A 57671-nucleotide genomic window follows, 5' to 3' on the forward strand; every position below is an offset into this window, starting at 1 on the left:
ACGACGAACCATGATTGTTTTAATAACACCAGTATGATTTTCTTCGTTGTATGGCGCAGTATGGTACTTTCTTAAAATATCTCTAACCACCACGATAGCTTTATCAATTTCAGGATCTTGGATATAGAAATCTTCCATTGGTACCAAATCATGGCTGTTACGACGGTAAAAACCAGTTGTTAATTGGCCATTCACACTTCGAACGGGGATCTGGGCCTTGTTTCGGTAGCCATAAGGTTTGTCCATTCCAATTGTAGGACTCACTTCAACTGAATTGAGATGTACTTTATAAAACAACTCTTGAATCTGGTGCTGTTTAAATTCCAATTGGGCTGGATAAGCTAAATGTTGTAAAGGCGCGATCCCTGTTTGTGTATATTGGGCGTCTTTATCTTCAACTCGGTCTGGACTCTTTGATTTCCATTCCATCACCCGGCCAAATGCATAGGTCTTTGCAACTTTGGTAACCTTCATCACAATTTCTTCACCAGGCAAACTGTTGGCAACAAAAATTGGAAAACTATCAATTTTTGCGACTCCCATTCCTTGGTAAGTTAAATCCATAATTGTAACGTCATACGTTTCGTTCTTTGAAACTGGTGCTCTAAATTTCATATTTTTCCTCATTTTTCTTTTCTTCAGTAAAATCCACAAAACCGTCCCATTGAATCATGGTGCTAGTGACACGTCATCACTAATTCTTCCATCACGCCCAAGGACGGCTTCTTACTTATTTTTTATCCTGATCCGTCTCTTCAGTATCGTCTTCAGGAAGTTTTTTAACCTGTTTAATAAAGTTCTCTTCAGCCTTTGTCACTTTTGGCTCCGACAAATCGTAAGCATCATCTGGAATCTTGTCCAAATTGGCAAACATCTCAATATGCTTATGCAAGTTTTTGAAGACCATCGGTGCATCCCCACCGTACTCACCATCAATGTTCACCATAACTCGATCATTTACCGGGTTAACTTTAACTCGTTTTGGTTTGCGATAAATAATCCGAGGATCATTCATATGATTTCCATTTAAGGCTTTAACCATCAAATGAAGAATCGAAACCAAATTCGAGGCCTTGACGATAATTAGCGTGAAACGCCCATCATCCAATGAAGCATCCGGCACAATCTGTTCGAACCCACCGATTGAATTTGTCAGCGCTAAAAAGAACATTGAGGCTTTTCCGTTAAAATGTTCACCATCGTATTCGATGTCCATATCAACTGGTTTGATTTGGGGAAGTAACTCTGCCCCTTTTACCAAATAAGCTAAGTACCCAAAGATACTCTTCATATTTGAAGGGACATCATAAGTTAGCTCAGTGAGCAAACCACCCGCGGCAATGTTAATAAAGTAGTTTTCACCGGCTTTCCCGATGTCCATCTTGATCCGTTGATCTTTCAAGACCACTTTAGCAGCCGCCACAGGATCTTCCCGAGGAATTTTCAAAGCTCGGGCATAATCATTTGTAGTCCCTGCTGGAATGATAGCCATCATTGGCCGAAAATGCAAGTCTGCAATCCCGTTGACGACCTCATTAATGGTTCCATCGCCACCGGCAGCCACGACTAGATCAAACCCAGCTTTAGCAGCGCGTCGGGCCTCATTTTCGGCAGATTTCGGTTCAGGCGTGGTGGCATAGGCGCTTGCTTCAAAACCAGCTTCTTCTAAAATATTCAAGATGTCGATCATGCTTTGTTTTAAAACTTCGCGTCCTGAAGTTGGGTTGTAAATGACCCGAGCTCTTTTTTTCATTTGTGTTTCCTCCGAGAGTGTTGCAAAAGCCGTTCAGCTTCCGAGTATAGCCTAGATAGGCAAATGATTCGCACTAGGAATCGTTTGCCTATCGTAGCTAAGCGGAAGAAGCTGGCTTTTTCAACACGTTTATACAAATCACAGCTAACCCCGTTTTAACGACTCTTCAACTCAGCCATCAAAATCTGGTTAACAACCTTAGGATTGGCCTGGCCATGAGTTTGTTTCATAACTTGACCTACCAAGTAACCAACTGCACGATCTTTACCGTTTTTAAAGTCATCAACTGATTGCTGATTATCATCAACAACTCCTTTGATAATTGGCTCCAACTGGGCAGGATCAGAAAGTTGAATCAATCCCTTGCTCTTAACCCAAGCAACGGGTTCTTCACCTTGAGTAATGGCTTTGAAAACTTTTTTGGCAATCTTTGTAGAAATCGTGCCATCACTGATCATTTTGATCATGGCCGCCAAGTTCTCCGGTGTGAGTTTTGTATCCTGCAAATCAACTTGTTGATCATTCAGATAAGCATTCACATCACCCATCAAATAGTTGGCTGTCATTTTAGCATCCGCACCATTTTTAACAGTTGCATCAAAGAAATCTGACATTTCCTTGGTCTGCGTCAAAACCATGGCATCGTAATCTTTCAATCCAAGTTCTTTGACGTAACGTTCACGACGTTTTCCAGGCATTTCTGGCATACTGTCTTCAATTGATTTAATCCAGTCATCACTGATTGCTAAAGCAGGTAAATCAGGTTCTGGGAAATACCGATAATCATCAGCACCCTCTTTAACCCGCATCAAAACTGTTTGGCCAGTGGTTTCATCAAAACGGCGGGTTTCTTGTTGGATAGTCCCACCAGACATCAAAACTTGTTGTTGTCGTTTTTCTTCATAAGCAAGACCCTTACGAACGTAATTAAACGAGTTCAAGTTTTTGATTTCTGTTTTGGTTCCATATTTGTCGGATCCATAAGGACGAATTGAAATGTTAACATCAACTCGCATAGATCCTTCTTCCATCTTCACATCAGACACACCGGTAAACTGAACCCGTTGGCGTAAAGCTTCAAGGTAAGCATAAGCTTCATCAGGTGAAGCAATATCTGGTTTAGAAACAATTTCGATTAATGGCGTTCCCTGACGGTTTAAATCGACGAACGAATAGCCATTGGGATTATGGGTATTTTTACCCGCATCTTCTTCAATATGCATTTCGGCAATTCCGATTTTTTTCTTTTCGCCATCAACTTCGATTTCAATCCAACCATCATGGGCGATGGGTTTGTCGGCCTGGGTAATTTGGTAAGCCTTTGGATTATCAGGATAGAAGTAATTTTTACGGTCAAAATGGTTATGTTGTTCAACTTCCGCATGCAAAGCAAGAGCTGCTTTAATGCCAGACTCAACTACTCCTTTATTGGTCGTTGGTAAAACACCAGGATAACCCCAATCAATTACGTTGGTATTGGCATTGGGATCATCACCAAAAGCTACGGGAGAAGGACTAAAGATTTTTGAGTTTGTTTTTAATTCAACATGGACTTCAAGTCCGATTGTCGTTTGAAAATTCATTATTTGTCTCCCCCAATCTCTGGAGTTTCTTTGTGAAAGTCAGTTGCTTGTTCAAATGCATAGCCAGCACGATACAAAGTTTGTTCATCAAATGGTTTGGCAATAATCTGCAAACCAACTGGCAAGCCATTACTAAAGCCTGCTGGTAAGGACATTCCGGGCAAACCGGCCATGTTGACTGGGACTGTCAAAACATCATTCATATACATTTTCTTTGGATCATTGGAATCTTCACCAATTCCAAAGGCTGGGGTTGGTGCAGTTGGTCCAATAATGAAATCATGATCTTCAAATACTTTCTTAAAGTCATTAATCATTAATGTCCGGACTTCAGCAGCCTTGCGGAAGTATGCATCATAGAAACCAGCTGACAATGAATAAGTTCCCAACATGATCCGGCGTTTAACTTCATCGCCAAACCCCTCAGAACGGGAACGCACATAAACATCTTCCAAATTCTTAACATCTTCGGCACGGTAACCGTAACGAATTCCATCAAATCTTTGTAAATTTGAAGAAGCTTCTGAAGAACTGATGATGTAGTATGCAGCAATTCCGTACTTACTGTTTGGTAATGACACTTCGTCAACTGTTGCTCCAAGGGTTTTGAATGTATTAGCAGCATCCAAAACGGCCTTCTTGACGTTTTCGTCAACACCGTCGCCTAAGTATTCTTTAGGAAGAGCGATGCGCATCCCTTTAACAGAGCCATCTAAACCGGCTGTGAAATCAGGAACGGCCTTGTCAGAACTCGTCAAATCGTGGTCATCATGACCAGCAATAATATTTAATAAAGCAGCATTATCTTTAACGGTTCGCGTGAAAGGACCCACTTGATCCAAACTTGAACCAAAGGCAATAATTCCCCAACGAGAAACTCGTCCATAGGTTGGTTTTACACCAACAACTCCAGTAAATGAAGCTGGTTGCCGAATTGAACCACCAGTATCTGTTCCTAAAGCAGCCAATACGCCACCAGCGGAAACAGTTGTGGCCGAACCACCCGAAGAACCACCAGGCACTTTACTCAAGTTCCAAGGATTATGGGTAGTCTTAAAGTAAGAAGTTTCTGTTGAACCACCCATTGCAAACTCATCTAGGTTGGTTTTTCCAATAATAACCACATCATTGGCACGGAGTTTCTCGATAACTGTAGCATCATAAATTGGATTGAAGTTCTCCAACATTTTTGAAGCAGCAGTTGTTTTCAAACCCTTTGTCACAATATTATCTTTGATGGCGATGGGAATTCCGGCCCAGAGATTATCTGCGTCAATTCCTTTTTCGTCAACGACTTTAGCTGCAGCCAAAGCCGCTTCTTCATCAATCGTAATATAAGCATTCAACTTGTCGTTGTCTGCTTTAATTGTTGCAAGGGTTTCTTTTGTCAATTGTTCTGAGGTGATTTCTTTATTGACTAACTTTTCATGCAAAGTTGTCAAATCTGTATCAAAATAATTCATCTACTTTGCCCCTTCGCTTTCATCAATAATTGCGGGAACTCGAATGTAACCATCCTGAGTATCGGGCGCGTTTTTCAATAAGGCATCTTTTTCATGGCTGTTAACCGCAACGTCTTCACGCATCGTGTTAAATTGATCCGTCACACTGAACGTTGGCGTAACACCGTCTGTATCCACTGCGCTAAGGGTATTGAAAAGATCCATAATATCGCCTAATTGCGTGGTGAATTTACCCAAATCGGCATCGTCAAACTCTAACTTAGCTAAGCTAGCAACATGTTCTACTTGAGATTTGTCAATCTTCTGTTCGTTTGCCATGTGTAATCCTTCTTTCAAATCTATCAAATTATTTTAACATAAATTGCTTATATATTTTAAGGTGTCGTTTATCCATAGACTGTTGGAAATGTGTATCTCGCAGCTGTTTGTTTGGGTGGAAATGCTCTGCTGCTTTCGCTGAAACGTGTCTCTTGAGGCAGCTTCTTCCGCTTAGCTACGATAGTCAAACGATTCCTAAACCGAATCATTCAGTTATCTAGGCTAGTACTCAGAAGCTAAACGCCTCTTGAGAACACTCTTTTTGTTTGAAACGTGCTTAAAAAGGCAGCTTCTTCCGCTTAGCTACAATAGTCAAACGATTCCTAAACCGAATCATTCAACTATCTAGGCTATGCTCAGAAGCTAAGCACCTCTTGAGAACACTCTTTTTGTTTGAAACGTGCTTAAAAAGGCAGCTTCTTCCGTCTAGCTACGATAACTAAACGATTCCTAACCCGAATCATTTAGTTATCTAGGCTATACTCAGAAGCTAAACGCCTTTTTAACCACTCTTTATTTAATAACTTTCAAACACATGCGTCGAGAAACTCTTTGCCGTACTTGAACGACTCAAGAAACTCTGCACCCCATCCGTCGTTGAGCTCACCGTAATATCAATCTTCACTCCACTTGGCAAGTACTTCTCCGCCTGATCCGCCAAGAATTGCGTAAAACTATTAATCTCAGTTTCACTATAGAATTGCGTCGTCACCGACACATTCATTCCTTGCAACGACCCATTCTTATACTGAGCCTGTGCCGTAACCCCACTCAAATTAGGGAAGAAATTTTCGACCTCTGACTTGAAGTTAGAGAAAGCATCTGAATCATTACTGTTAGGTGCCGATTCATCTGACTTTAGTGGGAAGACTACATTTTTAATATCCAGCGCCTTCCACTTCTCAATAGAATTCCCTTTATTTATGGAATAACTTACAAAGTTTCCACCAACCAAACTATCATTAGAAGCTTGTTTATAGACTGCAATCACAATTGGGATATTTTCCAATCCCTTTTTCTTACGCAATCGGGCCAAAACTTCTTTAGCCATCGCTTTACCCTCTTTTTCAAGAGTGGCATCGCTAATGTTAGTCTGATATTCAGCGCCATAAGTCGTCTTTCGATAATAGTCAACTGAATTCATTGCTAATCCAATGGTAATTCCACTGAGTTTTAGTTTACTACCACTTTTTTGAACATAATCCTGCTCTTCCATACTTTGTAAATAAATCGGATTACGTCCCGTTGGGGTAGTTGAACCGTTACTGGCTGGATTTAAGCCATCTGCGTTGGATTTAGACTTTCGGCCTAACCAATTTTTCACAGTGTCACTACTTAAATACTGGCCTTCTTGAAAAATGTATTTTGAAGTTGAAAATTCATTTTTGGAAATATCTTGTAACCCAGCTTCAAAGCTCTTTAAATTCATTAAATTACCAGAGCTCTGACTAACAGTCACTCCACGCGATTTACTCGTCAAATACTTGCCATTTTTAATGACCCCTGCATACTGGCTACTATTCGTCTGACCCGTAACCTGATAGCTGCCACTTTTTGTGCTGCTAGTACTCGTTCCATTTTTACTGCTTGAGCTGGAACTCGTATTACTGCTATTACCACAAGATGCTAGGATCAACGCACTAAATAGTAGCGCAACTGCTACCAAACTTTTCTTTAGATTCACCGTGTACTTCCTCCGTTTCAATCATAATTCACTACTGAATTATGAGGATTAAACCAGAAAACTGTCAAGGTCTTTCCTTTGTAAATGCGATTTATTTCTTTAAAATTAAGATTTTTATTAATCCAAACGGGTAATTGGCGCAAATGCTGCCAACAATCGTTTGACACCTTGGTCTGGAAAGGCAATATCTAATTCAGCATCTTCGCCTTTTCCAGTTACTTTAACAACTGTCCCAGTTCCCCAAGCCTTATGTTGCACCTTGTCACCAGCGGACCAGCTCACTTTGTCAGCACCTGTTCCCACATATTTCTGTGGCTTAGCTTGTGGTTGCTGATACGTAGTCGCCGTCGCCCGTTCCATCTTGTGATCAAATGGATAAGCTTTTTGCCGATTGCCATAACTATTTGGGGTTGCCCCAGCCGTTTGATTAGCTGATTCCAAAACGTCAGGATCGATTTCTTCAATAAAACGCGAAGCGGGATTATTTTGAAGACGGCCATACAACATGCGTGAATAGGCATTGGAAATGTACAATTTCTTTTGGGCCCGGGTGATTCCTACGTATGCTAAGCGCCGTTCTTCTTCCAATTGATCCTCATCCATTACAGCTCGTGATAATGGGAAGATGCCCTCTTCCATTCCAATCAAAAAGACAACTGGAAATTCAAGGCCTTTAGCAGCATGCAAAGTCATTAAGGTCACAGCTGATGGCTCTTCTTCAACACTATCTTGATCAGAAACTAACGCCAAATCAGCCAAAAAGTCGGCCAAACGGGTCTCGGCAGTTGTTTCTTCTTCGTCTTGATGGCTATCATCAAACTGTTTTGTAACCGTCAAAAATTCTTCGATATTTTCCAAACGCGTCTCAGCTTCTAGAGAACGCGATTTCTTCAATTCGGCCCGATAGCCTGTTTTATCTAAAACTTGCTCAGTCAAATCGGTGATTGGCACGAATTCAGCCATCTTTTTAAGATCTGTCATAACGCCCGCAAACTGGTCAATCGCATTCTTAGCACGTCCGCCAAGATCATTAGCAACCTCGACATTTTGAGCAGCCTCAAATAATGACCAATGATTATAGTTTGCGAAATCAGTTAATTTCTCAATTGAACTAGTTCCAATTCCTCGTTTTGGTTCATTAATAATCCGCTCAAAACTCATCGAATCATCTGGATTAGCTAACAATGTTAAGTAGGCTAAGACATCGCGAATTTCTTTTCGGTCATAGAACTTATGCCCACCAACCATGGTATAAGGAACACTTGATTTCAAAAAGGTATCTTCAACTGCTCGTGACTGAGCGTTGGTCCGATACAAAACAGCAAAGTCGCCGAATTGATAATGATTGTCTTCAATTTGCTTTTTAATTTGTTGCACAATGAAATGGACTTCATCATTTTCACTTTGTCCCCGATAATAGGTAATATCATCGCCATCATTATTTTCTGTCCACAATTTTTTAGGACGTCTCGTTGTGTTGTGTTTAATCACTGAATTAGCTGCATCCAAAATTTTCTTTGTTGAGCGATAATTTTGCTCTAACAAAATCACCTGGGCATCTTTATAGTCCTTTTCGAAGTTCAGGATGTTTTGCATGTCAGCTCCTCGCCAACCGTAAATACTCTGATCAGCATCCCCAACCACACAAATATTTTTGAATCGTTTAGCCAACATCTTAACTAACGTATATTGGGCCTGATTAGTATCCTGATATTCATCCACATGAACATAGTGGAATTTGTTTTGATAGAAACTCAAAGTGTCGGGATTCTTTTGAAACAGTGTGATTGTCTGCATGATGAGATCATCAAAATCCAACGCCTGGTTAATCTTCAAACGCCGTTGGTATTCTTCATAAGCAGCCGCCACAACCACTTCAAACGGGGTTTTAGCGTTGGCCTTATAGTCACTTGGCGTCAATAAATCGTTTTTCGCGTTTGAAATGGCTCCTAATAATGATTTGGGATCAAATTTCTTCGGATCGTAGTTTAAATCAGCCACAATGTGCTTCATTAAAGTCCGTTGCTCACTCATGTCGGCAATCGAAAAAGCCCGGTTGTATCCAATTTGGTCAATGTTTGCCCGTAAAATACGCACACACAAAGCATGGAATGTGGATACCCATATATCGGATCCGGTTGCTCCCAACAGTTTAATAACTCGTTCGCGCATTTCTTTAGCAGCCTTATTTGTAAAGGTGATTGCTAAAATATTCCAAGGATTAACAGCCTTCTCTTCAATAAGATAAGCCACCCGATGTGTCAAAACACGGGTTTTACCACTACCGGCACCTGCCATAATTAATAAGGGACCCTCAGTTGCTTTAACAGCCTCTTGTTGCTTGTCATTTAGACCTTTTAATAACCTATTTTCGGGCAAAAGTTTCAATCCTCTCTATCCTAAAACCATTTCTTGTTCTGAAAAATTCAATCAGTTCTAATTATACCAAAAACTCGGCAATACTTGACCCTAAAACCAAAATTACTTCGACTTCTTAAAAAATTACAAAAAAAGAATCAAGATCCTAATTCACCATCTTGATTCCAAATCATTTAAATTATTAATCTAGGCTTTCAAAGTCAATCACGGTCTTAGTCCAAATCTCTGTGTTATCGATTTGTTCTTGAGCTTGTTGGACTGAATTAGCTTCTACCAAGACATAACCGGCACGGGTTTCTTTTTCAGTCGTCTTGTTTTGGGCATAAACATGGAAATACCAATTGTTCTTAATATTCCACTGGGTCCGAATCGCTTGCATTTGATCTTTATCAAAGTTAACCATAATGGTTGGCACAAAAAGCTTAATATCGCTTAACGGCATCCCCGCAATGGCCCGCAAATGTTGATCAAAGACACTCACATTGGTTGCGCGATTAAACACATACCCCGGACGATGAATAGAAGGCACAATCCGTTTAACATAAATATCTTCATTAGCTGTAATGGCAAATGAGATCTCGAACACACCCACGTAGCCTAATTCATCAGCAATTTGATTGGCAATACGTAAAAGCTCATTTTGAACACCATTAGAAGTCGTTGCCGGCATGATGGTCTCTACTAAATGTTCCTCAGCATAAATATTTTCTGCAATCGGAAAGATCTTGCGTTCCCCGTTCATTCCTTGAGCAACGGTGATCACTAACTCTTGTTTAGCATCGACAGTGGATTCTAATACGTAAGTTCGTTCGTTTAATAGGTCAGCTGCTTCAGGAATATCCGTCTGGGTATTAATTCGGAGCTCTGTATTTTTCTCCATACTTTTTTGAATTGGCTTTAAGATACTTGGATAGCCAATTGAATTTATAGATTCGTAAATATCACTCAAACTAATTACGGTGGCATAAGGAGCTGAATTCAGATTTAGTTGATCAAAAAATGCCCGTTCAATCAAACGATCTTGCGTCACTTCTAGTCCGTTGGTTCCTTGAGGAATATTTGTATACTGCTCGAGATATTTAATGGTTTGGACATCTACATGTTCGGATTCGTAAATCACAGAATCACATTTCTCGCCAAATTCCTGAAGCTTGTTTCCATCATTAAGCGCCCCAACAATATGGACATCAGCCAATTGCATAGTCTCACTTACTTCGTTTGGACCATAAGCAATCACTCGCAGCCCTAACCGACGAGCTGCCGTGATTAATTGTGAACCATTAGAACTATCTCCAACAATTCCCAAAGTATCTCCAGGATATAGCATTGCGTTATTCGAAACTGTCATTTAAACCACCCATTCTCATGCACTTGTTCGCCGTGCAGTATTCTTTTTATCTTTTACTCCGATTTTTATCTTCACTTTTCATATTACTGTTGTCAGGCTTACTTGGCAAGTGGTTTTCCTGTTTTTAAGGCTATTTTACGAATTGAACTTGGCCATTTTCCAAACTAGCGATTTGCGCTAACGCTTCCAACGGAATTTGCCGTTTCTCAATCAACGCCCGCCCTTTTTGGAACGTTTTTTCAATTACAATTCCAATTCCTTGAACTTCGATGTTTGCCTCTTTAATAATTGTTAACAAGCCTTCCACTGCTTGGCCGTTAGCCAGGAAGTCATCAATAATCAAGACAGAATCGTTTGGTTCGATAAATCGTTTAGCAATCGAAATCTTATTCGTGGTCTGTTTTGTGTAAGAATAAACATCCGCTGTGTATAAATCATCAGTTAAGGTTAGACTTTTATGCTTCCGGGCAAAAACAACGGGCACGTGCATCGCCAACCCGGTCATTACGGCAGGCGCAATTCCTGAAGACTCCACGGTTAAAATCTTTGTGATGGGTTTATCTGCAAACAACTTTGCAAACTCCTTACCAACTTCAAACATGAGTTCAGGATCTACCTGATGATTCAAAAAGCTGTCTACTTTCAAAACATCATGAGGGAGAACAATTCCCTCTTTACGAATACGGTCTTCTAATAACTTCACAATTTTGCCTCCACATAGTTTTATTGTTGATCATATTTTTCTAACTGGTAACTCTGAATTAATTCAATCAATTTGCTTGGATAATCTGGATCGGTTGCGTAACCAGCCGTGTACAGCGCTTGGGCAGCCGTTTTATAATCTTTGGCTGTCAAAACGCCTTTGTACTGATCACGATTCCAATTTGTTCCGTTCACAAATAACATCGTGTGATCCTTTACAGAATCTTTCCAACTATTATACACCCGAAAACGAGCGGTTACAGTCACCCATTTGCCATTCGTAAATTCCTGAGTTTTCATTTCTTTGGTTGTCTGATAGATCGTACCTTTCATCCCAAAGTAATTATTGTAACGATCAGAAAGTTGACTGGTCCCCCAATCAGATTCTAAAATTGCCTGAGCAATCGTAATACTTGGCAAAACCCCGTATTTTCTGTGCATCGTTTGCGCATAAGGTGCAAGGGTCCGAATAAATTTTTGATGATTAGTTGTATTCAAAGTTGTCTCCGGTTGATTAGTTGAAAAGGAAATGCGTGGAATTAGTTGGACTGCCAAAACTACGACCATTCCAAAAATTAAAACTAGCGAAATAACTCCCGATAACTGGAGTTTTCCCTTTTTAAATAAAAAATTAGTTTTTCGTCGTTTTTTTCGTTTTGCCAAATTTCTCCATCTTTCTATTTCATTCTTTTAAAAAACTTTATCTAAACCGATCTCTACCTAATTTCGTATATTTAAGCAATGGCGCCGAAATTAACGGTACCAAGATTGCGGCCGCAATGGCCTCGGGAATTCCGTTGGTGCCTGCCACCAATAAAATGTATGGCGTCAATGCCTGAAAGTTAATGGCATGTAAAATAGTCGAGCCGTTTCCAAAAAAGAGCGCAATCCCACCTAAAACAAGTACCGTATTGGTTAATGAACCAGCGATGCCACTAATTATGAGTGGTAAGGTGAGCTTATCTTTATTCCGGGCTAGCCTTGAAAATAGCCATCCTGCAATCAAACCAATTAAAATTCGCGGTAAGATGGAAATTAACGGATTCACCATCACAATGTTACCTAACGCACTCGATGTCACTGTCAGTGCGCGAATCCAATCCACAATTCCCCAAATACCACCGACCAGAGCTCCATCGACCGGGCCCAAAACGACCGCCGCAATAATCACGGTGATGTGAATTGTCGTGATATTTAGCGGACCAACTGGCAAGTAACCAATCATTGGAACGTAATTTTGTAAAATAATAATTGCCGCAAACAACCCTAAGATACTAATTCGTGCCGCTGAACTGTTTTTCCCCATTTTAAGTCCCTCACAAGAATTGAAAAGTCTTTTAATTTCTTAATTGTTAAAAATCATTATATCATGAAAGCAACGGAAAAATTAACTACAAGCCACTTTATAAAGGAGTTATTACACTTTGGAAAACCTTTTGATTTTACCTCATAATTCAGAATTAGATGTTGCTGCCTATCAGAAATTGGGCGTTAAAATTTTTACCCCGGAAAGTATCACGCCAGACGACTACGCAAACATCACCATCATGCTTGGTTGGCAGTTACCTTTATCTGAAAATGTTTTAACTGCTGTCAATAGTCATCTGAAATGGATTCAAACTGTCAGTGCCGGGATTGATTATTTGCCCTTGGCTGAACTCAAACAAAGAAATATCTTGGTCAGTAACATGAGTGGCGTGCATGCCACCCCTATTTCAGAAACCGTTTTACTATACGCTTTGTATTTTGCGCGCGATTTTCCCACTGTCCTGGCTAACGGTCAAAAACAACGTTGGGCAGAACATTCAGAGTTTACAAATATTCGCACCTTAAGTCAGTCAACGTGGACAATTTTTGGCACGGGCCACATCGGTGCCGAACTTGCTAGATTGTTAAAAGCTTTTCATGCAAAGACAATTGGCGTAAATCGCAGTGGCCATGCTGTTTCGTCGTTTGATAAAACTTATGCCCAATCGGATTGGCAACAGGCCGTTGCGCATACCGATGTGATCGTCAACATCATGCCTTTAACTGATCAAACTACCCACTTTTTTAATGATCAATTCTTCCAAGCTCTGCCCGAAACGTACTTATTCGTAAACGTTGGTCGCGGTAAGTCGGTTGACACTAACGCCTTAATTCAGGCCATCCAAGATCATAAAGTTCAGCATGCAGCGCTTGATGTCTTTGAAGAAGAGCCCCTGCCTAATACTAGTCCTTTATGGGAACTACCAAATGTGTTGGTGACGCCCCACTATTCGTCTGAAATGGAAAATCTAGGAAGTGCTTGGCACGCCATTTTTTTGCCGAATTTAAAATCTTTTGTGGAAACTGGTTCTGTTTACGAAAATAAGGTCGATTTGAATAACGGCTATTAAAATTTTAAAAAGGATTCCTGAAATCATCGGTAAGTATTGCTTACCAACTTTTCAGAAATCCTTTTGTTATTTTTCTTCGTTTTGTCGTGCATGACTATGTGAAAATCCATAACCAAAGTAAACAATTAATCCAATTGCTAACCAAATACCAAACATCATCCAAGTAAATGAAGCTAGCTGAAGCATCAAGTAGATACAAGCCAGAAACGAAATGATTGGAATCACTGGATAAAACGGAACTTCAAACGACTTAGGCAAATCCCGGAACCGGCGATCCTTTCGCAAAAAGACGACTCCAAGAGAAACCATCGCAAAGGCGAACAGCGTCCCAATATTAACTAATTCTGCAATTTTGGTTAACGGAATAATTCCGGCAAAAACACTGGCAATAAAGCCTAACGCCCACGTATTAATCGTTGGTACGTGGGTTTGCGGATTTAGTTTATGCAAAGCACTGGGCAACAAACCGTCGCGACTAATTGCAAAAATCAAGCGCGTCCCCCCGTACAACATCACGATCAAAACGGTGGTCATTCCAACAACCGCTCCCAAAGATACGATTCCTGCGACCCAGTTTTGATGAATAAAATGCAGGGCAAACGCAACTGGATCAGCCACGTTTAACTTTGTGTAATGCACAACTCCGACCAAAACTACTGATAATAAGATATAAAGAACCGATGCCACAATCAATGACGAGACAATTCCAATGGGCATATCACGTTTAGGATTTTTAACTTCTTCTGAGGCTGTCGAAACGGCATCGAAACCTATATAGGCGTAGAACGCCACAGCAGCGCCCCGGATCACGCCTTTTGCGCCAAAAGGTAACATTGGGCTGTAGTTAGTCGGACGAATGTAAAACGCCGCGACAACGATGAATAAGACAATCACAGCGATCTTCAAAATAACCATGACAGCATTAACTTTTGCAGATTCTCGCACCCCTTGAACCAACAAGTAGGCAATAATCATCGTAATTAGGAATGCTGGTAAGTCGAAAAGGGCGCGTGGACTTCCAGCAGTGCCATAGGCGGCCCGAAAAATCGCTGGTAAGTGAATATTGAAGCCAGCTAAAACATTTTGAAAATAAGCCGACCAACTGACCGCCACCGAAGAAACTGCAAATAAATATTCTGAAATGAGGGCCCAGCCGAGGATCCAAGCAATGAGCTCGCCGAATACCGCATAAATATAGGTATAGGCACTTCCGGCCAATGGAATGGTCGAAGAAAACTCAGAATAACATAACGCTGCTAAGGAACAGACCACCGCGGCAACTAGATAGGACAGCCATACCCCTGGCCCACTGTACGAAGCGGCAATAATTCCTGGTGTGATAAATATCCCCGCACCAACAATTGCGCCGACCCCCATCGTTGTTAAACTAAAGGCTGATAAGGTTTTATCAAGCCCAGTTTTCTTAAACATATCTGTATTAACTTCTTTACGAACAAACAAATCGGCAAATTTTCCTGTTTTTGACATGCTTTAGCTCCCATCAAAATGAGTTGTTTATTAAACATAAAGTTTAATTTTAATCAATATTTAAGAAAAAGTCAATTATGCTTCTCATTTTCTAAATTAGTGTCAACATTTCTTCAAGCCACCTACTGTAACCTTGTTCTCGATCAATTGCGTGGCGGAGAACCAAAGAATGCCCAAAACTTTGATCAATCTTTTCTTGTGTAGAAAACTTTTGTTTAAATTGGCTAGTTAATTGTTTTAATTTATCTTCGTGATACTTTTGCTGAGTTGCAATCATGGGTTTTAACAACGGCGATTGCGCATCATCAATAAAAAACAACTTCAAAATAAATTCGTCGTGCGTGTTATCCAATTCAGAAGGACTTTTTAACCAAGCGTTGAAAATCTCTTGTCCCGCACTGGTAATAAAATACTGTTTTTTGTGAAGCTTCTGGCCCACCGTCATTGATTCATGACCGATCAGCGCATCATCTTCCATCCGTTTTAAGAGGGGATAAATTTGACTGTGATTTGCATTCCAAAACTCACCAATGTCCGAATCAAAGGATTTTGCAAGATCATAACCAGTTTGTTTTTTACTTTTTAATAATCCTAATAATACATATTTCAGGCGATTTTTTTGAGCCATCGAATCTTCCTCCTTGACGTTTCGTTAAAAAAATTGTAACATAACCAAGTTGATTAAAACATGTAATTAATTACACATTAGGAGGAATTATTAGAATGGCAAAAACATTTAAGACACTAGACGATTTTTTGGGAACACATTTTATTTACACATACGATAACGGTTGGGAATACGAGTGGTACGCTAAAAACGATCATACAGTTGACTACCGCATTCACGGCGGAATGGTTGCTGGCCGCTGGGTAAAAGATCAAGAAGCTAACATTGTGATGCTAGTTCCTGGGATCTATAAGGTTTCTTGGACAGAACCAACCGGTACCGATGTAGCTTTGGACTTTATGCCAAATGACAAGAAAGTCAACGGAACAATCTTCTTTCCAAAATGGGTTCAAGAACATCCAGAAATTACTGTAACTTTCCAAAACGACCATATTGACGTTATGGAAGCTGCTCGCGAAAAATATGAAACTTATCCAAAGATGGTAGTTCCTGAATTTGCTCAGATTACTTATACTGGTGATGCTGGTCAAAACAATGACGATGTAATCAGTGAGGCTCCTTACAAAGAGTTGCCTGATGAGATCCGCGCAGGAAAATACTTTGATGAAAATTACAAACGAATCAACAAATAAATAAATTAAAAAGCAAGGTAGAAATCTAATTTGAAGTTTTAACTAGTCACATCCGTTAAAACAACAAACATTGTGATTTCTACCTTGCTTTTTTATACAAAAAAACACTTCTCCGCCAGAAGAAGTGTTTGAAACATTGAAAAAATAAATTTTAACGTTTTGAGAACTGTCCTGCTTTACGAGCCTTTTTAAGACCGTATTTCTTACGTTCCTTCATACGAGGGTCACGAGTTAAGAGACCAGCACGTTTTAAAGGTGTACGGAAGTCAGGATCTACATCGAGCAATGCACGTGCGATTCCATGACGAATAGCACCTGATTGTCCAGAGAAACCACCACCATTAACGTTTACAAGAACATCATAAGTACCTGTTGTTTCTGTAACTTCGAATGGTTGGATAACAACTTGACGCAAGTTAGCAAATGGGATGTAATCTTCAATTGCTTTATCATTTACAGTAATTTTGCCTGTTCCGGGTACAAGACGTACACGGGCAACAGAGTTTTTACGGCGACCAGTGCCGCGATATTGTGCTTCTGCCAAAATTCGTTTCCTCCTTAAATTAAGTTTGTGATATCAAGCTTTTCAGGTTGTTGAGCTTGATGATCATGATCTTCGCCAGCGTAGACATGTAATTTGAGTCCCATTTTATGACCAAGAGAGTTATGAGGAAGCATCCCTTTAACTGACATCTCAATTAATCTTTCAGGAGTCTTATCACGAACTTCACCAGCAGTCTTGGTTTTTAAACCACCTGGGTGATTAGAATGGTGATAATAGAATTTACGTGTTGCTTTACGACCTGTTAATTTGATGTTTGCTGCATTCACAACAATGACAAAGTCACCTGTATCAACGTTAGGTGTGAATGTTGGTTTGTTTTTACCGCGTAAAATAGATGCAACTGTACTTGCTAGACGTCCCAAAGGAATGTCTGTAGCATCTACTACGTACCATTTGCGATCTACCTCGCCTGGTTTTGCTAAATATGTTGTACGCACTTGTAATTCCTCCAATTTCTGTTTTGTTTAACTCAACTTTAAATAAGTTTCCGGGGCCTATTTGTGGAGGTAAACAATACCAAATTTAATTTTACTAATTTACACCACTAAAGTCAATAATCATTTACCAAAATTCTTTGGATAATAGACTTTTTTTAAATAAAGACCACTTGCTGGGGCAGTTACACGCGCCTGATCACGATTTTTCACCTTAAGGAGCCGAATAATATCATGTTCCGGGCGTTTGCCACTCCCAATTTCAATTAGGACCGCCACCATAATCCGGACCATATTATAAAGAAATCCACTTCCATAAAATTCAAAAACAATTTCATTTTGCGCTTCATCGTAAACCGCAGTTGCTTCATAAATTTCCCGAATATTTGTCTTTGTGTGCCCACCAGCAGCACAAAAGCTTGAAAAATCGTGCTCACCAATCAAATCTGGTAACGCCGTCTGAATGGCCTGCAGGTCTAGTGGAAACTTCCAGTGAGCCGTATAATTGCGTTTAAATGGATCGACAAACTCACCTAACGCCAAGCGATACCGATATCTTTTTCCTTGTGTTCCATAGCGAGCATGAAACTCTGAGGTTACTTGCTGAGCTTCTAACACCTCAATATCCAATGGCAAAATACTATTCAAGGCGTGGAGCATGGCGTTATCAGACAAAGAAAAAGGAATATCGAAATGAACAACTTGACCCAAGGCATGAACGCCCGCGTCCGTTCTACCAGATCCATACACTTTGATTAATTTGGCCGGTTTTTTAGCAATTTTATTTACAGCTCGTTCCAAAGTTTCTTCCACCGTGCGCTGTTTTGGTTGTTTTTGAAAGCCTGCAAAATTGGTGCCATCATAGGCAATCGTAATTTTATAACGATACATAAAAATCTCCTTAAAGTAATCGTAGCGCGAATACACTCGCCGTCATTAATAAATAGACTAAACTCGCAATCGTATCACGATTCCCCCATTTTAATTGGCGATACTTAGTTCTTCCCGTTCCTCCTTGGTAGCCACGTGCTTCCATCGCGGTGGCAAGATCCTCGGCCCGATTAAACGCGCTCACAAATAGTGGAATCAGGATGGGAATAATTTTCTTTAAACGTTGCACAATGTTGCCTGTCCCAAAATCAACACCTCGGGCTCGCTGCGCATTCATAATTGTTTCCGTTTCATCCATCAACGTCGGTACGAACCGTAAGGCAATCGAAAGCATCAACGCGACTTCATAAACAGGAAAATGTATCTTTCGAAGCGGCATCAACAAAGATTCTAGGGCATCAGAAATCTGAATTGGTGAAGTAGAAAGTGTCAAAAGGGTTGAAATTAAAATAATCAGTGTAAAACGGACAAAAATGTATGCCGCATTTAAAATTCCCAAACTCGTAATGGAAAAAATCCCCCACTGCCAATATAAATGACCACCGGTACCGAAAAATATTTGAATAACTATAGTGAAGGCAATAATCCAAAGCAGGGGCATTATTCCCTCAACAAAAAGTTTAAAATTAATTTTGGAAGCTAGAATACTTAGAAACGCCACGATTGTCATTAATAAGTAAATCCACCAACTATTCGCAAAAAAAATAACAATCACGTATAGGAAGCTTAGAACTAGTTTTGACCGGGGATCCATGCGATGTACAAAAGAGTCTAGCGGAATATAACGACCAAATAGGATTTTATTCATGCGTTTGGCCTCTCTTCTTAAACAAATCGGCTATGTCATCAGCCAACTCCGACTCCGTTAACGGAAACTGGGTGAAATGAAAGCCGCGTTTCTGCATTTCAAAGGCAAATTCGGTACTAGCTGGCACATCCAATTGTTTTTCATGTAGCCATTCGACATCGGCAAAAACAGTTCGTGGACTGCCTTCTTTAACAATCTTCCCGGCCTCCATCACAATCACATGATCTGCATAATTAGCGACATCTTCCATTTGATGAGTAACCAAAACAATGGTAAATTTTTGCGTGTTTTGAAGTTTCGTAAAAAGCTGCATAATTTCACGACGGCCCCTGGGATCTAAGCCTGCCGTGGGTTCATCAAGCACCAGAACTTCGGGCTGCATAGCTAAGACACCCGCAATCGCAACGCGTCGCATTTGACCACCTGATAATTCGAAAGGTGATCGGGAAAGCACCTCTGCAGGCAACCCTACTAATCCAGCCATTCTTTTAGCAACTTGGCTTGCTTCTTCAGTGGTATTACCAAAATTTTCTGGTCCAAAAGCAATATCTTTTTCTACCGTCTCCGCAAAAAGCTGTTTTTCAGGAAACTGAAATACAATGCCCACTTTTTTTCTTAACGGCTTCAGATTCTTGTTACTGGTTTCAGAAGTGATCGCAGTATCACCGATCAGGACCGTACCACCAGTAGGTTTCAAAAGCGCATTTAAATGCTGCAGGAGCGTCGATTTGCCGCTTCCTGTGTGTCCAATTATCGCAGTAACCGAATTATCCTCAATTTTTGTGGAGATATTTTTCAAAGCTTCAAATTCAAAAGGCGTATCAGGCGAATAGGTGTAAGTTACTTCTTTAAAAGTGATTGCCATAACCAGTCCACCATTCCTTTCTCATCAAAATAAGCTTCCGGCGTTTTCACCTGACGCTGCTTTAACTCCCTTTTTAATCTCTGGGAATAAGGAACATCTAATCCCAACTGCAATAACAGCTCACTATGGTTATAGATAGTTTCCGGAGTACCTGTACGAATTACTTTACCATCGTTTAAAACAATGACCTTGTCCGCATCGGTTGTTTCATCCATTTCATGGGTAATGGACAACACGGTGATTCCCAAACGTTTCTTTAATTTACGAATCACGTTTATAATTTCTCGCCGACCCACTGGATCCAACATACTGGTTGCTTCGTCCAAAATAATAATTTTAGGCTGCATGGCGATCACTCCGGCAAGTGCCACTCGCTGTTTTTGCCCTCCAGATAACTGATCAGGTTGTTTGTGACGAAACTCGCTCATCTGAACTTCTTCTAGTGCCTGCATCACGCGTTCGTGCATTTCATCATGCGGAATCGCCATGTTTTCCAGACCAAAGGCCACATCGTCTTCCACAGTGGCCCCCACGAATTGATTATCCGGATTCTGAAAGATCATGCCAATTTTGTTACGAACTTCCCAAACACTTTCTTCTGCGAGTTCAGTACCTTCAACCCAAATTTGTCCTTGTTTAAAATCAATCAGTCCGTCCAACGCTTGAGCTAGTGTACTTTTCCCACTGCCGTTATGACCAACGATCGCTACCCACTCACCGCTTGAAATCGTAAAAGAGACGTCATCTAAAGCAGGTTGACTATTTTTAGAATATGCATATGTTAAGTGTGCAACTTTAATCACTTCATTCATCCGAGAACATTCCTTTGATAGGTATTTTTTCTATTTTAACATACCCAAACGCACTAACCAGTATACTTATGCTTTTATGTAGATACAAAAAAATCACTGAAAAGAAGTGATAGTTAATACAACGTATTAACCGTGGGCTAGACTCGGAATAAATTCCAACATCATTACACCCTACCACAACTTCTAGTGATAAATTTGTTAATTTAAAAAATTAAATATTCGATTGAATATTTAGTCAACAAATTCCAAGATAACCATTGGTGCAGCGTCTCCGCGGCGAGGCATTGTCTTAAGAATTCGTGTATACCCACCATTACGGTCAGCATAACGAGTAGCTAAATCATCAAACAATTTTTGAAGTGCAGAAGTAACTTTAACCTCGTCAGCATCTTCAGAAACATCAGCAACTACATTGCGAAGAAAAGCAGCAGCCTGACGACGTGCATGTAAATCACCGCGTTTGCTTAATGTAATCATTTTATCAGTAGTTGAACGAACTTCTTTTGCGCGTGCTTCAGTTGTAACGATCTTTTCATTAACAATTAAGTTAGTGGTCAAGTCACGAAGTAAAGCCTTGCGTTGTGAACTCGTACGACCTAATTTACGATAGCCCATGAATGGAAACCCTCCTTATAATTAGTCTTCATTGCGTAATGAAAGTCCAAGGTCAGTTAATTTAACTTTAACCTCTTCAAGGGATTTACGCCCAAGGTTTCTAACTTTCATCATTTGTGCTTCAGTTTTGTCAGTTAATTCCTGAACAGTATTGATTCCAGCACGTTTCAAACAATTGTATGAACGAACTGACAAATCAAGCTCTTCGATGGACATCTCTAACATTTTTTCTTTATGTGTTTCTTCCTTTTCGACCATGATTTCAGCATCTTTAGCTTCATCTGTTAAATTAACAAATAGAGCCAAATGTTCAGTAAGAATTTTTGCTGAAAGACTAGTAGCCTCACTAGGACTAATGGAACCATCGGTCCAAACATCCAAAGTAAGCTTATCATAGTCATCCCGTTGACCAACACGTGTGTTCTCAACTTGATAATTGACACGCTCGATTGGGGTATAAATGGAATCGATTGGAAGCACACCAATTGGCATATCATCCTTGCGAGCCTTATTTTCATCAGCTGAAACATAACCACGACCCGTATCAGCTGTCAATATAGCATGAAAAGTCACGCCATCAGCAACGGTACAGATATACTGATCTGGATTAAGAATCTCAACATCACTGTCACCTTGAATGTCACCAGCAGTGACGGTAGCAGGACCCTTAACATCAATCTCTAAAGATTTTTCATCATCACTTTCGATCTTTAAAGAAACCTTTTTAATGTTTAAGATGATTTGTGTGACATCTTCAACTACGCCTTCAATTGTTGAAAACTCATGAAGAACGCCATCAATTTGAATGCTTGTAACCGCCGCACCCGGTAATGATGACAACAAAATACGACGCAAAGAATTGCCTAATGTTGTTCCGTACCCACGTTCGAGCGGTTCAACGACAAACTTGCCGTAATTGATATTCTCATCAATTTTATGAATGTTTGGTTTTTCAAATTCGATCATTCTTATCTTTACCCCTTTCAAAACGCGTTGTGCATATTAACTCTGAATGCATCATGAAGTTAGCCCTCAAAAAATTGACGCACTATACACGACGGCGCTTTGGAGGACGAGAACCATTATGAGGAACTGGTGTGACATCGCGAATTGCGGATACTTCTAATCCAGTGGATTGGAGTGCCCGAATAGCAGCTTCACGACCAGAACCAGGACCCTTAACAGCAACTTCAACGGATTTCATTCCATGTTCCATAGCTGCTTTAGCTGCAGCTTCTGCAGCCATTTGGGCAGCAAATGGAGTCGACTTACGACTACCTTTGAATCCAAGTGAACCTGCTGATGACCATGCAACAGCATTTCCTTGAGGATCTGTAATCATAACTAATGTATTGTTAAAAGTTGAGTGAATATGTGCCACTCCAGCTTCGATGTTCTTTCTTACTCGACGTTTACGAGAAGTTTTTCTGGTTGCCAATATGCTAGCCTCCTTTATTTATTATTTCTTTCTACCGGCAATTGATACCTTTTTGCCTTTACGAGTTCGTGCGTTGTTCTTCGTGTTTTGACCACGAACTGGAAGTCCACGACGATGACGCATGCCACGGTATGAACCGATTTCTTGAAGACGTTTGATATCAAGACTTACTGAACGACGAAGATCTCCTTCTACACGATAGTTATCTACTTGTGCACGAACTTTATCTTCATCATCAGCAGCAAGATCACGAACACGGACATCTTCAGAGACACCTGCATCCTTTAAGATCTTGACAGCTGTTGTATTTCCGATACCAAAAATATATGTTAAAGCAATCACGATTCGTTTATCACGTGGTAAATCAACACCTGCAATACGAGCCATTAAATTTCACCTCCAGCTTAATTATTTTCCTTGACGTTGTTTGTGTTTTGGATTTGCTGAGCAAATAACCATAACGCGTCCTTTACGTTTAATTACTTTACAATGTTCACACATTGGTTTTACTGATGGACGTACTTTCATGAATATTCCTCCTAATAAAACGTTAAAAACTTATCTGAAACGATAGGTAATACGACCCTTTGAAAGGTCATATGGTGACATTTCCACAGTTACTTTGTCACCTGGAAGAATACGAATATAATGCATCCGAATTTTTCCAGAAACATGTGCCAATATCTCATGACCGTTTTCGAGTTCCACCTTAAACATCGCGTTCGGTAAAGTTTCTTTAACTTTACCTTCAATTTCAATGACATTATCTTTTGCCACTAAATGTGCCTCCCATTTTTACTGTCTTTTTTACAAATTCATTTCGTTCAAGCGCTTATTGTGCATAAAAGTACTATAAGCTAAACCTGAACAAGTTTACCATAAGGTAATTTCATTTGCAAACAAACAAAATTAACTGGTAATAATGAACAGGCAAGCATTAAATAGCTCGTAATACCTTTTGAATTTCTCGGTATACATCGTTGATATCTTGATCACCATTAACTGTATACAATAATTTCTTATCATTATAAAAATCAATGAGTGGTGTATTCAGCTTTGTATTAACCTCAATACGATTTTTTACGGTTTCGGGTTTATCATCTTCACGTTGGTAAAATTCATGGTGACCACAAACGTCACAAGTTCCTTCTACCTTAGGCTTGTTGTACAACTTATGATAAGTTGCACCACAGTTCTTACAGATGAATCGACCTGACAAACGTTCAACTAGCACATCTGCATCAACATGAATGTTGATAACTGCACTAATTGGCTTATTAAGCTTTGCAGTCATTGAATCCAATGCCTGTGCCTGCTCGAGATTTCTTGGGTATCCATCCAGCATAAAGCCGACTTTTGTATCGTCTTCAGCTAAACGATCCGCCACAATACCGTCTGTAACAGAATCAGGAACTAAATTACCTTGGTCAATGTATTTTTTTGCTTCAAGTCCCATTTCAGTTTCATTTTTCATTGCTGCACGGAAAATGTCACCCGTGGAAATATGAGGAATTTCAAATTCATCAACTATTTTTTGTGCTTGCGTACCTTTACCAGCACCAGGTAATCCCATTAATACAAGATTAAGTGTAGACATATTATCTTTGCCCTCCGTTTTTAATCGGTTTGCTCTGGTTTCCTAATAAATCCGACGTATTCACGCTTCATCATTAAGCCATCAATTTGACTGATAATTTCAATCGCAACACCAACAACAATTAGTAAACTCGTTCCGCCTAATCCAATTGATTCATCTAAGTTCCATAGGTCTTGCGCAATTAAAGGAATTAGTGAAACTAATCCTAAGAATAACGAACCCACAACTGATAAACGAATCAAAAGTTGAGATACATAACTCTGCGTCTCATGACCAGGCCAAACTCCAGGAATATAACTCCCTTGTTTTTGAAGATTCTCTGCCAGCTTTTCCGGATTAACCTGAACAAAAGCATAGAAGAATGTGAATACAACAATCAAGAAAGTATATAGAATTGCACCATCTGTTGTCTGCATATTGAATACATCTGACAACACTTTGTACCAAGTATCTTGCGCATGGTTATTCGCAAAAGCCATCAAAATAGTTTGAGGCGTTGCGATAAACGAACTTGCAAAAATAACAGGGATAACACCAGCTACGTTAACCTTTAACGGTAAGTAACTGCTGTCTGAAGTTCCAGAAGCACGGCGAGTGTACTGAATTGGCACACGACGACTAGCTTGTTGAACCCAAGTGACAAATATAACAATAACTAAAACTGCGATAATCAGCGCACCAACGAATAAGAAACTGCTCCACCAATCACTTTTTGCCGTATCGACAAATTGTTCTTGATAAATTTGATACATACTTGTTGGTGTCCGAGCAATAATCCCGGCAAAAATTAGAATTGAAACCCCGTTTCCGAGGCCCCGGTCAGTAATCATATCACCCAACCAAGTTGCTAACATTGTACCACCAGTCAAAATCAATCCAATTGTAATGTAAGTTTGAACACTTGGATTTTCGACTAGATTTAAACTACTTAAAGCATTAAATCCGGCTGTAATTCCGACTGACTGAACAAATGCCAAGATAATAGTTAAATATCTTGTAGCTTGATTTAGCTTTCGACGTCCAACCTCTCCTTGTTTACTCCACTCTACAAATCTGGGCACGATGTCCATTTGTAAAAGTTGAATAACAATTTGAGCCGTGATATATGGGGAAACCCCCATCGCAAAAATAGAGTAATTGGATAGGCCACCACCACTAAATGTATTTAGAATGCCAACCAATCCGGAGGAAGCAACACTTTGTAATGCTTTGGCGTTAATCCCAGGAACTGTGATATACGCACCTAAACGATAAACAATCAAAACACCTAGTGTAAACAGAATTTTATTTCTAATATCCTTTACTTTAAAAGCGTTTTTGATAGTCGATAGCATTAAATCACCTCAGTTTTGCCGCCTGCAGCTTCAATTGCTTTTACTGCACTTTCTGAGAACTTGTTAGCCTTAACTGTAAGTTTCTTTGATAACTCACCACTACCAAGAACTTTAACACCGCTAAGTGCTTTCTTAACAGCTCCAGCCTTTAAAAGTGCTTCAGGTGTAATTTCTGCACCCTCATCAAAGGCGTTTAAGTCATTAAGATTAACGATCGCATATTCCTTACGGTTAATGTTAGTAAATCCACGTTTTGGAATACGACGATAAAGTGGCATTTGCCCACCTTCAAAGCCCAAACGAACCTTGCTACGTGCTTTTTGTCCCTTTTGACCACGACCAGATGTTTTACCATTACCAGATGATGTTCCACGGCCAAGACGGTTACGTTCGCGACGTGAACCTTCGCTAGGTTTTAATTCATTTAACTTCATAAGTTTCAGCACCTCCTAACTAATTTAAATTATTTAACTTCTTCAACTTCGATTAAATGGGCAATAAGGAAAATTGCACCACGAGTCGCCTCATTATTAGGTAAGACAACTGAGCTGTTAACCCGTCCCAAACCTAATTCTTTAACAATTTTGCGTTGCTTTGGGAGGCGATGTACCGCACTTTTAATAAGTGTAATTTTTAATTGAGCCATCATTGTTCCTCCTTATTCAGCCAAGTGATCTGCTGAAACGCCACGTAAAGCAGCAATTTCCTCAGCACTACGTAAACCTTTTAAGCCTTCAAATGTTGCACGAATAACGTTAACAGGTGTATTTGAACCTAAACGTTTACTTGTAACATCATCAACTCCTGCAAGTTCCATAACGGCACGAACAGCACCACCGGCTGCAACACCAGAACCTTCTTCAGCAGGCTTCAACAAAATTCGTCCGCCACCAAACTCACCGATGATTTCGTGAGGGATGGTTGTGCCAATAATTGGTACCTGGACCAAACTCTTTGTAGCATTTTCAACGGCTTTACGAATAGCTTCTGGAACTTCTTGAGCCTTACCAGTACCAAAACCAACGTGACCATTTTTATCGCCAACAACAACTAAAGCAGCAAAACGAAGACGACGTCCACCTTTAACAACCTTTGTTACACGATTGATAGAAACAACACGGTCTTCCAAGTCTAACTTTTCTGGATCGATATAATTCGACATGTACGGTATTCCCTCCTTATCTTAGAATTTAAGTCCATTTTCACGAGCTGCTTCAGCTAATGCTTCAACTCGTCCGTGGTATAAGTAACCGCCACGATCAAAAACGACCTTTTCGATTTTCTTTGCTGCTGCTCGTTTTGCAACTAAAGCACCAACAGAACTTGCTTGTTCAGCTTTTGAACCTTCACTAACTTCACTGTCCAATGTTGAGGCACTTGCTAGCGTTACACCCGCTACGTCGTCAATTACTTGAGCGTAGATGTTTTTATTTGAACGATATACATTTAAGCGTGGGCACTCTGCAGTCCCAGAAATCTTGCTACGAACACGTAAATGACGCTTTTGACGTGTTTTATTCTTATCTGGTTTTGAAATCACAATTTTCACCTCTAAAATTTTCTAATGATTAGCCTATGCGGCATTACTTACCAGTTTTACCTTCTTTAAGACGAACATATTCGCCAACATAGCGAACACCTTTACCTTTATAAGGTTCTGGAGAACGAACGGCACGAATTTCAGCAGCAAAATCGCCAACATGTTGTTTGCTAATTCCACTAACATTAACGTGTGTATTGTCAGGAACTTCTAACTCAATATCAGCAGGAGTTTCTAATTCAACAGGGTTGGAATAACCTAAGTTCAAAACTAAAGTCTTACCTTTAAGTTGTGCACGATATCCAACACCAACCAATTGTAGTTCTTTCTTGTAACCCTTTGTAACTCCGTCAACCATGTTATTGAAGTTGGCACGAGTTGCACCATGTAAGGCACGCATTTTATTATCATTACTTGGGCGGTCAAACGTAACCACATTGTCTTTAACAGTCATTGTGATTTCCGTGCTAACAGTACGTGTTAATGTACCCTTAGGACCTTTGACAGTTACTTGATCACCATCGGCTTTAACTTCAACGCCTGATGGAATTTCTACAGCTTTATAACCAATACGACTCAATTTAATGGCACCTCCTTACTTTTAAAATTTTACCAAATGTAAGCTAAAACTTCGCCACCGACTTTTTTGGCACGAGCCTCTTTATCAGTGACTACACCCTCAGATGTTGAAATAATAGCAATACCTAAACCGTTTAAGACCTTAGGTACGTCATCAGCTTTAACATATGAACGTAAACCAGGTTTTGAAATACGTTTCAAGCCAGTAATAACGCGTTCTTTGTTTTTACCATATTTAAGAAATACACGAATAATACCTTGTTTGTCGTCATCGACATATTCGATATTTTTGATAAAGCCTTCATTCTTAAGAATTTCAGCAATATCTCGTTTGATTTTTGATGCAGGAACTTCCAATGATTCATGACGCACCATGTTGGCGTTACGAATACGTGTTAAGAAATCTGCAATAGGATCAGTCATAGACATTAATGTTTACCCTCCTTTTACTCCGGTATAATTTTACCAGCTTGCTTTTTTCATGCCAGGAATTTGGCCTTCATGAGCTAATTCGCGAAGGCAAATACGGCAAAGATGAAATTTACGATATACAGAGTGTGGACGGCCACAACGTTCACAACGTGTGTAGTTCTGTGTCGAATACTTTGCAGGACGTTGACTCTTAATAACTAATGATTTTTTTGCCAAGTTAATTGCTCCCTTCGTTTACTTTTCGAATGGCATTCCCATTTGTGCCAACAATTCACGAGATTCTTCATCTGTCTCTGCGGTTGTTACGATAACAATATCTAAACCACGTACATGGTTAACATTATCATAATCAATTTCAGGGAAGATTAATTGTTCACGAACCCCAAGTGTATAGTTACCACGACCATCAAATGCTTTAGCACTGATACCGTGGAAATCACGAACACGTGGTAAAGAAACGTTGATTAACTTATCTAAGAAGTCATACATACGTTCGCCACGAAGCGTAACTTTTGCACCAATAGACATACCTTCACGTAAACGGAAACCAGCAATTGATTTTTTAGCTTTTGTAACCAATGGTTTTTGACCAGAGATTAAAGTTAATTCTTCAACAGCCTCATCAAGGTTTTTAGCATTTGTTGTTGCATCACCAACACCCATGTTCAAGACGATTTTATCAACCTTAGGTGTTTGCATAACTGAAGTATATTCAAACTTCTTCATGAGTCCTGGGGTAACTTCTTTAACATATTTTTCTTTTAATCGGTTAGACATGAAAAATTTTTCCTCCTTTCATGAATTATTTATCGATTGTTTCGCCAGATTTTTTGGCAAAACGTACTTTTTTACCGTCTACTACTTTATAGCCTACACGAGTAGGTTCATTTGTAGATGGATCAATTAACATCACGTTTGAAGCATCAATTGCTGCTTCAACATCAATAATGCCACCTTGGGGATTAGTGTTGCTAGCTTTTTGATGTTTTTTAACTTTGTTTACGTCTTTTACAACAACGCGATTTTGTTTAGCAAGGATTTTTGTAATTGTTCCTTCCTTGCCCTTTTCTTTGCCGCTAATTACGCGAACTTTGTCACCATTTTTTACGAACATGTCGTGTTGCACCTCCTTCGATCCGATCCTTAATTACAATACTTCAGGGGCCAAAGAAACAATCTTCATGAAATCTTTGTCACGCAATTCACGTGCAACGGGGCCAAAGATACGTGTTCCTTGTGGGCTCTTATCATCTTTAATTAAAACTGCAGCATTTTCATCAAATTTGATGTATGAGCCATCAGCACGATGTGCACCAGTTTTTGTCCGAACAACTACAGCCTTGACAACGTCACCCTTTTTGACAACGCCACCTGGTGTTGCTTGTTTGACAGTAGCAACAATAATATCACCAATATAACCAAATTTAACACGAGAACCACCCAAAACTTTAATTACTAAAATCTCACGTGCTCCAGAATTATCAGCAACTTTTAAACGACTTTCTTGTTGGATCACAGTTAGTGTCCTCCTTCCATCTTTGTATCAGAATACGAGTTTAAATAACAAAATTTAGATAATAACTGCTTTTTCAACAATATCAATTAAACGGAAACGTTTTGTTGCGGACAACGGACGGGTTTCCATAACTTTTACGACATCGCCAATTTTAGCTTCATTATTTTCATCATGTGCTTTAATTTTCTTTGAATATTTAACACGTTTGCCATAAACAGGATGTTTTTTGGTAGTACTAATCTCAACAGTAATAGTTTTTTCCATTTTATCGGAAATAACTTTACCTTGATATACTTTACGAGCGTTACGTTCCTCACTCATGTGGTAAGTCCTCCCTTCGTATTCTTCTACTTACTTAACTCTTTTTGACGTAAAACAGTTTTGATTCGGGCAATGTTCTTACGAACTTGCTTTAAACGAGCTGTATTTTCTAATTGACCAGTAGCCAATTGGAAACGTAAATTGAAAAGCTCATCTTTATAATCTTGCTCCTTTTTAAGCATCTCATCAGTGGTTAATTCATTAATTTCTTTAGCCTTCATCTGATTCGCCACCTACTTCCTCGCGTTTGATGATCTTTGTTCTTACTGGTAATTTCATTGAAGCAAGACGTAATGATTCACGTGCAGTTTCTTCATCAACACCACCAACTTCAAACATCACTTTTTCGCGTTTCACTGGTGCTACCCAACCTTCGGGAGTACCTTTACCATTACCCATACGAACACCTACACCTTTTGAAGTGTAAGACTTATGAGGGAAAATTTTGATCCAAACTTTACCGCCACGTTTCATGTGACGGTTCATAGCAACACGGGCTGCTTCAATTTGACGGTTTGAGATCCAATGTGAATCTAAAGCCTGTAAACCAAAATCGCCGAATGTAACAGTTTTACCGCCTTTTGCGGCACCACGCATCTTACCACGATGCACACGACGGAACTTAACTCGTTTTGGTACTAGCATGATTATTTCCCTCCTTGTTCTTTAGAATTTCCTTTGGAACTCTTTGCTTCTGGCAAGATTTCTCCACGGTAGATCCAAGTTTTAACACCTAAACGACCGTATGTTGTGCTTGCTTCGACCCAAGCATAATCAACGTCAGCACGTAATGTGTGCAAAGGTACTGTTCCTTCAGAGTAATGCTCAACACGGGACATATCTGCTCCGTTTAATCGTCCAGCAACTTGGGTTTTGATACCCTTAGCGCCTGAACGCATTGTACGTTGCATTGCTTGTTTCATTGCTCGACGGAAAGCGACACGGCCTTCTAGTTGAGCAGCAATGTTTTCGCCAACTAATTTAGCATCTAAATCAGGTTTCTTAATTTCAATAATATTAATATGAACTCGTTTACCTGTAAGCTCATTTAATTGTTTCCGTAAGCTTTCTACTTCGGATCCGCCTTTTCCAATGACCATACCTGGTTTTGCGGTATGGATAGAAACGTTAACGCGATTTGCAGCACGTTCGATTTCTACATTGGAAACAGATGCGTCGGCAAGCTTAGTTGAGATGAATTTACGAATTTGTAAATCTTCACGCAAGTAGTTAGCAAAATCTTTTTCAGCATACCATTTTGCTTCCCAGTCACGGATGATACCAACACGAAATCCATTTGGATTTACTTTTTGACCCACGCGTGTTCCCTCCTATTTCTCAGATACGACTACTGTAATATGACTTGTTCTCTTGTTGATTGGTGAAGCAGAACCTTTTGCCCGTGGACGGAAACGTTTTAACGTTGGTCCTTCATTGACATAAGCTTCACTTACAACCAAATCTTCGCGATCTAAATCAAAGTTATTTTCAGCATTCGCTACAGCAGACATTAAAACTTTTTCTACTACTGGCGATGCGCCTCTTGGTGTAAATTTAAGAGTTGCAATTGCTTCTGCGACGCTTTTTCCTCTAATAAGATCAACTACTAAACGAACCTTACGAGCGGCAATGCGAACAGTTTTTGCAGTTGCATGTGCAGATGTTACTTGTTCAGCCATGATTCATCCTCCTTATTTAGCAGTTGTCTTTTTATCGTCGGTACCATTACCATGACCATGGAATGTACGCGTTGGTACAAACTCGCCAAGCTTATGGCCAACCATGTCATCTTGAATATAAACTGGGACATGCTTTCTGCCATCATAGACAGCAATTGTATAACCGATAAAACTTGGGAAAATTGTAGAACGACGTGACCATGTTTTAATTACAGATTTCTTTTCTTGATCTTTTTGTGCATCGATCTTTTTCAAAAGATGTTCATCTGCAAATGGTCCTTTTTTTAAACTACGACCCATTATGAAACCTCCTTTAGGGAAATTTTCAACTAAATATTACCTAAGCGACCGCGTTTACGACCACGAACAATAAATTTATTTGATTTATTCCGTTTGTTACGTGTCTTCTTACCAATAGTCTTCTTACCCCAAGGTGAAAGAGGTGATGGACGACCAATTGGTGCTTTACCTTCACCACCACCATGAGGATGATCGTTAGGGTTCATTACAGATCCACGAACATGTGGACGTTGTCCAGCATAGCGAGTACGGCCAGCTTTACCAACATTAACAAGTTCATGTTCTTCATTACCAACAGCACCAATAGTTGCACGGCCAGTAGATAAGATCATACGAACTTCTGATGAAGCTAAACGTACAAGAACATATTTTCCTTCTTTACCAAGCAATTGAGCTGAAGCACCAGCAGAACGAGCCAATTGGCCACCCTTGCCAGGCTTTAATTCGATGTTGTGAATAATAGTACCAACAGGAATATTGGTTAATGGTAATGTATTTCCAACTTTAATATCTGCATCAGGTCCAGATTGAACTTTGTCACCAACCTTCAATCCTTTTGGTGCAATGATGTATGCCTTAACACCATCATCATAGCCAATTAAAGCAATGTTAGCAGTACGATTTGGATCGTATTCAATGGCTTTAACTGTTGCAGCAACATCATCTTTGATTCGTTTGAAATCAATAACACGATATTGACGCTTGTTACCACCGCCACGATGACGAACTGTCATTCGACCAGAGTTATTACGACCGGCCGTATGTTTTTGAGACTCAAGTAACGATTTTTCAGGAGTCGTCTTGGTGATTTCGCTATAATCAAGCTGCGTCATACCACGACGAGCATTTGTCGTTGGTTTAAACTTCTTAATCCCCACGTGTTTTTCCTCCTATATTTTATTAATTATTCTTCGTCGAATAATTTGATTTCTTTTGAGTCAGCAGACAAAGTGACAATTGCCTTACGACGTTTCTTAGTATAACCAGAATAACGTCCCTGACGCTTCAATTTACCTTTAACATTCATAACATTTACTTTAACAACTTTAACATCAAAAACGTCTTCAACAGCTTTTCTAACTTCTGTCTTCGTTGCACGAGTATCAACATCGAATGTATAGCGTTTATTGTCCATTTCAGCCATTGATGATTCAGTGACGACTGGACGTAAAATAATATCACGTGATTCCATTATGCGAGAGCCTCCTCTACTTGAGAAAGAGCCTTTTTAGTGATAATAAGCTTATCGCTGTTGATAACATCTAATACATTAACACCACTTGGTGAAACGATTTTGATGTTTTCAAGGTTGCGAGCTGCACGAGCAGTTGCTTCGTTATCTTCTTCAAGGACTAATAATGCTTTCGTCGAAACTTTTAAGCTGTCGAGTGATTGGGCAAATGCCTTTGTCTTTGGTTGTTCAAAGCTGTAATCATCAACAACTAACAAACTGTCATCCAATACTTTTTGTGAAAGTACTGACTTCAGTGCTAAACGACGCATTTTCTTTGGCAACTTGTAAGCATATGAACGAGGTGTGGGACCGAAGACGATACCACCGCCACGCCATTGTGGTGAACGGATTGAACCTTGTCGTGCTCGACCAGTTCCCTTTTGACGCCACGGCTTTCTTCCACCACCACGAACTGCACTACGGTTTTTAACAGCATGTGTGCCTTGGCGCATTGATGCGCGTTGCATAATCACAGCTTCAAAAATCACATTATCGTTTGGTGTGATACCAAAAATGTCTGAGTTAAGTTCAACGTCGCCATTTTTTGTACCATCTTGTTTAAATAAAGATACGCTTGTCATTTAATTTAGTCCTCCTTTCTACTTTTTATGTGGCTTAACTGCATTCTTAACAACTAAGAATGAGCTCTTTGATCCAGGGACATTTCCCTTAATCAACAATACGTTGTTTTCTGTGTCAGCCTTAACGATTTCAAGGTTTTGAATAGTTCGTGTATTGTTACCCATACGTCCTGGTAACTTCTTTCCAGGAAATACTCGGTTAATAATAGCACCGAGAGAACCTGGACGACGATGATAACGGGAGCCATGTGCCATCGGACCAATATGTTGTCCATCTTTTTTGACATTACCTTGGAAACCATGTCCCTTGGTAGTACCAGTGACGTCAACGATATCACCTGCAGCGAATAAGTCAGCACTAATTGTATCTCCGACTTTTAATTCGTCCAATGCAACATCTCTAACTTCATGGATGAACCGTTTAGGATTCGTATTTGCTTTTGCAACATGTCCTTGTTCAGGCTTGTTACTTAGCACTTTACGTTTGTCATCGAACCCTAATTGCACTGCGTTATAACCATCACTTTCAACGGTTTTAACTTGTAATACAACGTTTGGCGTTGTATCAACAACGGTAACTGGAACTAACTCGCCGTTGTCTGTAAAGACTTGGGTCATACCAATCTTTTTTCCTAAAATTCCTTTTTTGGTCATGAGTACACCTCCAATGTGTTTGTTTCTTTAAAATATAGATCTAAATACTAAAGCTTAATTTCAATATCCACACCGCTGGGTAAGTCTAACTTCATTAATGAGTCAACTGTCTTTGGTGTTGGGTTAACGATATCGATCAAACGCTTATGTGTACGCATTTCAAACTGTTCACGAGCCTTTTTGAATTTATGCGGTGAACTTAAAACCGTATAGATTGTACGTTCTGTTGGTAATGGAATTGGACCAGAAATTGTGGCACCAGTTCTTTTTGCAGTTTCGACAATCTTGTCTGCGGATTGATCTAAAATACGATGTTCGTATGCCTTTAAACGGATACGAATTTTTTGTTTTGCCATTGTGTTCCCTCCTTCGTCTATTTTAAAAATGAGACTTGCTCCGTGAAAATTACCGCCGCACCCTCATGGCAAAGCGGCCGGGTGTGTCGCAACCTTTCACATCAAAGCTCCTTGTTTTACCTGAATTGATGGGCATAGTTCACCCGTCAAAACTCAAGTACTTGTCTATATTACTAGATAAACCCGGGCTTTACAAGGCCTTTAAGCCAATTAATCCTTACTTTCTTAAAATGTAATCAATTTGTAACAATCAAAGAAGATGATTACTATCATCAAAACAATTATACTTAAGAATAAATCGGAGGATTATTTAATGAAATCAGCGGAAGCTTTACTTATTATAGACTATACAAATGATTTTGTGGCTGACCAAGGTTCGCTAACAACCGCTAAACCAGGACAAGAAATTCAATCTCAAATCATTAAATTAGCAAATGAATTTAAACAAAAAGGAAATTTTATTATTTTTCCGACAGATTTACACGATTTAAACGATCCCTACCATCCTGAGACAAAGCTTTTTCCGCCCCATAACCTTGCAGAAACTTGGGGACATGAACTTTACGATCAAGTTCAACAATGGTATCAGAAAAATCAAAATAGCTCTCAAGTTTATTACTATAATAAAAATCGTTATAGCGCGTTTGTAAATTCAAATCTCGATAACTTTTTACGTAGTCGTCATATAAAGAAGTTAACTTTAGTTGGTGTGTGTACAGACATTTGCATTTTACACACCGCAGTTTCTGCGTATAACCTGAATTATCAGCTTAGAATTCCCGCGTCTGCAGTCGCAAGTTTTGATCCAGCTGGGCATAAATGGGCTTTGAATCACTTCAAAACTTGTTTAGGTGCCGAAATCATTTAACACAAAAAATCTCCAAGCAGCTTTCACTGTTTGGAGGTTTTTTTCTATCAATTAAAATTAATTAGTTCTTACTTGAAGAACCGCCATTTTTCTTGATAATTTCTTCTTGAATTGACTTAGGAACTGCTTCGTAATGATCAAATGTCATTGTAAACGTTCCACGGCCCTGTGAAGCTGAACGCAATGTTGTGGCATAACCAAACATTTCTGAAAGAGGTACGAATGAATGAATCTCTTCAGCACCAGAGATAGCTTCCATACCTTCAACACGTCCACGACGAGCAGTAATTTGGCCCATGATATCGCCCATGTACTCTTCAGGAACACGAACTTCAACTTTCATAACGGGTTCCAAAATTACTGGAGCAGCCTTTTTAGCAGCATTATGAAGTGAAATTGATGCAGCTACCTTAAATGCAGCTTCACTAGAATCGACTTCATGATAACTACCATCGTATAACTTAGCCTTCAAGTCAACTAATGGATAACCGGCAAGCACACCGTTATTCAAAGCTTCTCGTAAACCTTGTTCTACAGCTGGAATGAATTCACGAGGAACAACACCACCAACGATGCCGTCTTCGAATTCAAATCCTTTTCCTTCTTCGTTAGGTGTAAATTCAATCCAAACATCACCATATTGACCTTTACCACCAGACTGACGCACAAACTTACCTTGTGCAGAAGCAGGTTTTGTGAAGGCTTCACGATAAGCAACTTGAGGTGCACCAACAGATGCCTCAACGTTAAACTCACGTTTCATACGATCAATAATGATATCCAAATGTAACTCACCCATTCCGGCAATTAATGTTTCACCGGTTTCAGGATCTGTTTCAGCCTTGAATGAAGGATCTTCTTCAGCAAGTTTTTGTAAAGCAATATCCATCTTATCTTGATCAGCTTTAGATTTTGGTTCAACGGCAACCTGGATAACTGGATCTGGGAAAGTCATTGATTCCAAATGTAATGGATGATCAGGATCAGTTAAAGAATCACCAGTTGTGGTATTCTTCAAACCAATAGCAGCTGCAATATCACCTGAGAAAACTTCTGGGATTTCTTGACGGTGATTAGAATGCATTTGTAGCAAACGACCAACACGTTCACGTTTGTCTTTAGTAGAGTTCAAAACATAAGAACCTGATTCCAATGTTCCTGTATAAACTCGGATATAAGTCAAACGACCAACGAAAGGATCTGTAGCCACTTTAAATGCTAAAGCAGAGAATGGTTTGTCGTCTCCGGCAATTAATTCAACGGCTTCGTCTGTCTCGGGATCAACAGCATTGTATGGTTTAACATCCAATGGTGATGGTAAGTAGTCAACAACGGCATCCAACATCATTTGAACACCTTTGTTTTTGAAAGCTGAACCAGCTAATACAGGGAAGAGTTCAAGGTTCAAAGTACCCTTACGGATAGCAGCCTTGATTTCATCCTTACTGATTTCTTCTCCACCAAGGTATTTTTCCATGATGTCATCGTCAATATCAGCTAATTGTTCGATCATTGCAGTCCGACGCTTCTCAGCTTCTTCTTTGTAATCATCAGGAACATCAACTGTATCCCATTCAGTACCTAGCTTATCTTCATCGTAAAGATCAGCTTTCATTTCAACAAGGTCAATGACCCCTTCAAAATCATCTTCGGCACCAATTGGCATTTGGATTGGTAAAGCATTTGCTTGTAAACGATCTCTAAGTGATTGAACAGAGAAATCAAAGTCAGCACCAACTTTATCCATCTTATTTGCAAAAACAATCCGAGGAACACTGTAATCAGATGCTTGACGCCAAACTGTTTCAGTTTGAGGTTCTACACCTGCTTGTGCATCAAGGACCGCAACTGCACCATCTAAAACACGCAATGAACGTTCAACTTCAATAGTGAAATCAACATGTCCTGGTGTATCAATGATGTTAATTCGGTGATCTTTCCAAGCAGCAGTAGTTGCAGCAGACGTGATTGTAATTCCACGTTCCTGTTCCTGTGCCATCCAGTCCATTTGTGAAGCTCCATCATGAGTTTCACCAATTTTATGAATTTTACCTGTGTAGTATAAAATCCGCTCTGTAGTAGTCGTTTTACCGGCATCGATATGGGCCATGATTCCGATATTACGAGTCTTTTCAAGTGGAAATTCTCGTTTATTAGCCATAGTAAAAAATGTTTCTCCCTTCGAATGAATGGTTAAATAATCAAATTTAGAAAAAATGACTACTATATGGGCTCCATATAATAGCCATTCGTTGTTGCTCTCCAAATCAAATTGGCTTAAGCAACAAGTGGAAAATTACCAACGATAATGAGCGAATGCTCGGTTGGCTTCAGCCATTCTATGTGTATCTTCACGCTTTTTAACTGAAGCACCTGTATTATTTGCAGCGTCCATGATTTCACGAGCAAGACGTTCTGTCATTGTGTGTTCACCACGAAGGCGTGAATAATTCACGAGCCAACGAAGACCTAATGTTGATCGACGATCTGGACGAACTTCAATAGGTACTTGGTAGTTAGAACCACCAACACGACGAGCTTTAACTTCAAGAACTGGCATAATGTTCTTCATTGCTTCATCAAATACCTCTGTTGGTTCGTTACCAGTTTCGGATTTGATAAGATCAAATGCATTATAGAGAATTTTTGAAGCTGTACCACGTTTACCATCTAACATTAAATGGTTAATTAAACGAGTTACTAACTTTGAGTTATAAATTGGATCAGGTAATACTTCACGTTTTGATGCTGGGCCTTTTCTTGGCATTTAAACTACCTCCTTACTTCTTAGGTTTCTTTGTACCGTATTTAGAACGGCTTTGTTTACGATCTGTAACACCGGCTGTATCAAGTGCACCACGGATAACGTGATAACGTACACCAGGTAAATCCTTAACACGGCCCCCACGGATAAGCACAACACTATGTTCCTGAAGGTTATGGCCAATTCCTGGGATGTATGCTGTAACTTCAATCAAGTTAGAAAGACGTACACGAGCATATTTACGTAAAGCAGAGTTAGGTTTCTTAGGTGTCATAGTTCCGACACGAGTTGCAACCCCACGTTTTTGTGGAGCTGGGTTAGCAACTGCTTTTTTCTTCATGCTATTGTAGCCATAATTCAAAGCAGGAGCCTTCGATTTAGAACCGTGTGAATGACGGCCCTTACGAACCAATTGGTTAATTGTAGGCATTGATTTGTTTCCCCTTCCAAATTTAAAATCTTTTTAGTTTAAGCACACACATCCAGGTGGTCCTTTTTTTGTTATAAAAAAACGCGCCTGAACATCGCTTTGTACCACTGTTTCCAGTCAGCATGTCTGTCTAATACAGAACCTGTCCACAAAAGCACCTTTTTTAGATTATCATCATCCGCATAACTTGTCAATGATGTTTCGTCAATTATTTTTAAATAACTCCTGATGCACCGCCTTTTTTTAAAAGCTAATTGAAAATTACAGCGTAAAAATATTCACCTGATTATTCGTTAAAAAGTTCTTAAAACCCGTACTTATAATTAATGGAGGTCTTAATATGCTTATTCACAGTTATTTTTTTATAATCGGTACAATTATTGGTTCTTTTCTAACACTTTGTATAGATCGCATTGATCTTGGTCAATCAATTATTAGCCCACGATCTCATTGTTTCACTTGCCATCACCTGCTACGGACTTATGATCTCATTCCAATCCTTAGTTATTGTGTCCTTAACGGTAAATGTCGTTACTGCAAGCAACCATTTCCGCCTAACTCTTGTTTGGTTGAACTGACTTTGGGTTTACTTTATTTACAAATTTCTTTTGTCACCTACCACCCTTTACCTCTTACCATGAATTTACTGACCGCCACTATTTTAATCTATCTCAGTTTAGACGATTTAACTCACACTTGTGTAAACGTCTGTCTAATTGGGGTTCTCGGAATACTGGGGCTTTTAAAACATCCAAGTACGATCAACTTACTTTTAGCTTTTTTTCTTTTAATAAGTATATTTTCTCATTTTCAATTTTCCAATATAGTTAAAGGTTTTGGTGAAGCCGATATTGAACTCATTTTCGTTTTTGCTATTCTGCATGGTATCCAATCACTTCCAGCAATTATTTTTTTTGCGTCTTTAACTTGTTTAAGTTTCACACTCATTTTTCAAAAAATCGTTCCGCGACAGATCCCTTTTATCCCGTATTTAGCTTTCGGCTATTTTTTGCTCCCGTTTTAATCCTATGTATTCAAAAAAGCAGCGCCTGATTTAAAAATCAAGCACTGCCTTTTGTTTAATGGAACTAACTACATCTATTTAGATGTTTCAGTATCCATTTCTTTTTCAACATCGCTGAGTGACTTAGGTTCTGCCACTTTTCCACCAACGGTCTTTGGAATAATCTTACGGTAATCAGGCATCCCTGTTCCAGCAGGAATGATCTTACCGATAATAACATTTTCCTTCAAACCAACAAGTGGATCATTCTTACCACGAATTGCAGCATCAGTTAATACTCGGGTTGTTTCCTGGAATGACGCAGCTGACAAGAAACTATTTGTTTCCAAAGCAGCTTTAGTAATTCCAAGTAAAACAGGACGGGCAGTCGCTGGAATGCCACCGGCAATTAATGTCTTGTAGTTAGCATCTTTGAAATCATTGATATCTAACAGGGTACCAGGAAGAACATCTGTATCGCCAGGATCCATAACACGAATCTTACGAAGCATCTGTCTAACCATGATTTCCACATGCTTATCCAAGATTTCTACACCTTGCATACGGTAAACACGCTGAATTTCACCCAATAAATAAGTTTCAGTTGAAAGTACATCACGAACTTTCAACATTTCCTTAGGATCGATTGAGCCTTCATTCATTGCAGAACCACGATGAATAAAGTCGCCTTCTGCAATCTTCATCCGAGCTGTGATTGGCAAAGTATAAGTTCTGGTATCAGTTTCACCCTTGATCGTAATTTCTTTAGTACGTTCTGCGGGATTTTCTTCAACTGATTCAACAGTACCTGTAACTTCAGTAATTTCCGCACGACCTTTAGGATTACGTGCTTCCACAATTTCTTGAATACGAGGAAGTCCTTGGGTAATATCTTCGTTACCAGCCACACCACCAGTATGGAAGTTACGCATAGTAAGCTGTGTTCCGGGTTCACCAATTGACTGAGCAGCAACAGTTCCGACTGCCTCACCAACTTCAACACGGTCACCGGTTGACATGTTACGTCCATAACAACGTTCACAAACACCATGACGCGTGTTACATGTGAATGCTGAACGAATAGTAACAGTCTCAACACCAGCATCAATAACTTTTTGAGCAATATCTTCGTCAATCATGACGTTCTTGCCAACGATCTTTTCACCTGTTTCAGGATTATAAACTGATTTTTGTGTGTAACGGCCTAAGATCCGGTCATACAAGGACTCAATCACTTCATTACCATCAACAATTGATGAAATTGTTAAACCACGGTCGGTTCCACAATCTTTTTCACGCACAATAACGTCTTGAGCAACATCAACCAAACGACGAGTCAAGTACCCTGAGTTGGCCGTCTTAAGGGCCGTATCAGTCATACCTTTACGAGCACCATGAGTTGAAATAAACATTTCCAAAACAGAAAGTCCTTCACGGAAATTTGAAAGAATTGGTAATTCCATAATTTTACCATTAGGGGCAGCCATCAATCCACGCATACCAGCTAACTGAGTAAAGTTAGAAATGTTACCACGAGCACCAGAATCACTCATCATGTAAATTGGATTTTGAGGATCAAAACTCTCCATCAATTTTTGTTGAATAGCATCTTTAGCATCGTTCCAAATTCCAACAACTCGTTCGTATCGTTCGTCATCAGTAATTAAACCACGACGGAATTGTTTTGTAACCGTAGCTACTTGTTTATGAGCAGCATTAACGATTTCTGGTTTTTCCTTCAAGTCGGTAATATCAGCAATCCCAACTGTTAAGCCAGATTTTGTTGAAATATCATAGCCAAGGTCCTTCATCCGATCCAAAAGTAGAGAAGTTTCTGTAACCTTATATTGCTTGTAAACTTGCGCAATAATGTCACTTAAAAATCCCTTCTTGAATGGTGGAATCAATGGTTGATCCTTAATGAAAGCCTTGATGTCTTCACCAGCCTTTAAGAAATACTTATCTGGTGTGCCATCTACCAAGTTTTCATTAGTAGGTTCGTTCAAGTAAATTAAGCCACCTGGTAAAATGTCATTAAAAATGGCTTTACCAACTGTGGTAACCAAAATTTGCTGACGTTGTTCATCAGTGAATGGTTTCTTTGGCATTGAACTTACTTGCAAACCAATTCGTGAATGCTCAGAAACATAACCATTTTGCATAGCTAAACGAATTTCATTGAGATCTTTAAAGATCATGCCTTCGCCGTTGCTATTTTCACGTTCCATAGTTAACCAGTAGTTACCAATAACCATATCCTGAGATGGCGTTACAACTGGTTTTCCATTTGCAGGTGCCAAAATATGATGAGCAGCTAACATAAGCAAACGAGCTTCGGCTTGTGCTTCGTCTGATAAAGGCAAATGAATAGCCATCTGATCTCCATCAAAATCGGCATTGTAAGCTTCACAAACTAATGGATGCAAACGCATTGCTTTTCCACTAACTAAAGTAGGTTCGAATGCTTGAATACCAAGTCTATGCAAAGTAGGTGCACGGTTTAAAAGAACTGGATGTTCTTTGATAACGTCTTCTAAGACATCATAAACATCGTCATCTTTACGATCAATCTTACGCTTGGCATTCTTAATGTTAGAAGCTAAGCCACGAGAAACCAATTCTTTCATGATAAATGGTTTGAATAATTCCAAAGCCATTGGAACTGGCAAGCCCATTTGGTTCATCTTAAGTGAAGGTCCAACATCAATAACAGAACGACCAGAATAATCAACCCGTTTACCAAGTAAGTTTTGACGGAAACGTCCTTGCTTACCCTTCAACATGTGTGAAAGAGACTTCAATGGACGATTTCCTGGACCAGCAACTGGACGGCCACGACGACCGTTATCAATCAAAGCATCAACGGCTTCTTGTAACATCCGTTTTTCGTTTTGAACGATAATTCCAGGTGCATTTAAATCTAACAAGCGTTTCAAACGGTTGTTACGGTTAATTACTCGACGATATAAATCATTCAAATCAGATGTGGCAAAACGTCCCCCATCTAATTGAACCATTGGTCGTAAATCCGGTGGAATAACGGGAATGGCATCCATTACCATCCAGTCTGGTTCATTACCAGATTTAATAAAGGCCTCAATAATGTCTAAACGACGCACTGCACGTGTCCGTTTTTGACCGGAAGCATCTTTTAATTCAACTTTTAAAACTTCAGCTTCTTTTTCAAGATCAACATCTTGGAGAAGTTCTTTGATAGCTTCTCCACCAATTTTGGCATTAAATGTATTCCCATATTCGCCAAGCTTTTCACGGTATTCACGTTCAGTTAATAATTGTTTCTTTTCCAAAGGTGTTTTACCGGCGTCAATTACGACGTATGAAGCAAAGTAAATAATTTCTTCAAGAGCCCGAGGACTCATGTCTAAAACAAGTCCCATTCGACTTGGGATACCTTTAAAGTACCAAATGTGTGTAACAGGAGCGGCTAATTCAATATGGCCCATTCGTTCACGACGAACTTTTGACTTAGTAACTTCAACACCACAACGGTCACAGACAATTCCCTTATAACGAATCCGCTTGTACTTTCCACAGGCACATTCGTAATCTTTTGTTGGTCCGAAAATTCGCTCATCGAACAAGCCATCTTTTTCAGGCTTTAAAGTCCGATAATTAATCGTTTCTGGCTTTTTAACTTCACCATATGACCAACTTCTGATCTTGTCAGGTGATGCGAGCCCAATTTGCATGCTTTCAAACTTATTGACATCGATCAAAGGATCGACCTCCTTCTTGATTTATTGACTGGTTTAACGTCTCAAAAACTACTTTTGATTTTTCTCTGTTTCAGCTTTAGTTTCACTTGCAGAAGCTTTATCAGCGGAGGCTGAAGCTTTTTTAGCTTCCTCTTTTGATTTGTCTTTCTGTTCTTCAGCATACTTACTGAGTGCATCTACATTGACAACATCATCATCTTCGTCGTCCATATCACGCAACTCAATTTCGTTCTTGTCATTATCCAAGACCTTCATATCCAAACCAAGTGCCTGTAATTCTTTTACAAGAACTCGGAATGATTCAGGAACTCCTGGACGTGGAATTGGATCGCCTTTTACAATTGCTTCATAAGTCTTCACACGACCAACCACATCATCTGATTTGTATGTCAAGATTTCTTGAAGTGTGTAGGCAGCACCATAAGCTTCAAGGGCCCAAACTTCCATTTCACCAAAACGCTGACCACCAAATTGTGCTTTACCACCTAATGGTTGTTGCGTAACTAATGAGTATGGTCCGATTGAACGTGCATGAATCTTATCATCAACCATGTGGGCTAATTTCATGTAGTGCATTACCCCAACGGCAATCCGTTGCTCGAATGGTTCACCAGTACGACCATCATATAAGACCGTTTTAGCATCAGTTTGCATTCCAGCTTCTTTAACAGCATCTGCGATATCTTTATCGTTTGCGCCATCAAAAACAGGTGTTGCAACATGAATACCCAAATTACGAGCAGCCATCCCTAAATGCAATTCCAATACTTGGCCAATATTCATACGAGAAGGAACACCCATGGGACTCAACATAATGTCAATTGGGGTACCATCTGGCATGTATGGCATATCTTCTTCAGGAATAACCACTGAAACAGTCCCTTTGTTACCATGACGTCCAGCCATTTTGTCTCCAACTTGTAGCTTACGTTTTTGAGCAATATAAACTCGAACCATCATGTTAACACCAGGTGAAAGCTCATCCCCATTTTCACGAGTAAAGATCTTAACATCCTGGATAATACCGCCGCCACCATGAGGAACCCGCAACGAAGTATCTCGAACTTCACGAGCCTTTTCACCAAAGATAGCATGTAGCAAACGTTCCTCAGCAGATAATTCAGTCACTCCCTTAGGTGTAACCTTACCAACCAAAATGTCGCCATCTTCAACTTCAGCACCGATCCGAACAATTCCATCTTCGTCAAGATCTTTAAGAGCATCTTCACCGACGTTAGGAATTTCACGAGTCATTTCTTCAGGTCCAAGTTTAGTGTCACGCGCTTCTGACTCATATTCTTCGATATGAATTGAAGTATAAACATCATCGCGAACCAAACGTTCATTAATCGCGATGGCATCTTCGAAGTTATAACCTTGCCATGTCATGAAAGCAACTAATGGATTTTGACCAAGTGCTAATTCTCCGCCTTCCATAGAAGGACCATCAGCTAAGACTTCATCATTGTCCACATGATCGTTAACTTTAACGATTGGGCGTTGGTTGTAGTTTTTACCACCATTTGAACGGCGGAACTTCATTAATTTATACGTATCTAAAGCACCATCGTCACGACGAATACGAATTTGATTTGCATCAACATATTCGACCGTTCCATCATGCTTACAGATCAAGGCAACTCCAGAATCATGAGCAGCTTTGTATTCAATCCCAGTTCCAACTAATGGAGCATGAGGATCTAACAAAGGAACAGCCTGACGCTGCATATTAGCACCCATCAAAGCACGGTTAGAATCATCATTTTCCAAGAAAGGAATGCAGGCCGTTGCAACTGCAACTACTTGTTTTGGTGAAACATCCATGTAATCGACTTTATCGATGCCAATTTCGATGTTATCACTTTCATGACGCGCCATAACCACGTTGTCCACAAACGAACCATCATCATTTAATGGTGAGTTAGCTTGCGCAATAATGAATTGATCTTCTTCATCAGCAGTCAAATAATCAATCTTATTGGTAACCGCATGACTCGTCCATGAAACACGACGATATGGAGTTTCAATAAAACCATATTTGTTAATTTTGGCATAACTAGCCAAACTGTTAATCAATCCAATATTAGGACCTTCAGGCGTTTCAATTGGACACATCCGACCATAATGCGTGTAATGCACATCACGAACTTCATATCCGGCACGATCACGAGTTAAACCACCAGGTCCAAGGGCTGAAAGACGACGCTTATGCGTAAGTTCACCCAAAGGATTAGTTTGATCCATGAATTGTGACAATTGAGATGAACCAAAGAATTCTTTAATAGAAGCAACAACAGGACGAATATTAATTAATTGTTGTGGTGTAACTGTAGTTGCATCTTGAATTGACATCCGTTCACGAACAACTCGTTCCATTCGTGAAAGACCAATTCTAAATTGATTTTGTAAAAGTTCACCCACGGAACGAATACGACGATTACCCAAGTGATCAATATCATCTGTAGAACCAACACCCTCTTGCAATAAGAAGAAGTAGTTGATCGTCGAAACAATATCTGCAGGAGTAATATGTTTGAGTTTAAGATCAATGTTGTCGTTGCCGATCATTGTCAACTCACGTTCAGGGTCATTAGGACTAACAATCTTAATTGATTGAACAGTCATAGGTTCTGTCACAACTGCTTCTGTAGAAGGTGTATATGTGACAGCCTTGAAATCTTTTTTATCTAAATATGGAGCTAGGTCCTTCATCACATCTTTAGTAACAACTGTTCCTTTTTGAACAATAACTTCACCAGTATCTGGATCTGCTAAAGTTTCAGCCAAAGTTTGGCCTACCAAACGCGTCTTCAAACTTAACTTCTTGTTAACCTTGTAACGACCAACAGGAGCCATATCATAACGTTTTGGATCAAAGAAACGAGCCGTCAACAAACTACGTGAACTGTCAGCTGTCTTTGGTTCACCAGGACGCAAACGTTCATAAACATCCTTTAAAGCCTCTTCAACACGAGAATCCTCAGAATTTTTATGCACATCTTTATCTAAAGTATTATCAAGAGCGTCAGTTTCACCTAACATTTCCACAATTTCTTCATCTGAGCCAAAGCCAAGTGCTCGGACTAATTCAGTCATTGGAATTTTACGAGTTCGGTCAATACGCACATATGCAATGTTCTTGGCATCTGTTTCGTATTCTAACCAGGCCCCACGATTAGGAATAACCGTGGTTCCCCATACATCACGACCATTTTTATCAGCAGACTTAGTGTAATAAACACCAGGAGAACGAACTAACTGGGAAACAATAACCCGTTCTGCACCATTAATAATGAAAGTACCTTGTTCTGTCATTAATGGGAAGTCACCAAAGAAAACATCTTGAGATTTAATTTCACCAGTTTCGTGGTTAGTTAAACGTAAAGTCACATGTAAAGGCGCTGAATAATTTGCCTCGTGTTCACGTGCTTCATCCACCGTATATTTTGGTTCTAGTAACTGATAATCAACGTATTCCAAAGAAAGATTTCCAGCAAAGTCGTCGATAGGCATAATGTCATCGAACATGTCCTTTAACCCTTCATCAAGGAACCATTGGTATGAATTACTTTGAATCTCAATCAAGTTAGGAAGTTCCAGCACTTCTTTAATCCGTGCGTAACTTCTACGAGTTCGGTGTTTACCGTATTTTACCAAATGTCCTGCCAAGTTATTCACCTCTCTAAAATATTCCGCAAACGGCCAGAAAATATTACAATTTGATTACAATTACCAAATTGCCCTGTTTTTTGGCAAAAAAAAACCAAAAATAGCTCTTTTTTTCGGAAAGCTATTTTTGCCTTTTTATGAGAAGTACTACGGACAATAGATCGCAGCACTTCATTTCATTCACAGTTACAAACAAAGTTAATCATACTCATTTTGTTTAAACATGTCAAATATTTGACTGCAAGTATTTATTTAATTAAACGGTCGGTTGTTTCGTATCTGCTTTTGGATTTTTCACAACGACTTGAATTTTACCATGACGAGCTCCAACCGTGATGTTGTCACCAATCTTGGCCTGACCGGAAAGCATTAACTCACTTAATTGGTCTTCGACTTTGGTCTGGAAAGCCCGGCGAATTGGCCGTGCGCCATACTCCGGATCAAAGCCTGCTTCCGCAACGGCATCAATAGCAGCCGGCGTAATTTTGACCGTCATTCCTTGATCGGCAACTCGTTTAAGAATTTGTTGCGACATTAATTTCACAATTTGGTGAAGTTGAGGACGAGTTAAGGAATGGAAGATAATATTTTCGTCAATTCGGTTCAAAAATTCCGGACGGAAACTCTGCTTAAGGACTTCACGAATCTTAGAGGCCATAGCCGTGTAGTTTTGACTGGCATCTTTAGCACCAAAGCCAACTGATTTCTCGTCTCTCAGTGCTGTTGCACCCAAGTTAGAAGTCATAATCAGAATTGTGTTGCGAAAATCAACTTTACGTCCTTTAGAATCAGTCAAATAACCATCATCTAAAACTTGTAAAAGAATATTGAACACATCAGGATGGGCTTTTTCTACCTCATCAAATAAAACGACAGAGTATGGCTTTTGACGAACTCGCTCGGTTAATTGGCCACCTTCATCGTACCCAACATAGCCAGGTGCCGATCCAATTAAACGGCTTGTACTGTAGCGTTCCATATACTCTGACATATCAATGCGAATCATATTGTCTTCCGATCCAAACATTGCTTCTGCCAAAGCTTTTGCCAGCTCAGTTTTTCCGACTCCGGTTGGTCCTAAGAACATAAATGAGCCAATTGGGCGCCCAGGATCTTTTAAACCATTCCGAGCACGTCTGATTGCCCGTGAAACTGCCGAAACAGCTTCTTCTTGGCCAATCACCCGTTTGTGCAAGATTGATTCCAAGTTAACTAAACGATCGCTTTCTGTTTTCTGTAACTGAGTGAGTGGCACCCCGGTCCATTCAGAAACAACTTGTGCAACGTCTTCTGCAGTTTCTTGTAATTGATACTTAGGCTTTTTATCTTCGTCTTGAGAATTAGCCTGAGCTTTTTCAATTTTATTGCGTAGTTTTTCTTCTTTAACTCTGATCTTTTGAGCTTCCTCAAAATCTTGTGCTTCAATTGCAGCTTCTTTTTCATCCGTCAATTTTTGTAATTTAGTTTCAGAAGTTGATTTCTTGGTTTCACCCATTTGATCAATTCTAACTTTAGCGGCCGCTTCATCCATTAAATCAATGGCTTTATCTGGTAAAAAGCGATCACTAATGTATCGATCTGATAATGACACAGCTTGTTTGATGGCATCATCGGTAATTGCGACATGGTGATGTTCTTCATATTTTGGTCGTAGTCCCCGTAAAATCTGAACAGATTCTTCGGTCGTAGGTTCATCAACTTCAACCTTGGCAAACCGTCGTTCTAAAGCTGCATCTGTTTCAATATATTTTTGATACTCATTTAGAGTGGTCGCACCGATTGTTTGTAATTCACCACGAGCTAAGGCTGGCTTCAAAATATTAGAAGCATCAATCGCCCCTTCAGCACCACCGGCACCGATCAACGTATGCAGTTCATCAATAAACAATACAATATGACCATCTTCATGGATTTCATCAATCACTTTTTTAAGGCGATCTTCAAATTCACCACGATATTTTGTGCCAGCTACAAGTGATCCCATATCAAGCATCATCAATCGCTTGTTAGCAAGATCTGCAGGCACATTGCCATCAATCATGCGTTGGGCAAGGCCCTCAGCAATCGCTGTCTTACCAACGCCTGGTTCACCAATTAAAACTGGGTTATTTTTTGTACGGCGACTCAAAATTTGAATCACTCGTTTAACTTCTTTTTCACGGCCAATCACTGGATCAATCTGACCATCTTGGGCCATCTGACTCATATTACGCGCCACTGAATCTAACGTTGGTGTACCTTGAGGTTTGGCCCCTCGCCGAGTTTGCGCTTGATTTTGGCGAATCTGTGCCGAAGCACTGACCCCCAATTTGCGTAAAATAACCTTGCGTGTTTGAGCAAGATCCATGTCCAAACTGATTAAAATCCGAGATGACAAAATGTTTTCATCACTCAATAGAGCCAACAGTAAATGCTCTGTGCCAATTTTAGCAGCACCTAATCGCTTAGCCTCATCACCAGCAGTTGCCAAAACTTCCTTGGCCTTTGGTGAGTATGGCAAATAATCGTTAGCGCCAATATTTTTTAAAGTCCCATAGCCTGTAAAACGTTCAATTTCTTCCACAATATCTGTTTCCGTGACCGAAAACTGCTGAAATACTTTGTAGGCAATGCCGTTCTTTTCTATCGCTAGGGCCAACAATAAGTGTTCTGTTCCTACTGCTTGGTGTTTAAAACGCTTAGCTTGTTCTTGCGAAATAGCCAAAACATTCTTTGCACTTGGTGTAAATAAGTTATCCATGTTAACACCCTACTTTCTTTTTAGCTCTCATACCGTAAATGATTTAAAATTCCAATTAAAATTCTCGCTCGTAACTGATCTTCCTCAACACGATCACTCATTGCTAAAGTTTTCTTGTCAATTGCCGCCAAAATCAAGTTTCCTTCTCTTTTGTCAATGACATCGTCCTCGTACAAACTTTTAACGATGGAGAGAGCGTCTCGTTGATTGATGGCCTCACCAATCACTTGAATAAGTGTATCTAAAACATCCAAATCATCAAGTAATTTGACTTTTTCAATCCGGATGTAGCCACCACCACCACGTTTACTTTCTACTACATAGCCATTTTGAATGGTAAAACGGGTCTTAATGACATAATTAATTTGAGAAGGCACAACATCAAACAAGTCAGCAATCTCCGAGCGCCGAATCTCAATTTCCTCTGAATCAGCCAAAATTTGTTTTAAATATTTTTCAATGATATCGGAAATGTTTTGACTCATTTTGCACACCCTTTCTTGCATCTTTGACTAATGTTGACTTTCATTATACGAAACTCTCATTAAAAAGCAAAGTTTTTTAACTTTCTAAGGTGGTTCGCACTAATGACAGCTATTTTTAGGGATAAATTATTGTTTTTAAGATTTTAATTAATTGCTTCACTTTTAAAAAATAAAAAAGCCACGAGTTTGACTTCGTGACTTTCTTATTTTCCATTATCGGGAAAACAGGATTTGAACCTGCGACCCCCACGTCCCGAACGTGGTGCTCTACCAAGCTGAGCTACTTCCCGTTACTGGTAAATAACTTTAAGTGGGTAATTCTTACGTAAGGGCACTTTTCCACCGTCTTAGTGCTTAATCGGGAAGACAGGATTCGAACCTGCGACCCCCTGGTCCCAAACCAGGTGCTCTACCAAGCTGAGCTACTTCCCGCTCATATTATCAAACTAATTAAAATGCCAACTTATAAAAACTCACAGTTGGCATTTTAACTTATTCAGTCTACTGATTAAACAGTAAGCTTTAATAATAATGATGCACCCAGTAGGAGTCGAACCTACAACCTTCTGATTCGTAGTCAGACACTCTATCCAATTGCGCTATGGGTGCTTATTAAATGCCGAGGACCGGGATCGAACCGGTACGGTCATCACTGACCGCAGGATTTTAAGTCCTGTGCGTCTGCCAATTCCGCCACCCCGGCAATGCTTATGTGCTTGTAGTTATAAAACTACAAAGCGGAAGACGAGATTCGAACTCGCGACCCCCACCATGGCAAGGTGATGTTCTACCACTGAACTACTTCCGCAAAGTTATTAAATTGGTGAATGCCGACTAGAGGATTCGAACCTCCGACCCCCTGTTTACAAGACAGATGCTCTGCCAACTGAGCTAAGTCGGCTAATTAATAATATCTATTAATTAGAAGTGCGGGCGAAGGGACTCGAACCCTTACATCTTTCGATACAAGAACCTAAATCTTGCGCGTCTGCCAATTCCGCCACGCCCGCAATGCTTATATGTGTAAATGAGCCGTGGCAGTCTCGAACTGCCGACCCTCTGATTAAAAGTCAGATGCTCTACCAACTGAGCTAACGGCTCAATGGAGGATACAGGGCTCGAACCTGTGACCCTCTGCTTGTAAGGCAGACGCTCTCCCAACTGAGCTAATCCTCCATCAAATGACAACTACATAATATTATCATTGACCATTAGTAATTGTCAATAACATTTTGTAGTTGTCGCAAAAATTATTTGTCTAAAAAACGAGCTTTCCGACTTACCTATTTAGTAATCTTCGTTATGCCACCCATATATGGAATCAATGCTTCGGGAACCGTTACTGAACCATCTTCATTTTGATAATTTTCTAAAATGGCTGCAACTGTTCGTCCAACCGCTAATCCGGAACCGTTCAAGGTATGCACGTACTGTAGTTTTCCTTGGTCATCACGATACCGAATCTGTGCGCGTCGGGCTTGAAAATCTGTACAGTTTGAACAACTAGAGATTTCTCGATACATATTTTGGGCTGGAATCCAGACTTCCAAATCATGTGTCATTGCCGCTGTAAAGCTCATATCACTAGTGGTTAACGTAATCACATGATACGGTAACTTCAACAGTTTTAATAAACTTTCGGCTTGATTTGTCAGCTTTTCAAGCTCATTCCATGAATCTTCGGGTTTGGTGAACTTCACCATTTCTACCTTATTGAATTGGTGCATCCGAATCAAACCTCGGGTATCTCGGCCTGCGCTTCCGGCTTCTGAACGAAATGCAGGTGATAAGGCAGTCTCACTGATTGGTAACGTATCAGCATCCAGAATTTCATTGCGATGGAAATTGACCAATGGTACTTCAGCAGTAGGAATTAAGGTCAGGTCACTATCTTGAATTTCGTACCCAGCATGCGTTTCTTTAAACTTTGGAAATTGACCTGTGCCAAACATAGAATCGTCATTAACCATGTAGGGGGGAATCATTTCTGTATATCCGGCTTCAGTGTTTTGATCTAAGAAAAAGTTGTATACGGCACGTTCAAGTCGAGCACCAAGTCCTACATAGTACACAAAACGACTACCAGAAACTTTGGCTGCTCGTTCAAAATCTAAGATACCTAAATCTTCACCAATTTCCCAATGGGGTTTAGGACTAAACGAAAATTCGCGAGGCTTGCCAACTTTACGAAGCTCAACGCTGCCTTCTTCCGTCAAACTAATTGGAACTGTTTTATTAGGGATATTTGGCAAATGCGCAGCCTTGTTCTGAACTCCTTCAGTTAAAGTTTGAAGCTGTTGATCAAGTTCTTTGATTTCGCCCCCGACTTTACGCATCTCTGTAATTTTATCGTTGGCATCTTCTTTATTGCGTTTTAACTGCGAAATTTGATCTGACACTTCATTTCGGGTCTTCTTCAAATTTTCACTTTCAACAATCAAATCTCGACGTTTTTGGTCCATGTCTAAAAGCTTATCAATTTCTTTTGGATCAATTCCTCGTGTGCCTAAGCGTTCCTTAATATAATCCGTATTATTTCGAATTTCTTTTAAATCTAACATTATTAAAACCTCCTAATTTTTAATTACACAATAAAAAGCCTTCTCATCCCATCAATTGGGACGAAAAGACTTTATTTCGCGGTACCACCCAAGTTTGCTGTTACCAGCACCCTCAATTATGGTTAACGACCGCAGCCGTGTGATATTACTCACCCGCTTTTGCCTCTCGGAGTTTCGATTGATAGCTTTCACTAGCTCTATCTCGCTTTAAATCTACTTAAAAAAGGCTTCACGTTTACTATTTACACTTATCATAACCGAAAAAGTTCCAAGAAACAACTAAATTTCAGCAATTTTTTGATCCACAATTTGAATGACCTTTTCACGGGCCTGTGGGTCTTCCACAAAATCGAACTGATCCCCGTCAATCTGAATCTTAGGGCTTTCGTTATAATTGTCATACCATTCAGCATAACGATGATTCAAATCCTGATAATATTCATACAAGCTAGGGTCATTATCAATTTGTTCGTAAGAACGGCCTCGTTTTTGAATCCGATTTAACATCGTATCAAAGGAAATGTTGATATCAATCAATAAATCCGGATTTTTCTTATAATGAGTTTCTGGTAATTCTTCCATCATATTAGTTAATAAAGAATCGTAAATTTGCACTTCTGTCTTGGTTGCCCGTCCTAAATCTGCATTCAAATGGAAAAGAAGTGAATCTTCATAAATCGAACGATCCATCACACTATTTTTAGTCTGAAAAGCTTCTTTGATGCCATCTAAACGTCGATTCAAAAAATAAATTTGCAGTAAAAATGCGTAGCGCTTAGGGTCTTTGTAAAAAAGTGGCAAAATTTGGTTATCATCAACTGATTCATAATAAGCTTTTGTGCCTAAATGTTGAGATAAAATTTCCGTTAACGTTGTTTTTCCTGCTCCAATTGGACCTGATAATGCAATCATTCGAAGTTCCCCTTTATTCATCTTTTAATACTATATATTGTAGCATGTTCAGATTCAAAAACAATATATGGTTTTAAAAATCAACCAATTACCATGATTTCTCTTTTATTACAGCATCTTGCATTATACACTTATTTCTTGATTTTTCGAGACTTTAAAATAAAATCGGGTTGCGTTAAATCAACTTCATCCAACGGAATAATATGCGTATGATATTTCACTTTATAGAATACGTACAAAACGATAAAGATTGGCACACTAATATAACTAATTCCAATTGCTTCCCAGTTAAACGTCGCAAAAGAATGAAGATCCTGGCCAGCAATGACCAACAAACAAATTACAAAAGCAAATATCGGTCCAAATGGAAACCATTTTGCATGATACTTAAGTTCTTCCACTTTGTGTCCTTGTTTAACAAATGCGCGACGAAAACGAAAATGAGAAATAGCAATCCCCAGCCAGGCAATAAATCCGGTCAAACCACTTGCTGCAACCAACCACATATAGATATGGGGGCCTTCAATACTTGAGATAAAGGTCAACGCACCAACAATGGTCGTCCCAATCAAGGCCATTAAAGGGATTCCTCGTTTTGTTGTTAATCCAAATGTTTTTGGAGCATACCCTTGTAAAGCCAATGAGTATAACATTCTTGTGGAAGCATACATCCCTGAATTTGCCGAAGAGATGACCGACGTCAAAATAACTGCATTCATGATACTTGCTGCTCCGGCTAACCCGGCTCGTTGAAAGACTAAGGTGAACGGACTGATCTTAACGTCACTTGCCGAAGATCCTAACAAATCTGGACTTGTATAAGGAATAATGCAAGCAATCACAAAAATCGCCAAAATATAGAATAAAATAATTCGCCAAAACACTTGGTTAATCGCCTTAGGAACACTTTCTTCAGGCGTTTCCGATTCACCGGCCGTAATTCCAATTAATTCAGTTCCTTGAAATGAGAAACCCGCGACAACGAATACACTAAGAATCATCGGAATTCCGCCAACGAATGGCGCTTTTTTATACGTAAAATTATTTAAATAGGTTGCATGTCCACCCATGATACCAAAAATAACGGCCACACCAACTACTAAGAAAATGATAACTGTAACGACCTTAATCAATGCCATCCAATATTCAGTTTCACCAAAGGCCTTGACGGTAAGAGCGTTAACGGAAAAAATTAGTACTAACGCCAACACACTCCATACCCAACCGGGAACATTTGGCAACCAGAATTTCATGACGATTGAAACCGTACTGATATCAACAGCCAAAGTAATGGCCCAGTTAAACCAGTAATTCCATCCCATCGCAAAGCCCATAGCCGGATCCACATACTTTGTTGAGTAGGTCGCAAAAGAGCCCGAAACTGGCATATAAGTGGCCATCTCGCCTAAACTGGTCATCAAAAAATAAACCATGATCCCCATCGCCACGTATGCTAACAAAGCCCCGCCAGGACCTGCTTCTGAAATTGCAGAACCACTTGCTACAAACAAGCCAGTTCCGATACTCCCACCAAGCGCAATCATTGAAATGTGGCGGGTCTTCAATGAGCGATCAATGCTGTGATTCTCTTGTTCTGCCATAAATCTGTTTCCTCCTTAAGTTTCTAATTAAAAAGGCAATCCTATTTTTAACCAATAAAAAAGAAGCCTCTTTGTATAACAAATCGCCATACAAAAAGACTTCCGATAAATTTCTCAGTCAAATCGTAGATAGCGCCCCGTACTGCTCTACAAGCATTACGACAGTCCCTGATTTGTTGAACCAGGGCCCAACCCAAAAGTGAAAAAGCACCCTTAGATTTCGGCCAACTCCCCTTTCACAACTCCTCATCGATGCTTTATCACCTTAGAGTTGTTACTTATGAACTTGGCAACCTCTTCTTTCGATATGATTCAATTATATACAAGCGGGACTAGTCTGACAACTCCTAATCCCCATTTAAATTAGTTCTTACGTTTTCAATTTTTTGATTTAACTTTAAAAAATTTGCTTGTAATTCCGAGTCTGAGCCGTTCCAATCAATTCCAGAAGCAGCTGGCTCGCCCATAATTTGCATAAGAATGTCGCTTAGACTTTGTTCCTTTAGGTAGTTCCGCCAAAGATCATCAGCGCTTTGAAACGTTTTATTTAAAACATCTTTACCACGTTCGGCAATTGGCCGCGCATCAGAAAAAATGTTTTCAATAAAACCCATGTCGGGATACGTTTTAATCGTGCCTTCGCTAGCTTCTACAATATCCAACAACGAAATTTTGCTTGGATCCTTAGCCAAACGAAAACCACCGTTATTTCCAGGAATCGACGTCACTAGCCCGGCCAGCACAATTTTACGCATAATTTTTCGTAAGTAAGCTTCTGAACCTGTTAACCGCTTGTGAATAACCGCCGTCGTCAACGGAACCTTTCGATCCTGAGTACATAATAACGCAATGATACATGCTGCTTGTTCAAACCCTTTAGTGAGTTGCATAATTACCGCCTTCTCTAAATCCTTTTTCTGTTAATTCATAGTAAGTCTCTTGTTTGGGATCCGGGTTCAAGACACTTGCTAGTAAAGTATGCTGGCCGGTCATTTCAAACCCGAGGTGCTCCAAAAGTAGTTTTGACCGTTTATTTTCAGTATAAGTACTGGCTAACACAGTATACACTGGATTTTCTTGAAAGGCTTGCTGTAAAACATAATAAACAGCTTCTTTCATATAGCCTGTGCCCCAAAAGTCTTGATTCAACATGTAGCCAATCTCGAACTTCAGTGGGTCTGGTTCATGCGTCTTATCACTCACTGAGTATAAACCAATGCTGCCAATAACATCTGCACTTTGCTTTAGAGTGATTGCCCAAATATTTGTCTGCATAAGTTGCTGTAAGAAAAAGTTACTTTCAAAGGCGCTGTTAGAAACGCGAAAGCCAGCCCTTTTAGCAATCTCTGCGTTTTCAACAATTTCTCGGAGCTTAAATAAATCCGTCGTCGTAAATGGTCTTAAATTTAATCTTGGTGTCAAAATTTTGTTGTTCACAGTTTTCCTCACCACCCGATTCATCGAATGCTCATCTGATCACACTTCTCTTCCTAAAGAATACCAGATTTTTCCCTATAAAAGCCACTTTTAATTAAAACTACCAAAATCAGCTAATTTTATTTTGATTGCGTTTTCGTAATGCGGTAGATATGTGATATACTTTTGGTGTTTAAAAAAAAATTAAATCAAAATAAAATCCAATTTTTCGACTGCTTAATCGGTTATGCTTAAGCACATACAAACTTTTATTTTATATTGCTTCAGGAGGCAAACCCATGAATGAGGACCAAACACCCAAAAGATCCGAGCTGCACAACCATTTTAACGTTCCGCCAACTCGAACCGAGATGCATAGAGAACCGGAAAACGGTGGTCAACATCAGCGACCAAATCGCCCTAAACGTTCCCGGCGAAGACGACTCATTATCACGATTGTTTGTCTTCTTATCATCGCAGTCGGTGTTTTTGCCGCCTACAAGTGGTATGCTGCGAAGAAAGCTGCAAATTCTGTTTTTAATAGTGCCAATATTCAAAAAGCGCGAGATGTCTCATCG

General features: G+C 39.7%; 65 protein-coding genes, 9 tRNA genes and 1 riboswitch (2 of these 75 running past the window's edge). Of the genes, 5 read left to right on the forward strand and 69 right to left on the reverse strand.

Annotated features, from left to right (window positions below):
- The 11 genes from rlmD to ACLHK8_RS03655 form a co-directional block, all read right to left on the reverse strand.
- Positions 1 to 615: the 5' portion of a 23S rRNA (uracil(1939)-C(5))-methyltransferase RlmD gene (rlmD, locus tag ACLHK8_RS03605; protein ID WP_320531902.1), read on the reverse strand. The gene continues 756 nt to the left of window position 1, outside the view; only the first 615 of its 1371 coding nucleotides appear in the window; its start codon is at positions 613 to 615; its stop codon lies beyond the left edge, outside the window.
- Between the two features lie 115 nt (positions 616 to 730).
- Entirely contained in the window at positions 731 to 1753 is a 1023-nt protein-coding gene (locus ACLHK8_RS03610; RefSeq protein ID WP_434520414.1) for a diacylglycerol kinase, read from the reverse strand.
- A gap of 155 nt (positions 1754 to 1908) precedes the next feature.
- A complete protein-coding gene (gene gatB, locus ACLHK8_RS03615) occupies positions 1909 to 3336 on the reverse strand; it encodes an Asp-tRNA(Asn)/Glu-tRNA(Gln) amidotransferase subunit GatB (RefSeq protein ID WP_057771945.1) in 1428 nt (475 codons plus the stop codon).
- Positions 3336 to 4799, reverse strand: a complete 1464-nt coding sequence (gatA, locus tag ACLHK8_RS03620; RefSeq protein WP_323707296.1) for an Asp-tRNA(Asn)/Glu-tRNA(Gln) amidotransferase subunit GatA — start codon at positions 4797 to 4799, stop codon at positions 3336 to 3338. The genes gatB and gatA overlap by 1 nt, the downstream gene beginning before the upstream one ends.
- Positions 4800 to 5117: an Asp-tRNA(Asn)/Glu-tRNA(Gln) amidotransferase subunit GatC gene (gene gatC / locus ACLHK8_RS03625; RefSeq protein ID WP_057771941.1), complete on the reverse strand. Its 318-nt coding sequence runs from the start codon at positions 5115 to 5117 to the stop codon at positions 4800 to 4802.
- A 517-nt stretch (positions 5118 to 5634) separates the two neighbouring features.
- Positions 5635 to 6801: a CamS family sex pheromone protein gene (locus tag ACLHK8_RS03630; RefSeq protein ID WP_323707295.1), complete on the reverse strand. Its 1167-nt coding sequence runs from the start codon at positions 6799 to 6801 to the stop codon at positions 5635 to 5637.
- Positions 6802 to 6918: 117 nt separating this feature from the next.
- The gene (gene pcrA, locus ACLHK8_RS03635; RefSeq protein WP_434520415.1) at positions 6919 to 9180 is read right to left on the reverse strand and encodes a DNA helicase PcrA; all 2262 of its coding nucleotides are present in this window, start codon (positions 9178 to 9180) and stop codon (positions 6919 to 6921) included.
- A 181-nt stretch (positions 9181 to 9361) separates the two neighbouring features.
- Positions 9362 to 10528, reverse strand: coding sequence for an ATP-grasp domain-containing protein (locus ACLHK8_RS03640; RefSeq protein WP_057771936.1), 1167 nt, complete (start codon positions 10526 to 10528; stop codon positions 9362 to 9364).
- Positions 10529 to 10658: 130 nt separating this feature from the next.
- The gene (locus ACLHK8_RS03645; protein ID WP_063698121.1) at positions 10659 to 11231 is read right to left on the reverse strand and encodes a xanthine phosphoribosyltransferase; all 573 of its coding nucleotides are present in this window, start codon (positions 11229 to 11231) and stop codon (positions 10659 to 10661) included.
- A 20-nt stretch (positions 11232 to 11251) separates the two neighbouring features.
- Positions 11252 to 11893: a glycoside hydrolase family 73 protein gene (locus tag ACLHK8_RS03650; protein ID WP_057771932.1), complete on the reverse strand. Its 642-nt coding sequence runs from the start codon at positions 11891 to 11893 to the stop codon at positions 11252 to 11254.
- Between the two features lie 37 nt (positions 11894 to 11930).
- The gene (locus ACLHK8_RS03655) at positions 11931 to 12536 is read right to left on the reverse strand and encodes an ECF transporter S component (protein ID WP_320531907.1); all 606 of its coding nucleotides are present in this window, start codon (positions 12534 to 12536) and stop codon (positions 11931 to 11933) included.
- Between the two features lie 118 nt (positions 12537 to 12654).
- Here ACLHK8_RS03655 and ACLHK8_RS03660 point away from each other — a divergent pair, with 118 nt between their 5' ends.
- On the forward strand, positions 12655 to 13608 hold the full coding sequence (locus ACLHK8_RS03660) for an NAD(P)-dependent oxidoreductase (protein WP_320531908.1): 954 nt from the start codon (positions 12655 to 12657) through the stop codon (positions 13606 to 13608).
- 66 nt (positions 13609 to 13674) lie between these two features.
- Here the strand turns inward: ACLHK8_RS03660 and ACLHK8_RS03665 are convergent, their stop codons facing one another.
- Together ACLHK8_RS03665 and ACLHK8_RS03670 are read right to left on the reverse strand one after the other, a co-directional pair.
- Entirely contained in the window at positions 13675 to 15096 is a 1422-nt protein-coding gene (locus ACLHK8_RS03665) for an APC family permease (protein WP_057771921.1), read from the reverse strand.
- A gap of 91 nt (positions 15097 to 15187) precedes the next feature.
- Entirely contained in the window at positions 15188 to 15724 is a 537-nt protein-coding gene (locus ACLHK8_RS03670) for a PadR family transcriptional regulator (protein WP_063698127.1), read from the reverse strand.
- A gap of 95 nt (positions 15725 to 15819) precedes the next feature.
- On the opposite strand from ACLHK8_RS03670, the gene ACLHK8_RS03675 reads away from it, so the two are divergent.
- Positions 15820 to 16356, forward strand: coding sequence for a phenolic acid decarboxylase (locus ACLHK8_RS03675; RefSeq protein WP_320531909.1), 537 nt, complete (start codon positions 15820 to 15822; stop codon positions 16354 to 16356).
- 151 nt (positions 16357 to 16507) lie between these two features.
- Here the strand turns inward: ACLHK8_RS03675 and rpsI are convergent, their stop codons facing one another.
- The 35 genes from rpsI to rpsJ all read right to left on the reverse strand — a co-directional run bounded on the left by rpsI (position 16508) and on the right by rpsJ (position 34907).
- A complete protein-coding gene (gene rpsI / locus ACLHK8_RS03680) occupies positions 16508 to 16900 on the reverse strand; it encodes a 30S ribosomal protein S9 (RefSeq protein WP_057771913.1) in 393 nt (130 codons plus the stop codon).
- 14 nt (positions 16901 to 16914) lie between these two features.
- A complete protein-coding gene (gene rplM / locus ACLHK8_RS03685; RefSeq protein WP_057771912.1) occupies positions 16915 to 17358 on the reverse strand; it encodes a 50S ribosomal protein L13 in 444 nt (147 codons plus the stop codon).
- A gap of 120 nt (positions 17359 to 17478) precedes the next feature.
- A complete protein-coding gene (gene truA, locus ACLHK8_RS03690) occupies positions 17479 to 18246 on the reverse strand; it encodes a tRNA pseudouridine(38-40) synthase TruA (protein WP_320531910.1) in 768 nt (255 codons plus the stop codon).
- Positions 18247 to 18256: 10 nt separating this feature from the next.
- Positions 18257 to 19054, reverse strand: a complete 798-nt coding sequence (locus tag ACLHK8_RS03695; RefSeq protein ID WP_320531911.1) for an energy-coupling factor transporter transmembrane component T family protein — start codon at positions 19052 to 19054, stop codon at positions 18257 to 18259.
- Complete coding sequence (locus tag ACLHK8_RS03700; RefSeq protein WP_057771907.1) at positions 19047 to 19919, reverse strand: energy-coupling factor ABC transporter ATP-binding protein; 873 nt, start codon at positions 19917 to 19919, stop codon at positions 19047 to 19049. Before ACLHK8_RS03700 ends, ACLHK8_RS03695 begins: the two co-directional genes overlap by 8 nt.
- Complete coding sequence (locus ACLHK8_RS03705) at positions 19895 to 20731, reverse strand: energy-coupling factor ABC transporter ATP-binding protein (RefSeq protein ID WP_057771906.1); 837 nt, start codon at positions 20729 to 20731, stop codon at positions 19895 to 19897. Before ACLHK8_RS03705 ends, ACLHK8_RS03700 begins: the two co-directional genes overlap by 25 nt.
- Positions 20732 to 20962: 231 nt before the next feature.
- A complete protein-coding gene (gene rplQ, locus ACLHK8_RS03710; RefSeq protein ID WP_057771904.1) occupies positions 20963 to 21346 on the reverse strand; it encodes a 50S ribosomal protein L17 in 384 nt (127 codons plus the stop codon).
- Positions 21347 to 21367: 21 nt separating this feature from the next.
- Positions 21368 to 22312 carry a DNA-directed RNA polymerase subunit alpha gene (locus ACLHK8_RS03715; protein WP_063698132.1) on the reverse strand — a complete coding sequence of 315 codons (945 nt, stop codon included), beginning with the start codon at positions 22310 to 22312 and terminating at the stop codon, positions 21368 to 21370.
- An 82-nt stretch (positions 22313 to 22394) separates the two neighbouring features.
- A complete protein-coding gene (rpsK, locus tag ACLHK8_RS03720) occupies positions 22395 to 22784 on the reverse strand; it encodes a 30S ribosomal protein S11 (RefSeq protein ID WP_057771899.1) in 390 nt (129 codons plus the stop codon).
- Positions 22785 to 22805: 21 nt separating this feature from the next.
- Entirely contained in the window at positions 22806 to 23171 is a 366-nt protein-coding gene (gene rpsM / locus ACLHK8_RS03725) for a 30S ribosomal protein S13 (protein ID WP_057771897.1), read from the reverse strand.
- Between the two features lie 21 nt (positions 23172 to 23192).
- Positions 23193 to 23312: a 50S ribosomal protein L36 gene (gene rpmJ, locus ACLHK8_RS03730; protein ID WP_011668476.1), complete on the reverse strand. Its 120-nt coding sequence runs from the start codon at positions 23310 to 23312 to the stop codon at positions 23193 to 23195.
- Between the two features lie 30 nt (positions 23313 to 23342).
- Positions 23343 to 23561 carry a translation initiation factor IF-1 gene (gene infA, locus ACLHK8_RS03735; RefSeq protein WP_057771895.1) on the reverse strand — a complete coding sequence of 73 codons (219 nt, stop codon included), beginning with the start codon at positions 23559 to 23561 and terminating at the stop codon, positions 23343 to 23345.
- A 160-nt stretch (positions 23562 to 23721) separates the two neighbouring features.
- Positions 23722 to 24381, reverse strand: a complete 660-nt coding sequence (locus tag ACLHK8_RS03740; RefSeq protein ID WP_057771893.1) for an adenylate kinase — start codon at positions 24379 to 24381, stop codon at positions 23722 to 23724.
- Between the two features lie 20 nt (positions 24382 to 24401).
- Positions 24402 to 25715 carry a preprotein translocase subunit SecY gene (gene secY, locus ACLHK8_RS03745; protein WP_434520416.1) on the reverse strand — a complete coding sequence of 438 codons (1314 nt, stop codon included), beginning with the start codon at positions 25713 to 25715 and terminating at the stop codon, positions 24402 to 24404.
- Entirely contained in the window at positions 25715 to 26149 is a 435-nt protein-coding gene (rplO, locus tag ACLHK8_RS03750) for a 50S ribosomal protein L15 (RefSeq protein ID WP_057771889.1), read from the reverse strand. Before rplO ends, secY begins: the two co-directional genes overlap by 1 nt.
- A 29-nt stretch (positions 26150 to 26178) precedes the next feature.
- Complete coding sequence (gene rpmD / locus ACLHK8_RS03755) at positions 26179 to 26361, reverse strand: 50S ribosomal protein L30 (RefSeq protein ID WP_046871311.1); 183 nt, start codon at positions 26359 to 26361, stop codon at positions 26179 to 26181.
- 12 nt (positions 26362 to 26373) lie between these two features.
- Positions 26374 to 26877, reverse strand: a complete 504-nt coding sequence (gene rpsE, locus ACLHK8_RS03760) for a 30S ribosomal protein S5 (RefSeq protein ID WP_057771887.1) — start codon at positions 26875 to 26877, stop codon at positions 26374 to 26376.
- A 21-nt stretch (positions 26878 to 26898) separates the two neighbouring features.
- Positions 26899 to 27264, reverse strand: coding sequence for a 50S ribosomal protein L18 (gene rplR / locus ACLHK8_RS03765; protein ID WP_057771885.1), 366 nt, complete (start codon positions 27262 to 27264; stop codon positions 26899 to 26901).
- 34 nt (positions 27265 to 27298) lie between these two features.
- Positions 27299 to 27835 (reverse strand): 50S ribosomal protein L6, encoded by a 537-nt coding sequence (gene rplF / locus ACLHK8_RS03770; protein ID WP_057771883.1) that lies wholly within the window; start codon positions 27833 to 27835, stop codon positions 27299 to 27301.
- Positions 27836 to 27864: 29 nt separating this feature from the next.
- Entirely contained in the window at positions 27865 to 28263 is a 399-nt protein-coding gene (gene rpsH, locus ACLHK8_RS03775) for a 30S ribosomal protein S8 (protein ID WP_434520417.1), read from the reverse strand.
- A gap of 33 nt (positions 28264 to 28296) precedes the next feature.
- Positions 28297 to 28482 (reverse strand): type Z 30S ribosomal protein S14, encoded by a 186-nt coding sequence (locus tag ACLHK8_RS03780; protein WP_074693903.1) that lies wholly within the window; start codon positions 28480 to 28482, stop codon positions 28297 to 28299.
- Positions 28483 to 28500: 18 nt separating this feature from the next.
- Positions 28501 to 29043 (reverse strand): 50S ribosomal protein L5, encoded by a 543-nt coding sequence (gene rplE / locus ACLHK8_RS03785; protein ID WP_057771880.1) that lies wholly within the window; start codon positions 29041 to 29043, stop codon positions 28501 to 28503.
- Between the two features lie 25 nt (positions 29044 to 29068).
- Positions 29069 to 29380 carry a 50S ribosomal protein L24 gene (gene rplX, locus ACLHK8_RS03790; protein ID WP_057771877.1) on the reverse strand — a complete coding sequence of 104 codons (312 nt, stop codon included), beginning with the start codon at positions 29378 to 29380 and terminating at the stop codon, positions 29069 to 29071.
- Between the two features lie 33 nt (positions 29381 to 29413).
- The gene (gene rplN / locus ACLHK8_RS03795; protein ID WP_057771875.1) at positions 29414 to 29782 is read right to left on the reverse strand and encodes a 50S ribosomal protein L14; all 369 of its coding nucleotides are present in this window, start codon (positions 29780 to 29782) and stop codon (positions 29414 to 29416) included.
- A 54-nt stretch (positions 29783 to 29836) separates the two neighbouring features.
- Entirely contained in the window at positions 29837 to 30103 is a 267-nt protein-coding gene (rpsQ, locus tag ACLHK8_RS03800; RefSeq protein WP_057771873.1) for a 30S ribosomal protein S17, read from the reverse strand.
- A 26-nt stretch (positions 30104 to 30129) separates the two neighbouring features.
- Positions 30130 to 30324, reverse strand: a complete 195-nt coding sequence (gene rpmC, locus ACLHK8_RS03805; protein WP_046871302.1) for a 50S ribosomal protein L29 — start codon at positions 30322 to 30324, stop codon at positions 30130 to 30132.
- Entirely contained in the window at positions 30314 to 30748 is a 435-nt protein-coding gene (rplP, locus tag ACLHK8_RS03810; protein ID WP_057771871.1) for a 50S ribosomal protein L16, read from the reverse strand. Before rplP ends, rpmC begins: the two co-directional genes overlap by 11 nt.
- Positions 30749 to 30750: 2 nt before the next feature.
- Positions 30751 to 31422 carry a 30S ribosomal protein S3 gene (gene rpsC, locus ACLHK8_RS03815; RefSeq protein WP_057771869.1) on the reverse strand — a complete coding sequence of 224 codons (672 nt, stop codon included), beginning with the start codon at positions 31420 to 31422 and terminating at the stop codon, positions 30751 to 30753.
- Between the two features lie 12 nt (positions 31423 to 31434).
- Positions 31435 to 31782 carry a 50S ribosomal protein L22 gene (gene rplV, locus ACLHK8_RS03820; RefSeq protein ID WP_057751157.1) on the reverse strand — a complete coding sequence of 116 codons (348 nt, stop codon included), beginning with the start codon at positions 31780 to 31782 and terminating at the stop codon, positions 31435 to 31437.
- Between the two features lie 12 nt (positions 31783 to 31794).
- On the reverse strand, positions 31795 to 32082 hold the full coding sequence (gene rpsS / locus ACLHK8_RS03825) for a 30S ribosomal protein S19 (RefSeq protein WP_057771867.1): 288 nt from the start codon (positions 32080 to 32082) through the stop codon (positions 31795 to 31797).
- A 29-nt stretch (positions 32083 to 32111) separates the two neighbouring features.
- Positions 32112 to 32960 carry a 50S ribosomal protein L2 gene (rplB, locus tag ACLHK8_RS03830; RefSeq protein WP_057771865.1) on the reverse strand — a complete coding sequence of 283 codons (849 nt, stop codon included), beginning with the start codon at positions 32958 to 32960 and terminating at the stop codon, positions 32112 to 32114.
- 26 nt (positions 32961 to 32986) lie between these two features.
- On the reverse strand, positions 32987 to 33274 hold the full coding sequence (gene rplW / locus ACLHK8_RS03835) for a 50S ribosomal protein L23 (protein WP_057771863.1): 288 nt from the start codon (positions 33272 to 33274) through the stop codon (positions 32987 to 32989).
- Positions 33274 to 33897: a 50S ribosomal protein L4 gene (rplD, locus tag ACLHK8_RS03840; RefSeq protein WP_057771860.1), complete on the reverse strand. Its 624-nt coding sequence runs from the start codon at positions 33895 to 33897 to the stop codon at positions 33274 to 33276. Before rplD ends, rplW begins: the two co-directional genes overlap by 1 nt.
- Positions 33898 to 33915: 18 nt before the next feature.
- Positions 33916 to 34551, reverse strand: coding sequence for a 50S ribosomal protein L3 (gene rplC / locus ACLHK8_RS03845; RefSeq protein WP_057771859.1), 636 nt, complete (start codon positions 34549 to 34551; stop codon positions 33916 to 33918).
- 47 nt (positions 34552 to 34598) lie between these two features.
- The gene (gene rpsJ / locus ACLHK8_RS03850) at positions 34599 to 34907 is read right to left on the reverse strand and encodes a 30S ribosomal protein S10 (RefSeq protein WP_046871293.1); all 309 of its coding nucleotides are present in this window, start codon (positions 34905 to 34907) and stop codon (positions 34599 to 34601) included.
- A 313-nt stretch (positions 34908 to 35220) separates the two neighbouring features.
- Between rpsJ and ACLHK8_RS03855 the strand changes: the two genes are divergently transcribed.
- Positions 35221 to 35775, forward strand: a complete 555-nt coding sequence (locus ACLHK8_RS03855; protein WP_063698136.1) for a cysteine hydrolase family protein — start codon at positions 35221 to 35223, stop codon at positions 35773 to 35775.
- A gap of 61 nt (positions 35776 to 35836) precedes the next feature.
- Here the strand turns inward: ACLHK8_RS03855 and fusA are convergent, their stop codons facing one another.
- The 3 genes from fusA to rpsL form a co-directional block, all read right to left on the reverse strand.
- Positions 35837 to 37936, reverse strand: coding sequence for an elongation factor G (gene fusA / locus ACLHK8_RS03860; protein ID WP_434520418.1), 2100 nt, complete (start codon positions 37934 to 37936; stop codon positions 35837 to 35839).
- A gap of 135 nt (positions 37937 to 38071) precedes the next feature.
- On the reverse strand, positions 38072 to 38542 hold the full coding sequence (gene rpsG, locus ACLHK8_RS03865; RefSeq protein WP_057771852.1) for a 30S ribosomal protein S7: 471 nt from the start codon (positions 38540 to 38542) through the stop codon (positions 38072 to 38074).
- Between the two features lie 13 nt (positions 38543 to 38555).
- Positions 38556 to 38969: a 30S ribosomal protein S12 gene (rpsL, locus tag ACLHK8_RS03870; protein ID WP_046871289.1), complete on the reverse strand. Its 414-nt coding sequence runs from the start codon at positions 38967 to 38969 to the stop codon at positions 38556 to 38558.
- A gap of 340 nt (positions 38970 to 39309) precedes the next feature.
- Here rpsL and ACLHK8_RS03875 point away from each other — a divergent pair, with 340 nt between their 5' ends.
- The gene (locus ACLHK8_RS03875; RefSeq protein ID WP_057771851.1) at positions 39310 to 39993 is read left to right on the forward strand and encodes a prepilin peptidase; all 684 of its coding nucleotides are present in this window, start codon (positions 39310 to 39312) and stop codon (positions 39991 to 39993) included.
- A 74-nt stretch (positions 39994 to 40067) separates the two neighbouring features.
- Here ACLHK8_RS03875 and rpoC read toward each other — a convergent pair whose 3' ends face one another.
- The 18 genes from rpoC to ACLHK8_RS03965 form a co-directional block, all read right to left on the reverse strand.
- Positions 40068 to 43709 (reverse strand): DNA-directed RNA polymerase subunit beta', encoded by a 3642-nt coding sequence (gene rpoC / locus ACLHK8_RS03880; protein ID WP_057771848.1) that lies wholly within the window; start codon positions 43707 to 43709, stop codon positions 40068 to 40070.
- 48 nt (positions 43710 to 43757) lie between these two features.
- Positions 43758 to 47378 (reverse strand): DNA-directed RNA polymerase subunit beta, encoded by a 3621-nt coding sequence (locus tag ACLHK8_RS03885; RefSeq protein ID WP_063698138.1) that lies wholly within the window; start codon positions 47376 to 47378, stop codon positions 43758 to 43760.
- A 256-nt stretch (positions 47379 to 47634) separates the two neighbouring features.
- Positions 47635 to 50118, reverse strand: a complete 2484-nt coding sequence (locus tag ACLHK8_RS03890; RefSeq protein ID WP_323707292.1) for an ATP-dependent Clp protease ATP-binding subunit — start codon at positions 50116 to 50118, stop codon at positions 47635 to 47637.
- A 20-nt stretch (positions 50119 to 50138) separates the two neighbouring features.
- Positions 50139 to 50603, reverse strand: coding sequence for a CtsR family transcriptional regulator (locus ACLHK8_RS03895; RefSeq protein WP_057771843.1), 465 nt, complete (start codon positions 50601 to 50603; stop codon positions 50139 to 50141).
- Between the two features lie 216 nt (positions 50604 to 50819).
- A tRNA-Pro gene (locus tag ACLHK8_RS03900) sits at positions 50820 to 50893 on the reverse strand.
- A gap of 68 nt (positions 50894 to 50961) precedes the next feature.
- A tRNA-Pro gene (locus tag ACLHK8_RS03905) sits at positions 50962 to 51035 on the reverse strand.
- Positions 51036 to 51138: 103 nt separating this feature from the next.
- Positions 51139 to 51212: transfer RNA gene (locus ACLHK8_RS03910), tRNA-Arg, on the reverse strand.
- A gap of 8 nt (positions 51213 to 51220) precedes the next feature.
- Positions 51221 to 51306 (reverse strand) — tRNA-Leu (locus ACLHK8_RS03915).
- Between the two features lie 33 nt (positions 51307 to 51339).
- Positions 51340 to 51411, reverse strand: a tRNA-Gly gene (locus tag ACLHK8_RS03920).
- Positions 51412 to 51431: 20 nt separating this feature from the next.
- Positions 51432 to 51504, reverse strand: a tRNA-Thr gene (locus ACLHK8_RS03925).
- Positions 51505 to 51531: 27 nt separating this feature from the next.
- Positions 51532 to 51613 (reverse strand) — tRNA-Leu (locus ACLHK8_RS03930).
- 18 nt (positions 51614 to 51631) lie between these two features.
- Positions 51632 to 51704, reverse strand: a tRNA-Lys gene (locus ACLHK8_RS03935).
- A 2-nt stretch (positions 51705 to 51706) separates the two neighbouring features.
- Positions 51707 to 51779, reverse strand: a tRNA-Val gene (locus ACLHK8_RS03940).
- Between the two features lie 107 nt (positions 51780 to 51886).
- A complete protein-coding gene (serS, locus tag ACLHK8_RS03945; RefSeq protein ID WP_063698142.1) occupies positions 51887 to 53164 on the reverse strand; it encodes a serine--tRNA ligase in 1278 nt (425 codons plus the stop codon).
- A gap of 279 nt (positions 53165 to 53443) precedes the next feature.
- Positions 53444 to 54076: a deoxynucleoside kinase gene (locus ACLHK8_RS03950; RefSeq protein ID WP_063698166.1), complete on the reverse strand. Its 633-nt coding sequence runs from the start codon at positions 54074 to 54076 to the stop codon at positions 53444 to 53446.
- 131 nt (positions 54077 to 54207) lie between these two features.
- The gene (locus ACLHK8_RS03955; protein WP_063698168.1) at positions 54208 to 55677 is read right to left on the reverse strand and encodes an amino acid permease; all 1470 of its coding nucleotides are present in this window, start codon (positions 55675 to 55677) and stop codon (positions 54208 to 54210) included.
- 122 nt (positions 55678 to 55799) lie between these two features.
- Positions 55800 to 55984, reverse strand: a riboswitch (Lysine riboswitch).
- A 40-nt stretch (positions 55985 to 56024) separates the two neighbouring features.
- Positions 56025 to 56567, reverse strand: a complete 543-nt coding sequence (locus tag ACLHK8_RS03960) for an Rrf2 family transcriptional regulator (protein ID WP_063698170.1) — start codon at positions 56565 to 56567, stop codon at positions 56025 to 56027.
- On the reverse strand, positions 56554 to 57114 hold the full coding sequence (locus tag ACLHK8_RS03965) for a GNAT family N-acetyltransferase (RefSeq protein ID WP_063698172.1): 561 nt from the start codon (positions 57112 to 57114) through the stop codon (positions 56554 to 56556). The genes ACLHK8_RS03960 and ACLHK8_RS03965 overlap by 14 nt, the downstream gene beginning before the upstream one ends.
- Before the next feature lie 278 nt (positions 57115 to 57392).
- Between ACLHK8_RS03965 and ACLHK8_RS03970 the strand changes: the two genes are divergently transcribed.
- Positions 57393 to 57671 carry the 5' portion of an LCP family protein gene (locus ACLHK8_RS03970; protein WP_082854879.1) on the forward strand. 879 nt of this gene lie beyond the right edge of the window, so 279 of the gene's 1158 nt are visible here — the first part of the coding sequence; it begins with the start codon at positions 57393 to 57395; its stop codon lies beyond the right edge, outside the window.

Origin of the sequence: Pediococcus sp. M21F004 (assembly GCF_051122535.1) — a bacterium.
Classification (GTDB): Bacteria; Bacillota; Bacilli; order Lactobacillales; family Lactobacillaceae; genus Pediococcus; species Pediococcus inopinatus.

What these genes read in the sequence shown, in the direction of transcription:
- ACLHK8_RS03610 (WP_434520414.1), bottom strand. Translation starts at nt 1,753, where the DNA reads ATGAAAAAAAGAGCTCGGGTCATTTACAACCCAACTTCAGGACGCGAA.
- gatB (WP_057771945.1), bottom strand. Translation starts at nt 3,336, where the DNA reads ATGAATTTTCAAACGACAATCGGACTTGAAGTCCATGTTGAATTAAAA.
- gatA (WP_323707296.1), bottom strand. Translation starts at nt 4,799, where the DNA reads ATGAATTATTTTGATACAGATTTGACAACTTTGCATGAAAAGTTAGTC.
- gatC (WP_057771941.1), bottom strand. Translation starts at nt 5,117, where the DNA reads ATGGCAAACGAACAGAAGATTGACAAATCTCAAGTAGAACATGTTGCT.
- ACLHK8_RS03640 (WP_057771936.1), bottom strand. Translation starts at nt 10,528, where the DNA reads ATGACAGTTTCGAATAACGCAATGCTATATCCTGGAGATACTTTGGGA.
- ACLHK8_RS03655 (WP_320531907.1), bottom strand. Translation starts at nt 12,536, where the DNA reads ATGGGGAAAAACAGTTCAGCGGCACGAATTAGTATCTTAGGGTTGTTT.
- ACLHK8_RS03665 (WP_057771921.1), bottom strand. Translation starts at nt 15,096, where the DNA reads ATGTCAAAAACAGGAAAATTTGCCGATTTGTTTGTTCGTAAAGAAGTT.
- ACLHK8_RS03670 (WP_063698127.1), bottom strand. Translation starts at nt 15,724, where the DNA reads ATGGCTCAAAAAAATCGCCTGAAATATGTATTATTAGGATTATTAAAA.
- ACLHK8_RS03675 (WP_320531909.1), top strand. Translation starts at nt 15,820, where the DNA reads ATGGCAAAAACATTTAAGACACTAGACGATTTTTTGGGAACACATTTT.
- truA (WP_320531910.1), bottom strand. Translation starts at nt 18,246, where the DNA reads ATGTATCGTTATAAAATTACGATTGCCTATGATGGCACCAATTTTGCA.
- ACLHK8_RS03695 (WP_320531911.1), bottom strand. Translation starts at nt 19,054, where the DNA reads ATGAATAAAATCCTATTTGGTCGTTATATTCCGCTAGACTCTTTTGTA.
- ACLHK8_RS03700 (WP_057771907.1), bottom strand. Translation starts at nt 19,919, where the DNA reads ATGGCAATCACTTTTAAAGAAGTAACTTACACCTATTCGCCTGATACG.
- ACLHK8_RS03705 (WP_057771906.1), bottom strand. Translation starts at nt 20,731, where the DNA reads ATGAATGAAGTGATTAAAGTTGCACACTTAACATATGCATATTCTAAA.
- rplQ (WP_057771904.1), bottom strand. Translation starts at nt 21,346, where the DNA reads ATGGGCTATCGTAAATTAGGTCGTACGAGTTCACAACGCAAGGCTTTA.
- ACLHK8_RS03715 (WP_063698132.1), bottom strand. Translation starts at nt 22,312, where the DNA reads ATGATCGAATTTGAAAAACCAAACATTCATAAAATTGATGAGAATATC.
- rpsM (WP_057771897.1), bottom strand. Translation starts at nt 23,171, where the DNA reads ATGGCTCGTATTGCAGGTGTTGATTTACCACGTGATAAACGAATCGTG.
- rpmJ (WP_011668476.1), bottom strand. Translation starts at nt 23,312, where the DNA reads ATGAAAGTACGTCCATCAGTAAAACCAATGTGTGAACATTGTAAAGTA.
- ACLHK8_RS03740 (WP_057771893.1), bottom strand. Translation starts at nt 24,381, where the DNA reads ATGTCTACACTTAATCTTGTATTAATGGGATTACCTGGTGCTGGTAAA.
- secY (WP_434520416.1), bottom strand. Translation starts at nt 25,715, where the DNA reads ATGCTATCGACTATCAAAAACGCTTTTAAAGTAAAGGATATTAGAAAT.
- rplO (WP_057771889.1), bottom strand. Translation starts at nt 26,149, where the DNA reads ATGAAGTTAAATGAATTAAAACCTAGCGAAGGTTCACGTCGCGAACGT.
- rpmD (WP_046871311.1), bottom strand. Translation starts at nt 26,361, where the DNA reads ATGGCTCAATTAAAAATTACACTTATTAAAAGTGCGGTACATCGCCTC.
- rpsE (WP_057771887.1), bottom strand. Translation starts at nt 26,877, where the DNA reads ATGTCGAATTATATCGATCCAGAAAAGTTAGACTTGGAAGACCGTGTT.
- rpsH (WP_434520417.1), bottom strand. Translation starts at nt 28,263, where the DNA reads ATGTCTATGACTGATCCTATTGCAGATTTCTTAACACGTATTCGTAAC.
- rplE (WP_057771880.1), bottom strand. Translation starts at nt 29,043, where the DNA reads ATGTCTAACCGATTAAAAGAAAAATATGTTAAAGAAGTTACCCCAGGA.
- rplX (WP_057771877.1), bottom strand. Translation starts at nt 29,380, where the DNA reads ATGTTCGTAAAAAATGGTGACAAAGTTCGCGTAATTAGCGGCAAAGAA.
- rpsQ (WP_057771873.1), bottom strand. Translation starts at nt 30,103, where the DNA reads ATGAGTGAGGAACGTAACGCTCGTAAAGTATATCAAGGTAAAGTTATT.
- rpmC (WP_046871302.1), bottom strand. Translation starts at nt 30,324, where the DNA reads ATGAAGGCTAAAGAAATTAATGAATTAACCACTGATGAGATGCTTAAA.
- rplP (WP_057771871.1), bottom strand. Translation starts at nt 30,748, where the DNA reads ATGCTAGTACCAAAACGAGTTAAGTTCCGTCGTGTGCATCGTGGTAAG.
- rplV (WP_057751157.1), bottom strand. Translation starts at nt 31,782, where the DNA reads ATGGCTGAACAAGTAACATCTGCACATGCAACTGCAAAAACTGTTCGC.
- rpsS (WP_057771867.1), bottom strand. Translation starts at nt 32,082, where the DNA reads ATGGGTCGTAGTTTAAAAAAAGGACCATTTGCAGATGAACATCTTTTG.
- rplW (WP_057771863.1), bottom strand. Translation starts at nt 33,274, where the DNA reads ATGGAATCACGTGATATTATTTTACGTCCAGTCGTCACTGAATCATCA.
- rplD (WP_057771860.1), bottom strand. Translation starts at nt 33,897, where the DNA reads ATGACAAGCGTATCTTTATTTAAACAAGATGGTACAAAAAATGGCGAC.
- rplC (WP_057771859.1), bottom strand. Translation starts at nt 34,551, where the DNA reads ATGACCAAAAAAGGAATTTTAGGAAAAAAGATTGGTATGACCCAAGTC.
- rpsJ (WP_046871293.1), bottom strand. Translation starts at nt 34,907, where the DNA reads ATGGCAAAACAAAAAATTCGTATCCGTTTAAAGGCATACGAACATCGT.
- ACLHK8_RS03855 (WP_063698136.1), top strand. Translation starts at nt 35,221, where the DNA reads ATGAAATCAGCGGAAGCTTTACTTATTATAGACTATACAAATGATTTT.
- fusA (WP_434520418.1), bottom strand. Translation starts at nt 37,936, where the DNA reads ATGGCTAATAAACGAGAATTTCCACTTGAAAAGACTCGTAATATCGGA.
- rpsG (WP_057771852.1), bottom strand. Translation starts at nt 38,542, where the DNA reads ATGCCAAGAAAAGGCCCAGCATCAAAACGTGAAGTATTACCTGATCCA.
- rpsL (WP_046871289.1), bottom strand. Translation starts at nt 38,969, where the DNA reads ATGCCTACAATTAACCAATTGGTTCGTAAGGGCCGTCATTCACACGGT.
- ACLHK8_RS03875 (WP_057771851.1), top strand. Translation starts at nt 39,310, where the DNA reads ATGCTTATTCACAGTTATTTTTTTATAATCGGTACAATTATTGGTTCT.
- ACLHK8_RS03890 (WP_323707292.1), bottom strand. Translation starts at nt 50,118, where the DNA reads ATGGATAACTTATTTACACCAAGTGCAAAGAATGTTTTGGCTATTTCG.
- ACLHK8_RS03895 (WP_057771843.1), bottom strand. Translation starts at nt 50,603, where the DNA reads ATGAGTCAAAACATTTCCGATATCATTGAAAAATATTTAAAACAAATT.
- serS (WP_063698142.1), bottom strand. Translation starts at nt 53,164, where the DNA reads ATGTTAGATTTAAAAGAAATTCGAAATAATACGGATTATATTAAGGAA.
- ACLHK8_RS03950 (WP_063698166.1), bottom strand. Translation starts at nt 54,076, where the DNA reads ATGATTGCATTATCAGGTCCAATTGGAGCAGGAAAAACAACGTTAACG.
- ACLHK8_RS03955 (WP_063698168.1), bottom strand. Translation starts at nt 55,677, where the DNA reads ATGGCAGAACAAGAGAATCACAGCATTGATCGCTCATTGAAGACCCGC.
- ACLHK8_RS03960 (WP_063698170.1), bottom strand. Translation starts at nt 56,567, where the DNA reads ATGCAACTCACTAAAGGGTTTGAACAAGCAGCATGTATCATTGCGTTA.